Origin of the sequence: Chryseobacterium viscerum (genome assembly GCF_002899945.2) — a bacterium.
Taxonomy (GTDB): domain Bacteria; phylum Bacteroidota; class Bacteroidia; order Flavobacteriales; family Weeksellaceae; genus Chryseobacterium; species Chryseobacterium viscerum.
Window position 1 is genome coordinate 1 of record NZ_PPEG02000015.1, and the last position, 57671, is coordinate 57671.

Consider the following 57671-nt stretch of genomic DNA (forward strand, 5'->3'; position numbering starts at 1 on the left):
GCTTTCCCAGATTCATATTCTTTCAGAATATTGATAATCTGATGTTCTGAAAATTTGCTCTTTTTCATAATGTTTAACAAACTAAATTTAATAATTTTAATTGGTCTGAAAAACAGGGAAGTTTACCAAAACAGGGAAGTTTACCGTACCTCTCAATAATTTGACTCTTTGTCATCAATTCATCTTTTATTTGTTCCAATATAAAATCTATAATTTCTTTAGTATATATATTTTTTCTGAACTGCGGAAGTATTGAATTACTATTACCAGAATTTTTATTTCTCTTTATCCGTGAAGGAGGAGAGTAAAGAATTAAATACTGGCTATATATTCTGAAAAAATCATATTCAAGAAGTTTACTCCATTTCATAAGAACGTCTGTAGGTAAATCTTTCATAGTGTACATTAACTCTACTTCTTTTTCAGGGAGATTAAAAAAATTACAGATTCTGCCCATATCTATACTCTTTTCTTTAACATTTTGATCCAAAAGACTACCAATGTGAATATCTTTAAAGTTCTTCATATTTTTAAATGAATGTTATTTCTACTTAATAATCATATTTTACAATATACATAAATTAAGCAGATATAAGATTATATTTTTAATGAAAACTCTTAATTGACGCTAAACTTATCAACCTATTTGAATAACTGCGAAATATCTCTAAAGCTAATACTAATTGAAAAATTGTTATTTTGAAATCTTCTTCGATATATTTTCTTTATCATGAAATAATTTCTATATAGTTATGTAATTACCCACCCATTAACAATACAAAAAGTTCACAGAAGATTATTAAAAAAATAAATAAATAAATAAATAAATAAATAAATAAATAAATAAATAAATAAATAATGATTTATATCATATTATTCATACATTTGTTAATATTTCCATTGTTATTTATAAAATATTTAACTAAAATACAAAAACCATGAGAAAAACATTTTTATTAACATTAAGCTTATTAAGTAGCTTATATCTAGCCCAAGTTGGAATAAATACGACCACTCCTACTGCAACTCTTGATGTTAAAGCATTAACGACCTCCACAGCTTCTACCATTGCGGAGGGATTAATCGCTCCTCGATTATCAAGGTCAGACTTGATCTCTAAAGATGCGGCATACACTTCCTCACAAACAGGAACGTTAGTATATGTGCTAGATACCACAGGTACACTTACGATCAAAACAAATAATGTTACTACTCCTGGGTACTATTATTTTGATGGAACGATTTGGCAAAAAATAATTTCCACTATTCCCAACGATACTAATATATATAATACAGATGGTACAGTACAAAACAATCGTACTGTTGCCTTGACTGATAAAACATTATCTTTTACAGCAGGTACACCAAGTGTAAATCAATTTAGTATTGACGGTTCTACCTTTTCAGTAGATTCACAGAATGATAGAATAGGAATTGGGACGTCAGCACCTACTGCGAAATTAGATATTAATGGCAATTTGAGAATTAGAACCACAGCTAATTCTAATGGATCAACTAACGTTTCTACCTTAGTGAGAGACAATACAACAGGAGAGGTCAAAATTGCTGTTTCATCTACTGGGAATTCAACACCATTAAATTATATTGTTTACACAATTTCTAACGTTAATGGAGACTGGATTAACAATTATGATACAAAAATAAATAGCTCTGATTATACGATGACAGTAGTCGGAAGTAGCTTTAACAGTCCTCTAAATACTAATAATGTAGTAACACCTGCGACTTATGCACCCTCAAGTGTGTTTGCTTTTATTTCTGGTACTACATGGCGTTTAACAGCTGACTATCTAGCTACTTCTACCCAAACTGGAGTCAATGGAACTTGGACAATTTATTGCCTTGTTATTAATAATAGTATCCTTAAAACTCTTACACCGGTATCTCAAGACTTAGGAGGATCAAATACTGGGGCAGCAGCAGCAACTCCAGCTGGATTATAATTTTATTTATTTCATGAGCAAATAAGTGAATAAATTTTAAGAGTTTGACTTTCAAATAATGTGTCTTAGTAAGCAGATAAACTCTATTAGATAGTTTAAAGATTAATCGCTTTTAATTACATCCCTTTTTTATATATTTAAATTAATTAACATATTTACATGAAATTTATTATCTAAATCTAACATAATATAAATTTTTATCTTCCCTAAAGCCGAGAACTTTAGAATTTTAATTTCTAAAGTTTTCGGTTTTAGAATTTTTGATAATAGTTTTTAATAATGATCAGTTGTTAAATAACTTTTAATTAACAAATTAAATCCTAATGTTTTTTTTATTGCAGTATATGGACAAAAGATAAATTTAGATCTCATCATAGCCCCTATTACTAACATTAATACTCTACTTACAAAACTTCAGAAAAAATACAGTAACCTATTAGAAAAATAATGTCTTTCCTCAACTTGATATCTTTCATATTAATATTGAGAATAAAATTTTTTCATGCGTCAATTATTTATTCCAGAATACTGGAGCATATCTATATAACAGAAAATAATCATGATGGGCTACAGAAGAAACTGCTAATTACGAAGAAGTTTTATCTGCACTGAAAAAAATTAAAGATCAAGGAAATCTGGTTCTTGAAAATTTCATTTCTTCAATTTCCGGTAACTCAGAAAGAGCTTTCTTTATGGTAGATTTTTTTATACTATAAACTTACTAATGGAAGTCTTGCTTTTTTAAAAAAACATATAAAAGCCTAATCATTATTGAAATGATGATCCTTCAATTGGGACTCTGATATTATCTCAATAGCAGTTTTGTGTTGCGTAACATGGCCTTCATTGACAAGTTTTTTTAGTACTCGGCTTATCACTTCTCTTGATGTGCCCAGAGCTGATGCAATATCTTTATGGGTAATTTTTACAGGATTATATCCGGTAACAACAGCACGCTGATTGATATAATTAAGAACTCTGGTATCGAGTTTATGAAAAACAGCATCATTAACCATCGTCATCAACGCTGTAAAACGATCGTCGTACTCATTATAGAAAAAATTATTCATACCAGGAAAACTGTTTATTAGCCTAAGCAGGCTGGAAACGGGAATCAGGAGAGCTTTGGATGATTCTTCAGCGTATGCATAAACAGAGCTTATACAATTTTTAAATATAGAAGCAAAAGTCATAATACAGCTCTCACCAGGTTTTATATAATAGTATAAAAGCTCTCTTCCTTCGTTAAGAGTAAAGACTTTTATCGAACCCTTAATTAGGATAGGCACATACTGAATCCTCTGTCCCGGACTTACGATCTCCGTTTTAGATTTTATATCAGTAATTACACTGCATATTTCAAGTTCATGTATAAAGTCTAATCCAAGAAATCCAAATTTTTCAGTAATAAACTGGTTATTTATCATAAAATATTTTATTGCTTTTATTAATTACTTATTTTCAAAAGGTGAAAACAGGATGCAAATTTATTTTTAAAGAGTTCTTAAATTAGAATAAACTGATAAGATTTTTCTATTTCAAATATCGGTATATAAATAATTAAGAAATTTCTACACTATTCAAAGAGCCATTTTCCTATTCATCGAAAATCAAATCAATTCTCTTTCGTCATTAAATACCTTTAAATTTAAAAAAACAATGTTGACCCAAAATTTTAACATTATTAAAACAAAAACCGGAATTACAGAAAAAATAGAAGCTGCTGCAGGAACAATTGACAATTATTACCAACCGCTGCTTTTCATCGCAACAATAAAATCTATATGAAATTACCCCTTTTAAAGAAATATAGTGAAGGAATGAATAACTGTTTGGAAAAAAAACAGGCAAACTCCTATTCTACCCTAAAAACAACATTACTGAAAATCAATATCGTATCGCTAAAAACTTAAAATAAATTGTAATTGGTAACGTCCTAAAAAAATGATAGAGGATTAAACATGGCAACATTTATTCAACACTGCATATATTATTACAAGCAGTGATTTTTTAAGATTTTGGTATTAAACACTTCTGCTGTTGCATCTGTACAGGCTTTACTTAATGAATAGAAAATTGAGAACTTAACTTATTATAAATCAACATCAAATTTATGAGTTAAATTTTCTTGCCTTATAAGGTTTTGGACTACTGGTGATACTTCAAAGGATTTATTTATATCTAAAAACCATTTATAATCAACACAATAAAGCTATAAACCTCAACCAAATGATCAATAAACTTTGTTAGTCTTTCTTTTGTTAAAGCTTTTCCAAAGCTATCAAAGCAGATTGTGTTACCTGATCTGATACATCATACCGACAATTTAGCATTGAGTATTTCATATTAAAGTATTTTAAGACTAGTCATTCTTAAATGGGCTGTCTCAAAGGGAGACAGTCTTTTTTATATTTTATATTATTTTTTAATAACAGTTTCCTGATGAATTAGTCCTTGCTTATCAAATAATCTTAACACGTAACAACCTGTTGCATACTCCTGGAAACTTATACTTCCTGAATATTTCTTCCTGCCTGTAATATTTCTTCCTGCCATATCATAAACTTCATATTGGCTAATCTCTTGATCAGTCATGATGAAAAGGACATCTTTTACAGGATTTGGATAAATTTTTATACCGATGCCAGTTTGGGAATTGTCTGTTATATTTATACCTGAAGTTAAGATAAGAGTTCTTGAGTTAACACTTTCATTGAAACAGATATTCAAAGAAATAAGCTCAGTGATACTTTTTCCCACAAAGGTTGAAACATTTGCAGTGCTGATATATGATATACCATGTACAGTATATGTGCCCGCCGGGAGAGCAGTAAAGTCAGCAGTAGGACTTACAGCCTGAATTTTACCTGTTTCCGTATTTATCGCCGCAAATGTGTAGCTATAACCGGTAGGGACGGCTGAGGTTTCATATAGGCGTCCTGGTCCAGTAGAAGTAAGCGTATAGCTGGCGGCACTTGCCGGAGTCGAAAAGTTGGAAATAATAAAGTAATAATCTACCCCTTCGTTTAATGCCACGGCTTTTGTTGAACCTATATAGCTATAACTTAAACCGTTATAATAAGTGTTTGAAGTTAAAAAATTGTTTACTGAAGCTGGATTTCCTGAATGTACAGAAATAAGAAGAAATCCTGATGATTTGGAGAAAACGTATGATCCACTTTCCGTCACTCTGAATCTGAACAAATGACTTAATGAGCTGTTTACAGAATAAGGAGAAGTCATTGAAGAGTTGCTATATATAATTATGTTATTGGTACTAGTTCCTACATTATACATAATGGTTTTGGAAGTATACGAATAATCTGCTGGATCAGGAGCTGACATATTCAAATTACTTGATGTACTTCCAGCAATTGCTCTGACATCTGTTTTAGGTATAATATATGACTTATAAGCATTACAATCTGAGATTATCGTAAAATTATTATCAGATACATCAAAAAATTCTGCGTATGGATTAATGATTCCCACAACTTTTATTCTTGCCTTATTGGTAGAAGGAATATAAGGAATCATAACATTGGAGCTGCCACTATTTACAACATTCGATGCTAAAGTATAAGGAAATGTTAAGCCTCCATCAGCAGACAGTAATACATCAACATTGTTTTTAATGGTATTTGTGTTATTCACATCCCATGTTACCGTAATATTTGCATTCGATGCTACAGAAAAACCGTTTGCATTTGGATGAGTAACATTCAATGGTCCTGTATCATTAACCGTTACAATAATTTCATCAGAATCCAAACCTCCGTTTATAAAATTATTATCTCTTACCGTAAAACGAAATTTCATGGTTCTTGGCACTAAAGGAAGAGCCTCTCCATCATTGGTAGGTGGATTATTTTCATTGTTGAGGACAAACTGCATTTTTGGAAAATATCTTTCCTGAGTTGAGGAGCTTTGCTCAGACCGGAATAATGGAGCCGTAGTACTGTTTACTGCTGAATAGCCACCCGCTCCTACAATGGCAGAACCCAATGCTCCCTTATCGCTTAAAGTAGCTAAATCAGCCTGCTCCCAAGTATAAGAAATATTGTTGTCGCTTGGATCACTACCGATCCCTTTCAATTTAAATGGCGTATTTTTCGGAATGGTAATATCCACTCCGGCATTTGCAGAAGGAGCAAGATTATTACTATTCACCAAAGTATAACAAGTAACTGATGATTGCAGTGTAGCAAGAATCTGATCTAAGCTCTTTACGTTGAAATAACTTAAACGATTGTTACCTGTGTTGACTTGATCATAAGGTACTGAACAGTTGTTTCCATAACTCATTAAAGTTGATCCCGAGCCAGGTTCAATAGCCGATGCAGAGTTCCACCCGCTTGTACAGAATGTAGGATCGCCTGGGTTACCTCCAACAGCGTTATAGGTATGCCCAGCAGAAAATTGATGTCCAATTTCGTGGGCTATTACTCTTGCAATGCTTCCTTTTGGTACAGTTAAAGACCATTCACTCCATGCCCTTGCTTTTGAATTATTGATACAGGGTTTGGGACCAGCTGTTCCCTGTGCTGCTCCAATGCTTAAGATATTAAAAGTATGTCCTATATCATATTTATCATAAGGCAGTATCATATTGTTATTAAGTGTATTAAAACCAATCTGCGAGTTCCCCGCGTTGGCAAAATTAGGATCAACAGTGAATGGATCTGTAGTGCCATTAGTAAATATCAGTGATTTATTCGTGGTTTCTGCAATAAGACTGAACGTTACTGAAACTTCAGATTCATATATCTTATTAATAAGATTGATTATATTAACAACTTCTGCCAAAGCATCATCCGCATTTCCGTTAAAAGCCTGTGTAAATTCACCCGTAGCAGCTACTGCCATTCTGAATTTTCGGATCTGACTACCAAATGGAAAGTTTGGCATTGATTTAGATACTAGAGATTTTTTAGCCGTTTCAAATTCTTTGATAACGTCATTATTTTCTTCAACTCTGCAAATGAAACTTTCTCCAAAGCTTGAAGATGCATTATATATTCTATATGTACCAAGTGCTGTTTTGTAAGGTTCTATAAAAAAATATCCTGCATTAGTTTTAATAATAGCATTAAAATGATCTTTAAAAACAGATAATTTTAGAGAAGAACTTTTATCATCACTTACGCCGTCAAAAGTAAGAATACTTTCAAGTCTTTGAACTGTAAGATTGTTCTCATTTAAAGTAAACCTTATGTTTCTTCCATCTTCTGTAGGAAGATTAATGAAAATTGGTGTTATTTTTTCCTTTTGTAAGCGTTTTTTTTTGAACTGGCTTTCAAATCTCTCAAAATCGAAGCGGAAAACCCTTCCCGGCAGAGATTCACCTTTTGAAATATCCTGTGCTCTAAAATAGTTAAAAACTATTAATAAAATTAAAATCAATTTATATTTCATAGCTGATTGTTTTTACTGAAAATTCTTAGTTGAAGTCGATGATTGTATTAAAAATCATCATGTTATAATAGAAAACTATTGTTTAATTATTTAAATTTAAGTGTGGGAATTATAATAAACTATAGATGATCTTATCCAATAGTTTAAAAAAGATCTGGGGATTTAATATATTTCAGAGTATAACTGAGGTATATGACACAAAGCAGTTCATAGATTTGTTTTATAGACTTTGCAGATCACGAGAAGAATAATCTTGCTTCTCTTTTCAAGATTCTTTAGAATTTTTCAAATATTACTCTCTTACTAGAATTTTGTTGATCCTGTAATCTAAATTCCTGATCAAAGCAACAGATATTATCTTCCTGTGCAATTAGTGGCAATGCAATCAGCATACAACCATCTATCAATGTTTTTCTCATCTTTAAAATTGAAATTATTTAACTGTTTATATATTCAGACTCAAGCTGTAATTATGAGTTTTTACATTATGATATATCTGGTTAATCAAAACTTAAAAATTGATGATCATATATGCATTTAATTTATTCGTATAAAAACATTCTTGGTTTCCACTAAAAAGTTTTTATTCAATATCTTGTTAATTATCCTATCTCATTCTCAGAACAAACACACCTTGTTAAGATATTCTCAATGAATTCAAAATTTTAAAAATACAAAAACCAATACAACCAAACTATCTTTAAATAAATTTTAATTATAGCGACAAATAAAAGGAAATACCATAATAAAATAAAATATATAGATACTCTCGATCTACCTTTATAATAAAATTATGCTTTGAGATACATCATATTGTATATCTATGTAAAATTTATTCAATGGTATATTAATATAATTCGATGTGACAAAATATTGAGCAGATCATCAGTTAATGATTCATTTTTAAGGAGAATATATAATTTTATAGTATTTTTTTTTAAAGAATTTTAAAGTACTTCGATAATTAAAAAACCGCCAATTGAAATTTTAAATGCAAATGACGGTTTTTTGATGATCTGCTTTTTTTAAAGATGCAGAAAAAATCAGAAAGTTAAAAACTAAAAAAATACTATTTTAATAGATAGGTTAAATTACCTTCTATTTTTTTATAATTTTAACAGTTTTGAAAAAGTTATTTTTATCATCAATAAGTGAAAGTAAATAAACTCCCGAACGATAGATAGGCATATCTTTGTTTATAGCCCTTTCAATAGTTTCAAGCCTGCCGGTTGTACTGAATATTGATTTTCCATCTGCATCAGTAATATTAGCATGGTAGCTTTCTGATTCATTTTCTAATTTAATGTGAATTGATTCATTCTGCTCAACAGGATTAGGATAAACAGTTAATTGAGAATCTTTATTTTTCTGTTTAGCTAAAGACAGTGATAAATAAGGATATACCAAAATTTTATGTCCATCATATCCTACCGCATAAACGGCAGCGGCATTAGAAGGATAGTAAACTTTCGTAGTCTGGTTGGTTATATCTCCAGTCCCAGTAATAGATACGTAAATCAATTGATTATTTGCATTGAATGTTTCGTAGGCCACTACATTTTTCCATACACTGTGCTGTACGGTAAGGTAATTATTTCCTAAAGTAACACCCTGGCCCGTTTGACCGCTTACAAGAAGATGATCCCTAAAAGTTGCTACACTGCGAGACGAAATATAATGAATTACAGGTGAAACTGGGTTTTGATAGTTTTGACCCTGAATATCCGCAATAGTAGCATCAATCTGAGCTTGAGTAATCGTTAACTGGCCATTAGCATAATCAATAATAGATGTATTTATAGGTCTTAAAAATCCTGTTTTTGTAAAGAATCCGGTTAAATCTTCCTGTACTGCTGCACAGGTATTTTTAACAAAATTAAGAACAAGTTCTCCGTTTGAAACACCTGAAGCATTGAAATTTCTGGCTTTGTTTGCCACCGTACCAAACCAGTTTGCATAATCTATTCCTGTATAATTGGCTGGAGAAGTAAACGATAGAGTTGGTGCCTTTCGTGAAGCTCCTGCCAGTTGATAGTACAGCTCCAGCTGCCAGAAAGGAACCAGTACTTTAAAAGGATCTGAACTCACATTACCCTGTAAAGCCTCCTGATTTACGGTAGTATTTAAAAGGGCTCCGTTAATTCTGCCGCCTTTTACGCTTGTCATTCCTGGGGCTGGTACTTCAGATTCTCTTTCCAGACGTGACATACCATCGTTCTGTACATTCATATGATAATCTACCCATGTACTATGCATGTTATTAGTTACTTCTGTTGTGCCAATCCATTTAAGATCTGGTCTTATCTGATTTATATGTCCAAATTCATGAGCGATTCCCCATAAATCCAGTTTTTTGGGATCAGCAATTTTTGACTGTCCCCAACCAGAATCAAAAGTAACCCCCAAATCAGAAGCATTCCAACCTTGTCCATTATTATTACTGTAGGCAAACATACGGTTTTTAGGAACTAAATTGTATTTATAAAGTCCCATCACAAGCCATTCATTTTTTACGACAAGATCATACTTTGAAATAAGCTCACCAGGATTTAAAGCGCTGCCATTTTTCAGAACACTTTTTTGATAAACCAAATGAGAATGCTGCCCTATGACATCCATCATAGGATATGCTGAGTTTGAAAGGTTCGACATCCAGTCACTTTGGGTGGATGTCTGATAGTGATAAAATCCATTTACCTTACCGGAAACAATATTAACCTTGATGTCTGGCAACGCTGAATCTGTATTGTAATAACTGATATATCCTAAACCTCCATTGGTAAGCTGAAATACATTCAATCCATTTTGGAGCTGGTAATAGGAAGTAATGCCATCACGACTTGCAGAAAAATCTTTTACCTGCAACGAAGCAGTAACATCAGATGATATATTTTGAACAAACATAGCCACCTTATCTCCTTGTGCAAACACAATTCCTGTAGGGTTTTCAAAAGAATTATAACCACCTCCTATTTTAAGATTAGACGTAGTCACACTAACGGGTGGATAAACCTTATAGTCCTGAACTCTATATTTCTTTACATAAGTTCCATTGAACAGGCATTGTGCCAAATCTTTATAGAAAGGAGACGAGATTGCATTTATATCCGCCTGTGTAACGGAAGGCTGTAATGCTGAATAAACACTGTTGGCAAAGACATTACTATATGGGGTAGCTACTAAAGAATTTGTTTTGTAAAAGCCCATTTCAGCACAGCTGGCAAAATTTCCCGCACCATTATTTACTGTAATTCTTACATTTAAGGGAGTAATCTGATTAGAGAAATAAACTTTTACAGGCGCATTAGAATTTTGAAAATCAAAGGACATTAGGGTAACAAATGCACTATTGGATGTTGTATTATAACTAATGGTTACATTTCCAAAAATACCGTTATTACCACTGATTCTCGGTACGTATTTCAAATAATCAATAGGAGTAACACCGTCTAGTCTGTAATTTAAAACTACCGGAAAAGAAGTATTGCTATATGAAGAGTGATAAAGCGTGTTTACATCGTTGTCATAAGATTTATCTATTCCTTCACCAGACTGAAAAGAAGATGCAATGGTTCCTGAGGGTATAATGGTTGCTTTTAAATCATTACTGTCATTTATACTGAGTTCTGATGTATTAGTGGTACAGTCTGCTCCATCAGCAATTGCAGGTTGTACTTCAGAAAAGAATTTCATTTCTGCTCCACTAGAGAAATTTCCGACTCCCGCGTTTACAGAAATTTTAATACAATTAGGATTCTGTATAGCAGTTGGAAAAATAATTTCTTTATCTATGCCGTCTGCTGCCCATACAATATTATTACCTAATGAGATGAAAGTATTAGGTGCTGCTTGCGTGCTGTAAGAAACGCTTACATTCGTCCAGATTCCGTTTGTACCTCCCGCTTGTCTAGGAGTGTAAACTAATTTCTTAATACGGGTAACATTGGATGTAAAATAAAACTTCAGTTCATCTGGAATACCGGTTTGAGACCATAAGGAATGATACATAGTATTATTATCCCCATCAATAATCTTATCAATCTCTTCACCCGATTGTGCAGGCTGTAAAGATAAACATGAGTATACGGGAACCTGAATAAGTTGTGAAAAACCTTTCAGTCCGGATAATAGACATAAAAGCCATAAAATTTTTTTCATAAGATATTTTATTTAAAAGTTTAACCTTACACAGTGAGTTGTAAATATAAAAATGATGATCATTTTTAATATAATGACTTCATACTGGCTTATTGGTTTTAAAATAGATTTTTAATTTACAATCGTCACATTACGCCGCTCTAGGAAGAAAAGAACATGAATGCGGTATGTTTTTTTGCCTTATTGACCTAATATATTTTATCAATTTAAAGTTGTTTTAAAAGTAAAATGCAGAAGAAAAACAATGAAAATGTGGGAAAATCAATTGTGTGTTTAGAATCAATCAATGAAATATATTATCTGATAATCTTATCATTTTTCTTCTTGCATTTTTTGAAATTTTATTTTTTTAATGAAAATAATAATTTGCCGAATTTTCGAAAAAATAAACTTTTCTGAAAAAACTTTATAAAGCTGTAATCAAAATATCGTATTTGAAAACAGAATTCGTTTAGCTTTAAAATATTGACAAGTAAATTTATACTACATTTTGAAACAAAAATTATTTTATTAATTTTTTATCTACGAATTTGTTTACAGTAAAAATTAAAAACTCTATTGAGTTTTATCTGTGTTGCAATCATATTGGTAAGATATTCGACGTTCCGTACAAAAGAAATCTTTGGAAGATCTCTCGAATTACCTATACCAATCCTATGGATTTATTCTTATTTATAGACAGACTCCTTTAACAGCGCTTATCCGATATTATTTGGAGGATATAATCTTTATTAATTTCCATTCATTTGAGCCTTAACCTAATAAAGCAAAATAAAATAATTGCTAGAACACAATAAAAAAACACCCTCAATCTACCCGAAAAAAAAACACTAAAAATCAATACTTTAGAAAAGAAAATTCAAGAACAGATTATTGACAAAATGATTTTGTTCAGTCCATAATTCATCAGAAGGTTTTACATATAACTAGCTTTATTTCTATTATAATTTATTTTCAGTCCTCATTAAATTCTAAAATTACCTGATCAAAAACGCTACCGGCAAAGTTTGTTGAAGATCCTGACAAATCATTCCATTGTCTTGAAGCACTCCCTGCAGTGTTGTAAATGTGACAAGATCCCTCTGTTCCTCCACCGTTATTGGGCTCACCACTTGCAAAAAAACTCTGAGGAGTTGAGTTGGGTGATGTGGTCCAGTCAATCGTCCAGTCTTCTCCGGTAATCCATGTAAATTCTGTAGAATTTCCAGGATAGGCAACCTTATTATAGCCAATCCAAATGTTATTATTCAGAGTATATCCAGTTAAGATATTGGTATTCACGAATGTTCTTTCTGCGTTGGAAGTCATGGTAACTACATACCCTCCAACCTGCTTTGCAAAAGAAAATGTATCGTAAAAATTTTTACCTCCTCCAAGTTGGTAAGCACAGTAGGTATGACCGTTTGCTCCAATTCCCGACCATTTTTTACATCCTTTTTCAGAAACACTTACTCCTCCGAATATTGCCGGGACGGCTCTTTGGGATGCCTTAACCGGAATATATCCTAAAATAGAGGTACTGAAACCAAAAGAACCTGATGAACCTATATTTCCGGAAGTAAGCAATGTTACTACCCAGGTTGTTCCCGAAGTAAGTCCTGTATTTTTAATCACGACATAGTAACCAGCTGGAATCGTTAAACTTGCTTGTGCGGTTGCAACATTAGACACATCAATTCTCTCTGAACCCTCAGGTGTGATGGTAACGTCAAAAGCACTTCCGTTTCTGATTTCATAAATTCTGCCTCCGAAAGTCGCAGGCGATGCAACTGCAGCAGGAAGAGACCATGCTGCGGCGGCTGTCCCCCTATAATCCAGATATTCATCCGTTTCTAAAAAACTATACGAAATAGCCGCAGTCTGCTTATAAGGTGTCGCAAAAGATCCTCTTACATCCAATGTGCTTCCCGGATCAACAGTGTTGATACCTACCTGGCTTTTGGCTAATAAAAAACTAAATAATACAAAAGCTAGTGTGATAATTTTATTTTTCATTTATTTATGTTTTTAATCTTCGTTAAATTCTAAAATCACCTGATCAAAATTATTTGAATTCTGAGAGGTGCTGCTTCCATTCAGATCATTCCATTGTCTTGTGCTGTTTGAAACTGTTGCCCAGATATGGCAGGAACCCTCTACCCCACCTGAATTACTAGGTTCACCACTTGAAAAAAAGCTCTGTGGAGTTGAGTTGGGTGATGTGGTCCAGTCAATCGTCCAGTCTTCTCCGGTAATCCATGTAAATTCTGTAGAATTTCCGGGATATGCAACCTTATTATAACCAATCCAAATGTTATTATTCAGAGTATATCCAGTTAGAATATTGGTATTAACGAATGTTCTTTCTGCGTTGGAAGTCATGGTAACAACATACCCTCCAACCTGCTTTGCAAAAGAAAATGTATCGTAAAAATTTTTACCTCCTCCAAGTTGGTAAGCACAGTAGGTATGACCATTTGCTCCAATTCCCGACCATTTTTTACATCCTTTTTCAGAAACACTTACTCCTCCGAATGTTACCGGGACGGCTCTTTGGGATGCCTTAACCGGAATATATCCTAAAATAGAGGTACTGAAACCAAAAGAACCTGATGAACCTATATTTCCGGAAGTAAGCAATGTTACCACCCAGGTTGTTCCCGAAGTGAGTCCTGTGTTTTTTATTGTTGAGTAATATCCAGCTGGAATTGTAAAGCTTGGTTGACTCAGCGCTGTCGTAGATACATCTATACTTTCTGCACCACTAGAATTGACGGTAATATCAAAATTACTCCCATTTCTTATTTCATAAATTCTGCCTCCAAATGTTGCCGGAGCTGCCAAAGCGGCAGGAAGCGTCCAAAAAGCCGCTGCAGAACCTCTGTAGTCCAAGTACTGATCTGTGTTTAGCATTGAGTAAGTGGATGCGGATATACTTTTATAAGGAGTAGCAAAAGAACCTCTGACATCGAGTGTACTTCCAGGGTTACTTGTATTTATTCCAACCTGTGCCTTAAGGCTAAAGATGACACCGGTACAAAGTAAAATAATAAATTTATTTTTCATTTTAATTCTATTTAGGCTTATTAAACTGTTTATTATCTTTAATTTATAATCAGGATGATCCAGAAAAAAAGATATGACTAAAATTAATAAATCCGCAAAACAATATTAATCTTCATATTATTTTTGGGTGAGAAATCAACACTTATTAATCTTTATCATTTGTAAGTTATCTTTCCAAAAGCAAATAAAAAAAATTGTAGAAACCGGACAAAAAAAATAGATACTCTCAATCTACCCTAAATTAAAAAAAACTAAAAATCAGAGTATTGACGAAATAAAATTAAGTAATTCTCCATGATTATTTATTGATAAAATGCTTCCAGCCAAATATATAAATCATCAGAAGACTTTATATTTAACTTTTTTCTAACACTGTGTTTTTTATTCTGTATTGTCTTAGGAGATAGAAAGAGAATTTCAGCAATCTCTTTTGTTGTAAAATTGAGATAAACATATGCCAAAAGATGAAGTTCATTTTTTTGCATTTTTGAATTAATTTCTAAAATATTCTTGAAGAAATTAGGATAGAGATTTTGAAATTGAATGATAAAATTAGGATCTCTGTCTTTTGCTAGATTGTACAAATTTTCAAAAACAATAGCTGAAGAGGGGGCTTTATATAAGGACTGAATATTGCTATTTTCCGAAATAGATTTTTCTTTGGAAAAGAATATTTTTTCATTTCTTCTTTTACGATAAATTACAAATAGTACGGTTCCTGATAAGATAAAAGCCCAAGAATAAGCGATCCTATTAAAAGTACGTTTGTCCTCTTTTTCAGATAATTCTTTCTCTAAGGATTCTATGGTAATTTGTGTACTTTTAGCCTGAGCATCTTTATAGGATTCATTAAACTTTTTATACACTCCTAAAACGTTTTTTTGATTTTCAATATCTCCTGTTTTTCTGTATGACTCTGCCAGTAAATCATAAACTTCTAAAAGATACTGTCGGTTTTTTCCGTTAGATGAATAGGATAATGACTTTTTCAAAAATTTTATTACTTCCTTATTTCTATTATATTTTGAATATAAACTTGCATAACGGAGATATAATACAGCCCAACGATAAGAGCTTACCTGTTTACTTTTTTTTAAAATAATATCTGCTTTATCCAAATAAAATTTAGCAGAATCCAGATGATTATTCTTCTTTGTATAACACCCTGCAATGCCACAGTAAGAACCTGGATTCTCATACAAAGAAGCCGATTTATGAAAATAGTATATGGCAGAATCCGATCCTGTATCAATTAAAGCTCCTGCTCGGGAGTTGTATAAATAGCTTAAAAACTTTTTTTTATAATGACTACTTTTAATTGTTTCACCATACTTTATAGCTTTGGAATTATATCTCTTACTAATATCAAATACTCCCAATGTATAATAAACCTGTGCAAACTCAGAGTATATTTTTGCATAAGTTTCCGGATCAGTAGAAATCTGATCAGCGATTTTCTTTGCTAGATTAAGATGTCTTAGACTTAGATCTGGTTTAGCTAAATTATAATACTGTGTAGCCAGATTAATATTTCCCCATATAACTCCCTTTTGATAACCTTTCTTCTCAGCTGTTTTAAGCATTTTCATGTTCCAGCGAATAATTTGCTGACGGGGAATATTTTGGATAAACATCTTGGTGGGCTGTAAAATAATTAGAGAATCGAAACGGAAATTGAACTCCTGAGAGTGTATCTTAATAATAGAATTCATTAGAATAATGATGCTAATTTTAGAGACAAAATTCATTTTAGTATTGTTAGGGATTATTTAAATAAATTGAAAAATGAAATTCTATAAAATAAGTAATTTGGTGGCTAATCTAAAACGCAACTCCGTAGAATTGAAATTTCAGTAAATATTTTTATTCGAGAATTACTAAATAAGATGTGTCCCTAATTCAACAAGATTAAATTTACGATACCAAAAATCGTACAAGTATAAATATATTAAGTAATACTCTTATTTGCTTATCCTTTTTGCAATAATTGTTTTGTAAATATAATGCAATATACATACACACTATATACCTATACGTTAAAAACAAGAAGCAACTTAAAAACACAATAATTTAAAAATCAATAAATTACGAAATGAAGTGTTATTGCAGTGCTTTACTTGCCTGTCAAAATGAATAATTTTGAACTCATTATAATACATTTACTGATACATTAATGAAATTATTTTTTATAGGAATTCTTTTTTCTTCTTTAGCTTTTTCTCAAATAGTGATAAATACAAGTGATCCTAAAAGTATGAAATGAAGCAAAATTATTTTCTGCATTTTTATAAAGTATGCAGAACATCTAATATGAATACTATTTCAAGCCAAACTTCACTAAATATTTTATACTGATTATTTCTGCAAAACCTAAGAATTCTTTTTACTATTACGATGATATTTTTGATAAACAATATAAGATAAAATCAATGTTCACCTATTTTTCTTTAGCTGGATCAAATATTATAAAGCATAAATATATCAAAACTTGTTAATCAAATACAGATAATAAAAAATCATCAGCGTTTCACTTGATAATCAAATACTAACATAATTAAAAACAACCAAAATGAACATTAAAAATTTATTAGTAATAGGCTTTTCGTCTATCGCTGCATCATTTTTTGCACAAAGCGGTAATGTAGGGATTAATACCACCACACCAGGAACCACATTGGATGTAAACGGTGCCATTACCAATCGTGAAACAATTGCTTCTGTTTCGGCTAATGTGGTTACAGTCCCTGCAAATGTAAGTCAGGTACAGCTTTCAGGAATGGCTACTGCCAATGTGACCATCAATGCTCCTGGTGCTCCCAATGCAGGACAGCGTCTTGTCGTCTTCAACAATACAACAGGTGGTTTTGGGGCTACACTAAACGGTGTTACGATCCCTAACGGAAAAGCACTGGAGTTTGTATACAGCAATTCGGGATGGAGATCAACTGACGGGGGATCTTTAGGAGCCACTCCTGTTAATATTTACACAGCAGACGGAACATTGTCCGGAAACAGAACCGTAGCACAGGGAGCCAATACCCTTGCCTTTACCGGAACTGCCGTAAATGCATTTTCTGTAGCAGGCAACACATTATCTGTGGATGCAGCCAATGGCCGCTTAGGAATCGGTACAACAACACCGAATACTAAATTAACAATAAGAACATCGGATAACAGTTTTGGAATTAATCATACCAATGGTACGGTTAATCTTCAATCTTTTATAGGGTCAGGAGCCGGATGGATTGGAACGACAACGCCACATGATTTTAAGTTAGAAAGTAATAATAATGCCCGAATAACAATTTCAGGAAATACAGGCAATGTAGGGATTATTACCACCACACCGGGAACAGCATTGGATGTAGACGGTGCCATTACCAATCGTGAAACAATTGCTCCTGTTTCGGCTAATGCCGTCACAGTGCCTGCCAATGTAAGCCAGGTGCAGCTTTCAGGAGCAGCTACTGCCAATGTAACCATTACAGCTCCTGGCGCTCCCAATGCAGGACAGCGTCTTGTCGTCTTCAACAATACAACAGGTGGTTTTGGGGCTACACTAAACGGTGTTACCATCCCTAACGGAAAAGCGCTGGAGTTTGTATACAGCAATTCGGGATGGAGATCAACCGACGGTGGATCTTTAGGAGCCACTCCTGTTAATATTTACACAGCAGACGGAACATTATCTGGAAACAGAACCGTAGCACAGGGAGCCAATACCCTTGCCTTTACCGGAACTGCCGTAAATGCATTTTCTGTAGCAGGCAACACATTATCTGTGGATGCAGCCAATGGCCGCTTAGGAATCGGTACAACAACACCGGATACCAAATTAACAATAAGCACACCGGATAACAGTTTCGGAATCAATCATACCAATGGTACGGTTAGCCTGAAATCTTTTATCGGAGCAGGAGCAGGATGGATTGGAACGACAACACCACATGATTTCAGGTTAGAAAGTAATAATATTCCAAGAATGATAATTACAGGGAATACAGGCAATGTAGGAATTAATACAACCACACCTACCACCACATTGGATATTGATGGGACTTTAAGGGTTCGCTCATTACCGTTACAGACAACGCTTGGAATTTCTAACATCCTGCTTTCTGATACTTCCGGAGTTGTTTCACAGATTACAAATAACGATTTCATCAATACCCTGAAAGTTCCTAATAATATATTCAATGCAGAACAAACTACAAGCATCAGCACCAGTTTGCCAGGTACCGGTGCTGCCAACAGAGTTGTATTTGGAACAGTGAATATCAACACCCCAGGAGCAGGCACATGGGATTCTGTCAATAATACTTATACGGTTGCGAAAAAAGGAATATACCAGATTGTAACTGGAGTAAAATTGGAAAATGCAACAAGTACAATAAATAATTATGGCCTTTATATTACTGCAGGTAGCGGTAGTTGGACATATTCAGGAGTTTCACAAATAGGAAATCTATTTTTGTTATCAGGAACTTATGTAAAACTTCTTAACGCAGGAGACCTTATTTTTTGTGACACAAAAACAGGTGCTGGTACTGCAAATTATACTCAAGGTAATGCTTTTATACACATTATTTATACTTCACTATAGAATAAGAATTGATGATTCTATGATACATTCATTTGTATTACTATATAAATGTGTAATAATAGAGTATAATAATTAACCACGCAGTGCAGATGCAGTAATTAAAAAAAATATTTTTGTTTATAATTCTGAAGCTCTTAATTTTTAATCTGATCTAAAATGATGAAATACACCAAATGGTTTGCTATTATTATAATTTTTATTAGCTGTTCTGCTACTCCTAAAACAGCAGACGATAACAGCTTTAATCAAAATAATCAAACAGACAGAAATCAGGAATTTATGGACAAAGTAAAAAGTGAAAATATAATTAAAACACAAAGTCCATTAATAGATGTCATTAAATCAAATCCACAAGTTTTTCACTAAGTAACCTTTGTCTAAAGAATATAATCTATATAATCAAAAATTAACCTAATATTTTTTTGATAAATATTAAATATTAACAATAAATACTTTCATTCTATAAGAGAAAAAAACATGTATCGTAAAATTATTGAGTAAAAATATTCATGTCATAAAATTACAAGTTGCAATAAAATATTTTATATCCCGAAATATTATATTGGCAGCTTGTTGGAAGAATGTGAATAAAAGCATTGTTATCATTCTGTCATAAACAGGTTAATAACCTCAAGATGCACTGCAATAAATATCATTAAATAGTATGTATAGATGTTAGAGAAAAATACTCACATTATATTACCCGTTAAGAATATGAGACAAAATACATAAAAAAACTTCTTATCAATTAAATTTAGAGTATTTTAAAATATATCTTTTTGAAAAAAAATATTTTTCTTTGCCATCTAAAAAATTATTTAGAAATACAGAGATTGCAACCGCAAGATTTAATGGTCCTATTGGCGGGTGTGATTTTAATCTTGCAGGAATTAGATCGGACTATCTAGGAACTGGAACTACTAATTCTTCATCACTCGCTTTAAGAACCTGTGATTCTGATTAGGTTACCATTAATGAGACTTGTAATACTGGCTTTAGTATTAGTTCGCCCTCACAAAAATTATATGTAGATGGAAATTTAAGATTAAGCAATGTGCCTATTTCTAATTTTCAGTCCGCAGATATCTTTGCTTTTCAGGAAAATGCAACTTGGACAATAAAAGCTGATATGCCTAATGCTACTACAACTTATGCTCAACCAAATTTCTCTTGGATCATTCGACTACTTTACCTACGCAATCGATTGGGTTTGGAGGATCGTCATTTGGTACAGCTACTTCGTCACCTGTACCATAATTTTATTTAAATATACTTAAAAAGCCAATTTTTCCAATACCAGCTCTTTACGATTTTACATTCTGACTCCTACTGTAGTGGTTTCATTGGCAACCAATGACTTATTGCGCTTAACAACATTTAAAACTTTTTGATATTAATGGAAATTCTTAACTAGGAAAAAGAGCTTATAGATTAGGAATAACAAAACCTTAAACTTATCATCTTCAAAGTATTCTTTATTTTTGGCATAATTGATAATGTATTACTTACAGCAAAATTTAAAAGTTGTTTCTGATAATTTTCAGAAATAACTTTTATTTTTAACCATATTAGCATTAAGAGCAGATTATCAAAATCTGCCCGAAAATAAAAATCAGTTTTTAATTATCGATCATGTAAAACAAATGATCGATAAAAAATATTTGAAGATAGGCTTGTCTTAATCCAAGACATGAATATTTATTTAAATACTTCAAAAATTCTTTCTAAATCTTCTACAAAGTATTTCGATATTTCTTCGGTTATTGGAACAAGACCAGAAAATCAGAAATATGATATTAATTGATAGTTAGTGTACTTCAGCCAAATTCCACTTTGTTAAACGTAAAATAAAGACTAAGATTTTAGTTAATAAGTTACGACAATCAAATCTAATATTAAGTTTGCTGTGGCTTAGCGTATTTCATTCTAGTAATTAATTGGGTGGTGTGATAACCGTCAAGAGAAGAGCCGGCAATGGTTCCTGCCCTTTCAATATCAATAATACCAGTTTCTTCCCAAATTTCGCCGGGGAAATACAAATCCACAATTTCACCAACAATCAATTGCGTACCATTGCTTTTGATAGAAACAATTTCTTTCAATAGTAAACTCATTTGTACATTCGACTCTAAAACAAAAGGCGCTTCAAAATTATTTTTGTAATCGATATTCAGTCCGGCAGCATCAAATTCTGACTGTTCTCGCTTATATCGTGCAGATGTTTGGTGTGACTTTTCAAAAATATCCTTATTAACGTGGTTAATTGTATAATAGCTTGTTTGCTTTATATTTTCCAATGTGTGTCTTTCAACGGAATCGGGGCGGGAAATAAACCCCATCAAAGCAGGATTCGCCCCAATGTGCATCACCGAATTAAAGATAGCAAGATTGGTTTGTCCTTCTTTGTTGATGGTTCCAATTAGATTAAGACTTTTAAAGCCGCTCAGTGAATTGATCATTGCAGTTCTTTTCCTTTCCTCTAAATCGGCTATCTGCTGATTGGTAAAATGAGTTAACATCAATTATTTTGATTTAAAATTTTTAATTAAATATACTATCTGGTTTTCCATATTGGTTTTGAAAGTTCTTTCCAATTTACGAACTCATTTCATTAATTGATCGGAAAATTCACAAGACTTGGTATGGAAAACATCTAACTTTCTTTTATCAATTATAAAGAGAGATCTCAAAAAACGAAAACATGGAAATATTAGCTTTCAAAACCCGGTTCTTTTTTTAACATTTGAAAAAAAGCATTGACAAAAAGAAATATTGCCGTGATGATGGCCGAAATATAGACCTGTTGATTGGAATATTGATTTGCTACCGCAATAGCAACTAATGCCCAAACAGCAACTAAAGCAAATGCGATCATATTCAGCTTCCAAACCATATACAAATTGATAATGGCTGCAACGATAAACATTACTATAGTCCAGACAGTTTCCGAAATTCCAAACCCTGACCATTGTATTTTTTTCAAGTATGCTGCTATATCTGCAATCAAAGCGACGGAGATCCAACCTGAGTAGATATAAAAGGGCAGGCGAAGGAAAATTGTTGTTTTTAAGTCACTAGATTTTATCAGATCCAGGTTATTACCAATAATTTTAAGCAAAGAGATAAACAAGAGAACCATAATCGGAATGGTAAGAAAAGTATATTCATACAACCAGGTAAATACCCATAGACTATTCGCGATACAGGAAATAACAAACCACCATCCAACATTTAGAATAGTCTGCTCCTTAGCATCTGTATTTTTTTTAAAGGACCGAAATAAATCACAAAACCAAGAAGCCCCAGGTAAATAAGACCCCAAATAGAAAAAGCATATCCAGCAGGAGTAAAAAGATTCTGAAACTTGGCTGAAATGGTTGCCATAGTTTCATTATTTAAAATTCCGGTGTTGGAGAGATAGTTGATGCCAATTGTTACAACCAGAGCAACCGTATTTAAAATTTGAAATCGTCTTGTCATCGTATATTTTTTAGAAAGAAACATCAAGATTTTATTTTTCAGTTAAATTAATCAAATTTCATCAAGCTAAGGAACTCCATAAACAAAGTTTAATAATTTTTAAACTCTATCACATTATAAAGAATACACCAATGAATACACTTTTTTATAGTAAATCGCTAAAAAAAATGTAATTTTAAGAATCATTCAATCATATTTGGATTGCTCACCCATGTATTCAATTCTTGAAAAATTTATCCGGAGTAGAAGTGATATCTCTTTAGAAAAACTTGAGATTATAAATCCTTCTTTAAACCCCTTAAAACAAATAGAAATGAAATACTTCTCCAATATGATCAGGTATGCAAATGGTATTACTTTATTAATAAAGGCTGTATCCGTTTATTCACAACCACAAAAGAGGGTACAGACAGTTCCAGATATTTCGCTTTTGAAGGAAATTTTGCAACGGCTTTGCTGAGTTTTATTGATCAAAAGCCCGCGAGAGAATATCTACAAACGATTGAAAATTCAGAATTGATTTGTATTTCGAGGAAGGACTTTTATCATCTCGTTGAAACAATACCTGAGTTTGCAAAAATATATACTGAAATTTTGGAGCTCGGATTCATCATCGCACAAAAGAGGATTTATGGTTTTCAAGGGTTTGACGCATTAGATAAAATAAAATGGTTAATTGAATACCAGCCGCAACTTCTACGTCGGGTATCCAACAGGATGGTCGCTTCTTATCTAATAATATCCCCTTCAACCCTTAGCAAAATAAAATCAAAATTATAAAAACGTTGACATAGGGCAACGTTTTTGATTTTTAGGGTTTCTAACTTTGCAAAAAAGCTTTATGAAAACACCACTTTTGCTTCTACTGCTCAGTTCATCTATTGTCTTTGGATAAAACAAGACTGAAAAAACGATACCACACTCCCCTACTAATGAATATGTAAAGTCTGTTAATAATTTAAGTACCGAAGCAGCACTAGAATTGGCAAAACGCATTTCAAAAGCAGCATCTACAAAAAATAAAAACGTTTCTATCGCATTATTGGATGCTTCGGGAACAACCATCCTACTGCTCCGCGGCAACGGTGTCGGACCTCACAATACGGAAGCATCACGGAGAAAAGCTTACACGGCCTTATCTACGAAAACACCCACCCTTTTGTTACTGAGAAATGCGGAAAACAATCCTGACACAAAAAATCTGAATTCACTTCCTGAGCTACTGCTATTAGGAATGCCCATTTGGTACAAAGGTGAAATTATCGGCAGTGTAGGTGTATCAGGTGGTGGCAGTCCGGATAATGATCATTGGATCGCTCAATCTGCATCCATACCTGAAATCGGAATCACCACTACAAAATAGTTTGAATTTAAAATAATAAGAAAAATGAAATCATTAATCTTGACCATCCTTTTCGCACTTTTGTCCATTGGGACTTTTGCCCAGAAAAATAATTTTCAGTTGTCAAGTCATATTTTGGATGTATCTAAAGGGCTGCCTGTTTCAGGAGTCAAAATAAAATTAGAAAAGTTTAATAAGCAATCTAAAATCTGTTCTTTCGTAGATGAAAAAAATACAGATTCAAATGGCAGGATATCGGATTTTCTACCCTCCGAAAAAGATAATCTTGGCATTTTCAAATTGACCTACTACACCAGCGATTATTTCAAAAAAACAATATAGAAAGTTTTTATCCATTTATTGAGTTGGTGTTCGAAATCAGAGATAAAAATCATTACCACGTTCCGATTACACTTTCTGCTTATGGCTATTCTACATACAGAGGGAGTTAATTACTGAATTATTATCTCACCTATCAATAACACATGATTACAATTGAATGCCAACTTAAGCTTCGTAATACATAATGCAGTAATCTAGTAATTACAAAAAAATAACTTTATCTTCTAAAATTAAAGATATGGAAAATATTACGAGTGCAGATCTATATGATCTAAAAATCGAGATTATTAATGAGTTCAAAAAAATTGTCGCTGAAGAGATTTTTAAGCATTCTTCCGCTGAAAATGAATTCGAATGGCTACGAAGTAAGTCAATCAGGAAAATTATGAATATTGCCCCAGCAACTTTACAAAACCTGCGTATTAGTGAGAAAATAAGGTATAAAAAAGTAATGGGTTCTTACTATTACAACAAAAAGGATCTTTATAAACTATTTGAATCTGAATAATATGGATAGTAAATGGATTAATTTCTTGCAAAAAATTTCCGATGATAAAAGACTGAATGTATGGCATATTGCTATTATTGTAGCAATTATTCAAATTGCAATTGCCCAGGATGATAAAAATAGAATTAGAATTAGTCGCAGTAAACTGATGAAAAAATCACATATCAAAACCATTCCAACGTATCACAAATATTTTAAAGAATTACAGCTTTTCGGCTATACAAAATACACACCCTCCTATCATCCAAAAGGCAGGAGTTGCATTGAGATATTCTACTAATTTTTTTTGGAAATTTTAAGATATCAAAACTCACTAATATTTCAGGTCGTCCTCCTCCAATTTAATAAAAAAAAATCCGTTAAATTTAGACTGCACCCCAAAGTTTAGACAAAATTAAACAATATTATTATATGAAAGAGTTCGGTACTGTACCGGACTCTTTCCTTTTAGATTAAGTCTTATCCTGTCGTTGTTGTAGTAATTAATATATTCCTTTATTTCCTTTTTGAGTTCATCAATGGTTTTAAATTTCTTAGTGTAGAACATTTCAGATTTTAAAGTCCCAAAGAAGTTTTCTATTACCGCATTATCCAGGCAGTTTCCTTTGCGGGACATACTTTGGATAATTCCTTTTTCTTTTAACAGATGCTGATAGGCTTTCATCTGATATTGCCAGCCTTGATCAGAGTGGATAATGAGGTTTTCAAGTATTCTTGATTTTTCTAAACCCCTTTTTGAGCATATTTATGACCTGTGCAAAAACAGGTCTTTCCAAGAGATCGTAACTCACGATCTCGCCGTTGTACAGATCAATTATCGGTGAAAGGTATAATTTACTGCCCGAGACGTTAAATTCTGTCACATCAGTGGCCCATTTTCTGTTGGGCAGATCTGCCTTAAAGTTCCTCTCAAGAATATTTGGCGCTATCCTGCCTTGCTCTCCCCGGTAAGATCTGTATTTTTTAACCCTAATGATACTTTTCAATCCCAGGGTCTTCATTAATCTCAATACCGTTTTATGATTGATTATAATTCCTTGTTGTTTCATGACCAAAGTGATACGACGGTATCCCAACCGTCCTTTATGCCTATGATAAATCTGTTTTATCAAAGCTTTTATCTCTCCATATTTATCCTTTTTCTTAAGTACTTTCTGATGGTAATAGAAACTGCTTCTGGCCATACCTGTACAATCCAGAAGGACCGACAGATCATATTTTCGCCTTAATCCTTCGATGGCCTCTGTTTGTTCTTTTTGAGAGTTAAGGCGTCTAACTTTTTTAGAAAATCAATTTCGGCCCGCAGCCTTTCGTTTTCCAATAAAAGTTCTTCTTCTCGGGTTAATGGCTTATCGGACTTTCTTTTCTTACGTTTGTAATCGCTCATAATGCGGGGTCTTCCTTTGGGGGTATTCTTTAACCCTAAAATACCACTTTTTTCATAATCCCTTTGCCAACTCAACACAGTAGACTGCGCTGCGATATCGAATAGGATACATGCTTCCCTTTGTGAGAGATGTTCTGTTTCGATGGCTTTCAAAACTTTAATCTTGAAATTCAACGAGTAGCTCCTGTTTTTTCTTGGTTGTAGTCCCAAGGTTCCGTACTTGTTATAAAAACCGATCCACTTGCGCAGATTGCTTTCATTAAATCCTTTCTCTGTTGCTATAGATTCAATCGAACGATGAGAATTTTTGTGAAGTTTAATACATTCTAATTTGAAAGCAACGCTAAATTTTTCTTTTCTATACATAAAAAATGCCCCTAAAAAGTGTCTAACTTTTTGGGGGCAGTCCAATTTTCATTTAACGGATTTTTATTGTTTAAGATCATGTCATCTTTAAAATCTTACTTTTTACCAACTTAAACTCTTTTAGGATCCTAAGATCCTCTTCGGTAAGACTTTGAGAAATGCTTCCCTTGTCTGGGATTGTTTCATCATTTTTATCCAACTTCTGCTTGAGTTTCAACATTTCACTATTGACCATTTCCTGAGTTGTTAATGCATATTGCTCAGTTTGAGTAACAGAATGATGCCCCATCATTTCCTTTACAACATTTATCGGCACACCATTTTTCAGGGTAACTGTGCTGCCGAATGTTCTTCTAGCTTTATGGGTGTTTAAGTCACCGTCTATTTCGCATAAAATCGCAATCTCCTTCAAATATTCATTCATCCTTTGATTTGATTTTACAGGCAGCACTAGATTATATTCCTTGCAAATAGGATCATCTTTGTACTTTTTCAATATTTCAATAGCATTTTTTAACAGTGGAATATTTGTGGAGGATTTAGTTTTTTGTCGTTTCGACATAATCCACATACTGCCATCAATTTCCATTTTGATATCTTTATAAGAAAGTTGCTTAACATCTATGTATGCCAAACCAGTGTAGCATTGGAAGACAAAAATATCTCTGATTGCTGTTAAGCGCTTAGTGGAAAATATTTTATTTTCCATTACATGTAATTCATGCGTACTCAAAGGTTTTTTATCCAATTTTGTTTTTTTGGACTTAAATAATTTGAAAGGATCTTTTATAATGATTTCCTTTGCTATTGCTCGGAGGACAATCTTCTTGAAATTGGCAATATACTTAAGCGTTGTATTATTAGAACATTTTCTTACAGTTTTTAAATAAAATTCATATTCTGTAACAAAAGTATAATCAAGCTCTCTAAATTCTATATCTTCACGCTGATAACGATGCTTAATGAACTCTTCTACATGAGATCTGGCAGTAACGTATCTTTTGTAAGTTCCGATTGCGAATTCTTTGCTGTCAACCAATTGTTGCATTTCATCGTTGTGATTTTGAAATTCTTCTAAAACCATAACCCTGGAAACATCTTTCCCCTTAATATGATCAATTATTCTTTGAGCCGTGGTAAACTGACCACTGTTATGCAGCTCAGTTCGCAATTTCGTAATGCTCAAAACAATAGAATCTAAAAAATAATTAAGTGATCTAGCATCCTCCTTACTACCGCTAGATCTTTCAGTTTTTTGATTCCACCGGTTTAGTTCCCATCTCATCATAGTTGAAATCTCTTTTGAGATTCCGTCGACTGTAACTCTTAAATAGATTGTTCTATACGTTACTTTCTTCTTACTTGGCGACTTTAAAAAAAAGGTAATGCCAAAACTTTTCTCTAACATAATTCAAATTTTAAGTTAATAAATTTCGAATTAAATTGCTCATTAGTCAAGATGTTAATACCATTTACTAGTTTGATAATCTAATGGTTACCACCTATTTTGTGGCACAGTTTCTTTTACTGGTCATTGTGCCACGATTCTGCCACAAAAATTATGCGTAATTATAAAAAATTTGAGCATCGTACAAATACAAAAAAAGCTGTAATTAATTAAATTACAGCTTTTTAAATAGATTTTTGAGTGTTTTTGAAAAGTTTAGTTTTTCTACTCTGCGGAGAGAGAGGGATTCGAACCCCCGGTCCCCTCTGTGATGCAATCTATTAACTAATTAAAAAACGAGTTATATCCTTTGAATCCAGCTAATATGGACAAATTTTATGCGTAGGGTTTAATATAAAATACATGTGCATTATCATCTTCCTCTTTAAGTTCATCGTCTATAAAAACTGCTTTCCAATTTTCTTCTTCATTACAAAATTCCAATTCACAATATTCTTTACAGCAAGCATTCAAATCATATATCTTAGTCATTGTAATAACAGCTATAGGATATAAAACTTCTTCACTTATTTCCAAAGCCAAGTCTATCACATTACCTTCCTCATACCGGTCAATAAATATCTGAAATTGCTTATATAGTTGGTTTTTCTTTTCTTCAATATTTTCACTACTTCCAATATAGATTCCTGTTCTTCCAAAATTTTCTTTAAAACAATATTCCATTTCATTCCGCATTGTAGGAATAAATTCGCACTTTGGTATATCTTCATAAATTTCATTCCATATATCGCTGTCGCTTAATTCTACTATATCAATATATGCTCTGTTCTCAACAAGCTTTTTAAGGAGGATTATCTTTCCTTCATAAGTATCTACTTCATAAATTTCTTTGTTAGTATGAAAACTAAGGTGATAGTCAAGAATTTCAACTCTATAATTTTTACTTTTTAATCCAGTATATTTCTCAAATGCAAATAAATAGCCATCATACTCGGGTAATCCATACTTATCACTAATAATATTGAATATCTTCCTGGAGGCTCCCTCTAGACCTGAATTTTTTAGCAAATCCAAAGCTTCTTCTTTTAAGATATTTAACACCTCTTCTTCCCTCCCTATCTTCAATTCAATATACTTCTGGGAAAGATAGCTTTTAAAATCCTTTAATATGAAGAAATAAGGATCAGTACTATGTACTTCTCCTTTCGTCGAATCCCATAGTTTTGGATCAACTCCATATCCTATATTAAAATTCGTTTTAGCATTCTTATCATTAATATGACAGTATAGATTTTTATCACTGCCTTTTAAATAATACTTAATATTCATTTTTAATTATTTATAAAAGTTAAATAAAAGATTAAATACGATTAAAGAAGGTATGACATGTACTTCATATCTTCTAAAGTTAAGCTAATTTATACATCATGTCTTTCAATTCTCTCATCATGGCACCCTGTGGCAGCGTTTGGCCTTCAATCGCGCTATTAAATCAAAAAAGTAATTACATGCTTAAAACAGAAATAAGGGAAACAACATTTAGAAATTTTCAAAATCAACTTTAAGATTCTAGAATATCAAAAAAAAAACTATCGTTTAATTGGTGATTATGTTAAGAATCATTCACAACAAAAATAAATACAAACAATTGTTAATCAGTTAATTAATTATAATAATTATATATTTAACTCATTAAAAGACTAACAGTGGAACCATTAACAAAAGAAGACTTAAGGCAGTTTAAAATACAACTGCTCTATGAAATAAGACAGATACTGGACGAAAAAATGAAACCAGCATTAAATGACACAAATCCAGAATGGATACGGAGTAAATCTGTGCGTATTTTTATGAGTATGTCCCCTGCTACCTTACAAAACCTAAGGATTACGGGGAAAGTCAGGTTTAAGAAAGTTTTAGGATCATATTATTATAATTTTGAGGATTTAAAAAAACTATTTGAAAATGAAAAAAAATGACACAATTAACTGGTTGGAATTCTTGATTCAGACTACAGAAGATAAAAGACTTATTACTTGGCATATTCTAATTTTAATTGCAATTATTAAACTTGCTTATCTTCAAAATGAAGAACATATTATACGAGTTAGCAGAAGTAAGATTATGCATTACGGTAATATTAAAACTATCCCCACATACCATAAATATTTTAAAGAACTTCAAAATTTTGGTTATATAAAATATACACCATCTTATCATCCGGATTATCGAAGTACTATAGAGCTGCTGATTCCTCAAAACCCAACAGCAGAAATGAACAACTAAGGTGATTATATATTTCTATTTAAAGAGATTCTTTTAAATAGAACTCTTATATAATGGCGTCACCTTGACTTCAATATATATACTGAACAATCAATGATACTGTGTACAACATGCATATGTATCTTACTAACTATCTGTTTATAAGAAAGTCCAAATTTTATGTGAGCAACACCGTAAAAAATGCAATTTTATACCGTCTTTAGTTATTACATTGTAAAATTTGACTTATTTTGCAGTAAAACATATTATGACCGGACAAAGCAGCTCATATTTTCAAAAAAAATCACCCTTGCTGGATCATTAATTGCTATAGGTATTGTGTTTGGGGACATTGGTACCTCGCATTATATACCTTAAATGCAGTTTTTCACCATAAAGTTATAACTGAAGTTATTGCGCTTGGCAGCTTAAGCTGTATTTTTTGGACACTTCTTTTCGGTATTGAAATAAAATTCAGAACGTAACCCTGCGGTAATAATTAATTCCTTATTTTGCTACACTGTTCTAATAAAAATCATCCAGGATATCAGAAAGAAGAAGGTTTCCGAGATATTCATCGTTGTCTTCATCGTCTCCGTCCATCATATCCTTGTAATCTCGATAATAAGCATATATAAACTGTGGAAAAGATTCGCGCGGAATAACTTGAATAACTTTGGCTATCAAGGCTTCATCCAGACAAAAAGAATAATCTGCAAATTCTAGAAATTGCATATCAGGATATTCCACCAATCGTAGCAGCAAATCAAGTTTTTGCGCTGGTACATCACCTTCACCGATTCCGCACAGAACTGCCAGTGTCGATTTGATCATAACCTCATCATCCTCTTCTACTGCTCGGATATATTTGTTAAGTTCCGGTTCACTTAGATGGATGTTATTTAACAGCATCGCATACTCTTCTTCGAATTGCTTAGTAATGCTATCATAATTTGCTTGGCTATGTTTGAAGACACCTGCATTCCTATCGATTTTGGGATTTATATCTTTGTAAATGCGTTGCAAGTAGTCATTAAAAACACACCCTTCTTCTACCTCGATTATCTCCTCCCAATTCATTATACTGTCAAGAATATCATTTTTAAGACCTTCCTCCTGACTTGTCGCAACATGATAGATTAAATCCAAGTATGAGCTTTTATCACTTGGCACAAAGCACTGCTCAGTTTCACCAGCCTTTGAGAATACCATAAAAAGGTCTAAACGTCCAAAATTATTCCGGTCGAAAAATAAACGGAAAATAAGGTCCTTTTCAAAGGTAAACAGTGGAAGGCGAAAGCTGGTATTCTCCATCTCGTATATAATCGTCTTGCACAATTCTCCCTCAGCACGGATAGTATAATGTCCGGTCAGCAGGACCATACGCAAAACGATTTCCTCCAATTCTCTTCTTTCTTTTGAAAACATAAAGTCATTATCCACAGACATTTCTGCGGTATTACCCATCCAGCCCAAGAGCTCTCCTGCACTGATAGCTTTTCCGCCAAATGTCATTCCAAAATGAACTTTAAACAGCTCGGCGAATTGGCGCTCGGTAAGATCCCAACCGATTTTTAATACCACTTCCTTTATCGCCAACGCAGGGTCTTTCGATTTGTAACTATGTGCCAATTCAATTTTCATTCTGATCAGGTAATCTCGGGGTGTAGATTCAGTGTCACGTTTAAAGTCCCTGTTGAATTTTGAAGTTGAAATATTGAAGGGCTTCCGCAGCTCATCGACCTCCTTAATTGAAATATTAACGATGTTCTCTTCCATATATGCTATAATCTCATTTATATAAGCCATAATAACTTTTAATTCGGTTTATTCATTTTCAAAATTATCACTTTGCTTATTACCAAAAAAGGAAGTACAAAGGCAATTTAGGAAGTCTGGCGTCAAAAAATATTTACTGTCAAAAACTAAGATTTCATCAGATGAAGCTTGGCTAATTAAAGTTTGTTTTTAGTAAAATGAAAGGTGAGGTACGCAGAACAACACTTATTGACAACCTGTGAATCACCCCACCAAATAGCGAGAAAGCCTGTCGAGTCCATATAATTACTGCCAGTCTCTCATATTAATATTTTTATTGCTTAACCCGAACTTATCAAATTTATATCGAATAAATCTGGAATATTTGTCTTCATGAGTGGACAAGACAATCTGTTGATCAGCGAAATTGTATTTTAATAATTCAACAAGTGAATGTGCATTGATTTCATCTAAAGTTTGTAAGGGATCATCAATAAAAATCATTCCCAATTGTGATTGGTTAAAAACTTTGTTTAATACCAACATAAGTGAGATTACAGTTGCCGATAGTTGCCCTGAACTCAGCGTAAAAGCCACTTCCTGATCTTTATAGCAAGGTGTAATATATAACTGTTTATCTTTCTTTTCCATTTCAAAATCTATATTGAGTCCGGAACCAAGACTATGATTCTGCAGGATCTTACCTGTATAGATATGAAATGGAATTTTTATCTTTTCGACGATGCTATTTGTATATTTATTGATTTGGGTGTCCATGTTTTCAGATAATTGGTTCAGCTTTGACCACGCCACATCCAATTTCTCTATTTTGTTTCTCCTTAAAGTAATATTATGACTTATAGCATTATAAAAATGCAATTGCACATAATTTCGTTTATCAGTAATAGTTTCCTGAGAGATATCTTCCAATTCTTTAAAGCTGCCTCCAAAATAGTATGAAAAATCATTTCTTATTGCAGCCTGATCCAATGACTCGTCAATTATTGGCCTACTATTATTAATAAGCTGGAGAAGACTTTCCTTAGCTACCACCATATCTTCTATAGCTCTGTGATTAATTATTCCTAAAATCTTCTCTTTATCTTCATTGTCAAACAACTTCACAAAATTTTCGAATTCATCAGCTTTTCCAACAAAATCTAGAAGTTCTGTAAAAAAATCATTGTCAACAAGGTCATTTCTTTCCTGTGTTAATGTCTGAACCTCTGCAAGCAGAAAGGGCGTTATCTTATTTAAGATAGTTTCAGTAAAATCTTTCTTAGTACGCTCAAATGTGGTATTATTTTCTAAATAGCTCGCGAAGATCCTTGATTCAGTCTCTTCTATATGTTTTATCAACTCCAAGGAAGTATGCCAGTCGTAACCACAGGTCGGGCACTCGCTGTCTTTAATGGGAATGATTTCTCTATACTGAATATTAATTTGTAGGAGCTTTTCGCGCTTTTCCTTCAGGTCGGATAGAATTCTATTGTCAGCACTAAGATTTTCTTCCATGGATAGAATAGTTTTGAGTGAACTACCATAACTTGGAAGATATTCATTTAAACCAATCTTTTGAGAAAGAAAATCGCTTTCGGTCTCTCCGCTAAGACTTTTAAAATCCAACTTTTCTATAAATGTAAGTATGCTTGTATTTCTTTTAATAATATTGTCTATATCCCTCCTTCTGCCATGTTCCTCTTTCAATAAATTGAAATTTTCTACTGCCCAATAATATCGTAAAAGAGTGTCACTGGCATTGGTATTAATAAAAGAGGTAATGCTGTGGTTAGCTAGCACGTTCTTAACTTCTTCTCGATTGAGAATTAGGTAATCCAGTTTATTTAACTCCGAAAGATATTGCTGGTGAACATCAGGGTCTGTATTTTTCATTTCTTCCCGGTCCCACTCAAAGTCTTTATTTTTGAATAACCTGATATAAACAATATCCGATACTGCATTGGAAACCGTTGATAGGTTATTTTTTTCCAATAGGTTGATTTCTTCCGTATAGGATTTAGTCTTCTTCTTTATCTGATCTTTTGTATCATTGACCTTTACTAAAAGTAAACGCTCCTCTTCTCCGCCCAGCAAAGACTCCAATGTACTATATCGGTTCTTTGGATCTTTTTTCAAAAAATATGTGTTCTCATCCTGCTCCACGTAGTTGAGCAAGTTGAATAACGATTCAATATTTTCGAATTGAAGCAGCGTTTCCACTTCTGCTATAGTCGAATCTTCTTGGTTATCGTTGATGTATAATTTCGACAACGTAAAAATTTTTCCGAAATTATTGTCAGCGGAGGAACTGCTGCTTGCCGCAGGAAATACACGTTTTATTTTTATAGTATTTCCATCATCACCTCTTAGGATTGCTGAAATAATGATTTCTTGTTCATTGTATTTATGGATCGGGCTATCCCTAAATTTATACCTTTTATCTACAAAGGAAGTTTTTGATTTTCTAGGGTTTCCGGCAAACAGAATTTCAATGGCTTCGAAACAGGTTGTTTTTCCATAACCGTTCGGACCATCATAGACGACCAGATGCTTTCCATCGAAGTTAAAATCGGCCTCAGTAATACACTTAAAATTTTTAATGTAAAGATTAGATATTTTGAATTTATTCATCAGTGTCTATTTGAAATTGTGCTACAAAAGATTCGACATCCATATTCACTTCATAATTATCGTTGATGATCTCAAGCAAACTCTTCTCCTGATCTGATAATCCTTCCTCGAACAAGTTTGATATCGTTGTCAGTCCAAAACTTCCGCTTTGATAATTCAGGAAAGGAAGTTTGATAAAAAGATTCATGAGAAGCTGGTACCAGCTTTCCTCCCTATTATTGATAAAAGCACTATTCTGCAATGCCAGACTGTTTAATTTCTCTGGTAAGTTTTCATAGGCCGCATCATCAGTTTCAGAAGTTAGTTTTTCAAAATCACAACTGACGTATGGCAAAATATACTTTTTTGCAATCTTGTAATTCTCCTCAATTTTATGGATATTTTTTAGTGTGTTCTCATCTTCTAGCGTACTCAATTCTACCACAATGATACTTGATAGGTTAAAGTCTATGATGCTTCCGAAAGCCTTTACCTGCTCATAGCCTTTAATAGTGTCTAAATATGCATTAATGCCGTAATCCAATTTATTCATATCCTCCTCTACACCAAGGCAATGCAATAACGTATTGTATGCTGAACAAATTAAAATATAGAAATCATCCCTGTCTTCAAAATAAAATAAAGTAGGATTCAGCTTATCGTCAATTAATTCTAATGTTCGCAGCCCACTTGCAGTTGCTATTTGTTCTATTAGATTTTTCATGAATTTAGATCAGTTATAGTCTCAGACAGTTTTTTTAGGCCATAATTCTTTATGGGATTAGTAATATCAATGGAAGGATCTAAAAAGGTATCGGGAACATCAGTTATATTTCTTATCAAGTCTGTTACTTTACTTTTATCATATGTTATTTGTTGCGTAACAATATAATCGACATCACTGAGGTTGTTTTCGTGAATGTTTTTAAAATACCCTTGAAGTTGAATTTTTTCAAAGCTCGTAGGAGGGTCACTGATATTGGAGCTTATGAGAGATAATTGATATTTCTCATCATTGTGGTCAAATACAAGATCCCTATAGCAGGGAGGAAAATCAATTCCTTCAATAGCTTTTGTAATTATGTTATAAATAAAGCCAGCATCCATATAGAGAGCCAGATCCTCACGGAAATCACGATCGCTTATAGCCTTGTGAGCATTAATCCGCTCCTTGATCAGTTTTTTCACACCATCAAATCCTAAATGATCCAAATTTTCACAGCACTGTTGCAACTTAGCATGCCACTGGGCCTCATTCGGGTCAGCCAGGTCATAAATTGGGATAGGTTCTGAAAGAATCTTTAAAAATGCCTTTACAATGGTAAGCCAAAAAAGATCACTATTCAAAGCAATATCTGACTTTTCGATCCACTTCTTGATTTCTCGAAGCGGAACAGACTTAACTTGCTTTGTACGGTGGCGTTCCTTTATGAGGTTAACGATATTATTGAGACAGAAATTCCTTTTTAATTCTATGTCCCCGCTACTTACGGTATCTGCTGGAAATATCTTCTTTATTTCTGTATCAATCTTATCTGAGATATTCTCTAATTTGTAAACACCATGTATTACAGCAAATTTATCAAATTCAATGGCTTGATAACGTTTATTGAAAGATGAATGATCTTGCTCATAGTCAATGATTACCTTATCCGTAATTAAAGAGCAATGAATCGGTCTTGTTCTTCTGTTCAGGCTGTAGAGTTCAATCTTCCTCCTTCCATCAGTAGGATCTTTTTTTACGGTTTTTGAATAGTGGTATTTATCTATCAACTCTGCGATAACATCTCTATATTTACTTAGCTTATCTGCATCTTTACTTAGATAAGCCTTAACCTGAAAAACCTCCAATACATTGGTTTTGAAAGAGAAATCCTCATCTTGTTCCAATCTCAAACAAAAATGCTCAGGAATATCTACCCCGCAAGTATTGATTATTTCAATTGCTTTGCATAAGGCAACTTCCCCTTGAAAAATATATCCTGACCAACTTGGTGTAGCGTCCGTACTCATTGTTCCAATTTAAAAGAATTCTATTTATTATCTAATACATCTTCATTAGCCGATGGCCATTATACTTAAAGAAGTTAGCAGTAGACGATACTGAACAAGTAGTTGTTTCATATAATACTGCTTTCCCTTTCTCAGGTTTCCTTTTATCCCATGGCTATTGCAATCTACGTTTTTTAAGAAAAGGTTACAACTAAATTTTTATCATACAAATCTAATTTAACAAGGCGACAAAACATGTCGTTTTATTTTAATTTCACTTCTTACGAGCCATCAAAAAAGCTAGAGATATGGTATCGTTCAAATTTACAAACGTCCATTGATCCTCCGTTACGGATTTCCACATCTGACACCTCGATTTTCGAAAAGGCAGATTTAAAAAGTAAGATTATTGAGACGTTTACCAAAAAAAAACTTTGGGAGCAGGAAGCCAATTGGGCTCTTTATCTTTTCCCGGAGATTCATATTGAATCAAGAGCGTTCTTCCACCGTCTTTATCTTTTTTAAACTGCGGAAACATTGGTGAGCTAATCTGGTATCAAAGCTATTTTTTACAATCCCTTATATTTTATAATCCTTTATTAAAATAACCAAAAAACATCAACAAAAATAAATCACTTAAAATTAGGCAGTTAAAATAGATAATTGCACTAAATCACTTATAAAAGTGTTCGAGGATAATCCTGCCATGCTCACTTAAAGACTCACAATTTTTGTGAGTCTTTTTTGTTTTTACCCTAATCTATATCAGACGGCATATCGTATCCCAATTTTTAATAGGCACAGTAAAGGCTTCGAATCCTTCTGCGATCACTTAAAACTCACTAATTTCTAGTGAGTCTTTTTTTTATCCAAAATCACGAATAGCCAAGAGTTATGAAATTTGATTTAGATTAAAATAATCCTTTTTTAACACAAAGTCTATTTTTAATAAAGCTCTATTTAAAGGCTGAAAAGGCGGAATTAACGATATAGACATAGAGTCTTTCTAAGTGGAAGCCTGACTATAAATCTTCATCAATGATGAAATCGAGACCAAAACTATTTCTAATAAAATTGCTTATTTATACAATTTGACAAAATTTGTTTTTTTGTCGAAAATGTATTATTTTTGCATTCATATTTCAGACAATTTTCAGACAATGTCATCACATACAGAACAAGATCAGCTTTCACAACAAATTCTGGAGACCGCTTCCGGACTGTATCTGAAGTATGGATTGAAGAAAGTGACAATGGATGACATTTCCAGAGCTCTTGGCAAAAGCAGAACGTCTATTTACTATTACTATAAAAATCGTGAGGAAGTTTTTCAGGCGGTTCTGGAGAATTTGATCAAAGAAGTTATTTCTGAGATTGATGCCAATATGAAGAAAATAAAGACCTTTGAAGGGAAAATCCACGAGTTTTGTCTTGCCAAAGTAAAAACCTCAGAAGAAAGATCTTCGTTTTTCAGGGCTATAGAAGCCGGAATGGACAATGAGGAAAAATCAAAGCATATTACTGATGCCCACAACCGAATGATGGAGGCTGAAAGGAATCTGCTGCTTACTTTATTTTCAACAAGTATGAACAATGGTGAAATTCCAAAAATTGCCATTGAAGAACAGGAAACCATCGTCTTCATTCTGCAGAGCAGTATCCGGGGAATAAGGCGCGAAATGGGCTTAAAAAACAATTTTGAAAATTTGAACAATACAGTGAATACACTGACCTCTATGGTTATTAAACATATTGGTTAAAATTTTTTTATCTCAATTTTGACACTTTTACATTATTTGTCAAATAGTTTATTTTAAAACATGAACAAAATCACTAACATCAGTACATTCCGGGCTTTTAGGAGTACAAATTATACATTATATTTTTTTGGGCGTTCTGTCTCCCAGTTTGGGACATGGATGCAGCGTACAGCCGTAGTATGGGTCGTATACAGTATGACCGAGTCTGCATTTATGCTGGGGCTGACCATTTTTGCGGAACAGTTCCCTTCCTTTTTATTTTCTGCCTTCGGAGGGGTTGCTGCAGACCGGTACAACCGCTACAAAATTATACAGATCACTCAAATTTTATCATTAATTCAAGCGTCTGTACTGGCTTTCCTGGTGATGACCGGGCATCAAAATATATGGAGTTTCATTGTGCTAAGTGTCTTTCTCGGAATTATCAATGCATATGACATTCCCGCACGGCAAGCGATGATCAATGAAGTGGTAACTGATGATGAAGATCTTCCAAGTGCTCTTTCACTGAGTGCAGCCATGGCAAGCATCGCCAAATTAGCAGGCCCTGCCCTTTCCGGAATCATCTTACAAAAATTCGGAGCAGGAACTTGTTTTCTGATTAATGCAGCCAGTTTTGCAGCTGTAATGGTTTCCATTTCCATGATGAAAATAAAGATTACTCCTAAAAAATTAACGAAAAAGGGAACTTTTACAGAATTAGCTGAAGGTTTCAGGTATCTGAGAAAAGAACCCTCCATCAGTCTGGTTATTATTATGCTGAGTATTACAGGTTTATTGATCCTGCCATATGATACTTTAATTCCTGTGTATGCAAAAGAAATTTTTAAAGGTGATGCTAAAACATTCGGTTATATATCTAGTTTCATTGGGATTGGAGCTGTTCTCGGAACAGTATTTCTGGCTTCAATGAAGAAAGGAGCCTCCATGAGAAACATTCTTATCCTGAGTACAGCTATTCTGAGTATTGGACTGATCTGTTTTTCGTACGCCACCAATTTCTACTGGTCTATGTTTTTTGCGGCACTAACAGGATTGGGAGGTGTTGCACAGTTTACCACCTGTAACATTATTGTGCAGTCTGAGGTGATTCCCGAAATGCGATCAAGAGCGATCAGTATTTTGCTGACGGCCATATTCGGAATGCTTCCTTTGGGAAGTGTACTTATCGGATTTGTTTCGGAGAAGATAGGAGCTCCAAAAACCTTGTTGATAGAAGGAATTGCCGGTATTTTAATTGCCGTTGTCTTCAGACGTTTATTGTTTAAAAAGAATAAGACCAAAGCTGTCAACAACCAACTTTTAGAAGAATCAGAAGAACAATTCATTAATAAAGTATAATTAAAATGGAAAACAAGAAAACAGCATTATTGGTGATGGATATGCAGTCATCAATACTAAGCAACTTACCTGATACACAAGAATTGGTATCTCATGTCAAAGAGGCTATCAAAACCGCAAGAAGCCACCAAATTCCGGTTATTTATATTACAGTAGGGTTCAGACAGGGAATGCCGGAAATAAGCGCCAACAACAAAGTATTTGCAGGTTTAAAGCAGCATATGGCAAATGTTGATATGAAAGAATGGGTAACTATTCATCCTGACCTTAGTCCCGAAGAAAAAGATATCATCATTACTAAAAAAAGGTTTAGCGCTTTTACCGGAAGTGATCTTGAGGTCGTCTTACGAGGACTGGATGTTCAACATCTGGTACTGACCGGAGTATCCACCAGCGGAGTTGTTTTATCGACCTTAAGAGAAGCTTCGGATAAAGATTACAGACTCACTGTAATTGAAGACTGTTGTAAAGACGGGGATGAAGAGGTACATAAAGTGCTAATGAATAAAGTTTTTCCAAGACAGGCCGATATTATCATGGCAAGTGATTGGTTAAAATAAATAAAGAGTAATAAAAAGCCGACAGATTCTACTCCATCCGTTTCATAGGATGAAAACACCGTTTCACTTACTTATTTTGCTGCATCAGTTTAACTTTTGCTCCGAGAGGAAGTAATACATCCTAATTTTACAGGGTAAACTTAGCGAAAGGTTACATAGTTAGTTTTTTAATTAGTATCAAAAGAAGCATTGATTAAGCATCAATAAAAATCTTTTTGTGCAACTTAATTCCTTGTAGCCATTTATGGCTCAATTATACACTTAATCATGTTTGGGTAGGATTGGTTTGTTCCAGTCCTATTTTTTGTTTTTTCCCGCAGATGGCACAGATTTCTCCTGATATTTATGGATATAGATGAGATTTATTTTACTATGTAATTAAAATCGGAATTCTTCAATAGATGGATCGTTAAGCAGAGTCTTTGTACATATTTCATGCTTTTTCGCAGCTCCCTGTACACGCCAGATAATAGTATATTGATCTCCAATTCTCACTTGTTTTCCTCTGACTGATTTCAATTGGTGTTCTTTGAAAATCTGCTCATATTTTTCTGCTATTCCATCCTGGTAAGGAAGTGTCATTTGATACGTATAGCGAATGCTTATCTTTTCGATGATATTCTGAACATATTTGAACATGATAAGCAGCAAAAATACGACGATGGAGCCCACAGTAGCCTCTTCATAATATCCCGCACCTATTGTCATTCCCAGAGAAGCACAAATCCATATTGTAACGGCTGTTGTAAGGCCGGACACTCTGTTTTCTTCTTTAAAGATCACTCCTGCTCCTACAAAGCCTATTCCTGTAATAATATTGGCCGCTATACGATCCGGACTTCCCGGACCTCCCAAACTCATGGAAAGCATGGTAAATAAGCATGATCCCAATGTCACCAGAATCATCGTCCTCAGCCCTGCAGACTTCAGCTGATATTCCCGTTCAATTCCTATGATACCTCCTACGAAAACCGAAAATAAGATGGGGAGAAGATCATCAAGTAAATCCATTTGTGTAATTTTTATTCTCTAAATTTATTTGATTTTTTTCAATTGTAAAAGATCTTTACACAAAAAAACCGCTGTATCTACAGCGGTTTTTTATATTCGGAATACTTATTATTTCAGTTTGTAAGAATTTCCGTTCCAAAGATATGTTTTGGAAGCGTGTTTTTTCTTCTCCCGATCCTTTTCATCCACTTCCATATCTTCTACTTTAAGGATAAATGCGTTGGAGATTCCTCCTTTATCATTAGGAAAAATAAATTCTTCACTGTGATAAAAAGCACCGGCATCCCCTACATTCATTAATTGCGGAAGGGTAATCAGTTTTTTATCTTTAAAAAGAACATACTGATCATAGCTTGCGATTCCACATGCTTCTCCGGAAACCATTGCTTTTAAGGTGAATTCAACATTCTGCAGTTTGTGACTGCTTTCTATATTGAAAGATGCAGAACTTAATTCCTCCCCTTTGCCTGTATCAAAATACACCTCATCAATGAGTGTATTTCCTTCCATTACTTTTATTCCGGCAATGTTCTTCTTTTCGACCTCGTTATATTCTTTATTCTTTCGGTCAATCGTTTTGGAAAGTCCAAAAAGGAAATCATACCCATTTTTATTACGGTATCCTACACAAAGGTTACCGCCCCAGACATATCCTTCCAATGTATTTTCTCCTTTCTGATAAGAGATTTTATACCAATTGGCAGCTCTTTCTCCCAACTTCAGGACGGTATCTTCTTTTTTAAGAATCACCACCTGCTGATTGGTTTGTAATGAGTCTAAAATCTGACCATTCACTCCGGGATCTAATCTCACGCGGGTCCAGTCTGTAAAAATTTTCTGGGCCTTATTCTCTTCAAAACCAAAGATTCCATCGGCATATACTTCATTTTCCTGAGCTGTAAAAAACTGCAACATCAGTATAAATAAAGCGGTCCATAAAGTTTTCATATTTGTATTTTGCTTTTTTGTGTATTATTTTTCAAGCAGAAGACTTACCCATTCTTCACGCTGTAATTGCTTTTTCAGTTCAAGTCCGCTTTCTTTACATACTTCAAGAATATCAGCCACATCAAAGAAACACAGTCCTGAAAGCAATAATTTTCCTCCCTCATTCATTACTGAAACATACGTTGGGATATCTGAAATCAGGATATTCCTGTTGATATTCGCTAAAATAATATCAAAATTTTCTTTTCCCAGGTTTTCTGCAGTTCCCAGTTCAATATCCAGTTCTACATTGTTTCTTACTGCATTTTCTTTGGAGTTTTCTACTGACCATTCATCAATATCGATGGCTTTTGTATCTCCCGCTCCCTGCTGTTTTGCATAAATGGCCAACACAGACGTTCCGCATCCCATATCCAATACCTTTTTACCATTCATGTCAATATCCATCATTTGCTGGATCATCAAATGGGTGGTAGGGTGATGCCCTGTTCCGAAAGACATTTTAGGCTGAATAATAATTTCATGCATTCCCGGTACCGATTCGTGGAACTCTGCTCTGATCAATACTTTATCATCAATATTGATTGGAGAGAAGTTCTTTTCCCATTCTTCATTCCAGTTGATATTCGGCATTTCTTCGAAAGAATATTCGATTTTTACATTTTCGTTTTCAAAGATCGGAAGTGCTTTCAACTGATCTTCATGAAACAATTCTGCCTGAACATATCCTAAAATTCCGTCAATTTCTTCTGTGAAGCTGTCAAAACCTATTTCTATAAGTTCTGCCATTAATATCTCGTTCCAAGGTTGCAATGGAGAAATTTTGAAATTGAATTCTAAATAATTTTGCATGTGAGTAATTTGATGCAAAAATACTAATGTTATTATTGTTAAAAAAATGATGGAGGTATTTTTGGCTGAAACCGGGGATTTTTATGTTTTTTTATTACACAGATTTTTTGAAATGTAATCTCAAAAGTCAAATTATTTGGTTATTGTCATTCTGAACACAGGCTGAAGGTCTGCGAATGTAGTTCAGAAATGCAGTGAAGAATCTCATGTTTTCATTATCTCTTTTTTCCACAAATTGCACGGATGGCACAGATGATTGCGCATAATATATTCAATAGGGATGGGCTTTAGCCCGTCTTAAAAATCATGACAAATTCCATTGGCTTTAGCCAAAACTTATTTTTCTATCCTAAAGGCTATGTAGATTTTTTTGAGATGCGAAAGATTCTAAGTTTTGGCTAAAGCCATATAGAGCTTATAAAAAGAAAAAGCGGGCTAAAGCCCGCTCCTATTGAATTTTAAATTTCTTATGGATTTGTAGAGAAAATAGAACCGTTTGCTATCAATGCTCTTCTGTTCATTTTCAGGATATCTCTTACCCATTCTGCAAAGTCTTCCGGCTGTAATACTTTATCAGGATTTCCGTCTGTAAGTCCTCCCTGGATGCTCATATCGGAAGCAATGGTACTTGGAGTCAAAGTAATCACACGGATATTTTGTTTTCTCCATTCTGCCATCATGGATTGTGATAAAGATACTACGGCTGCTTTTGAAGCGGCGTATGCTGACATATTGGGTCCACCTTTCAAACCAGCTGTAGAAGCTACGTTTACAATGTCACCCTCCCCTTTAGCTTTCATAAATGGATGCGCAGCTTTAGAAGCGTAATATACTCCGAATAGATTGGTTTTAATAACCTGCTCCCAGGTTTCAGAAGGCATATCTTCGATACTTCCAAAATCTCCGATCCCTGCATTATTGATCAGGATATCAATCCCTCCCAATTGTTCTGCTAAAGATTCTATTCCAGCTTTTACCTGAATTTCATTGTCTACAGAAAAAACGGCATAGGCTGAGTTTACACCCAGTTTTTTGATTTCTTCAACCGTCATTTTAAGATTTTCCTCGTTTCTTCCTGTAATGGCAACGTTTACTCCTTCATTGGCTAAAGCTAATGCTACAGCTTTCCCCAGTCCTCTTCCACCACCTGTTACGATGGCATTTTTTCCGTTTATATTCATAGTAATAATACTTTTCTTTATACAAAGTTACGAAAGAACATTTTTACGAAACAGTGAAACAATGGATTTAATAGTTTTTTAATGGTTGGGAGCCTACTTTTCTGCAACACTGTAAATAATACTTTGCTCCTAAAAAGAAACAGTCTGCCCCTTAAAAAGAGGCAGACTGTATAAATTATTTATTATTGAGAAGTATTGTAAACCACCCCGTCAAAAATTCTTTGAATTTTTGCCACCCCTCCAGAGGATGGGAATATTTCGTCCTTCAATGGTACTATTCGAGAAGGGTTTCAATAATTATTTATTCTTTAACTGATCAGGAATATTGGTTGTTACGAACCCTATTCCTTGCTTTTTCAGTTCATCGAATACGGCAACATCATTCACTGTCCATGCATTAGTAATTAATCCTAATGCTTTTGCTTCAGCAATCCAGGTAGGATTTTTCTGAAAAACACTGTAGTGATAATCCATACCATCCAATCCTTCTTTTTTGATCTGCTCAGGAGACAGTTCACCGTTCAGATACTGAACTTTAAAGGCAGGTGCCAGCTTTTTGATCTCTTTACAAATATTAAGACTGAAAGAAATAAATTCACTTTGAGATTCCAGCTTCATATCCTTGATCATTTTGATCGTTTTTTGAGTGATCTCATTTTCAATTTCCGGAGTCTTGGCAGGTTTAATTTCAACGATAAGCTTTAGAGCTTTGTCTTTTTTTCCTTGTTTTAAATAATCTTTTAACGTCGGAAATTTTTCTCCATTGGATAATTTCAGTGCTTCCAATTCTTTAAAAGTAGCTTCTGAAATTTCCATTTTACCATGATGCTCATCGTGATTGATCACCAATACACCGTCTTTTGTCATTCTTACATCAAATTCAGACCCATATACTTTCAATTTCTGGGCATTTTCCAATGATTGAAGTGAGTTCTCCGTTGTAGGAGGCTGAGCCTGGAAATATCCTCTATGGGCAATGATCTGGGTTTGTGCTTTCATCATAACTGTACTTAAAACTGCTAACCCTAAGATAAAATTTTTCATAATATAATTTAGATATTAAAAAACAAAGTCCTGAAACTTTCTGATAAAGGTAGTTATTAAAATGTTGAAACCACAGAGACATAAAAGAATAATGTAAACCTCAACCTAGGTTTTAACCTAATTTTTTTATGCCCCAGTAGTCTAAAAGTAAGGGTTAGAAGCTATACTTCGCACCGATCTGGATCTGGTATGGATTCCCTGAAAGAGGAACCAAACCGCCTCCACTTACGTTTTTGGTATATTCATACTGCATGGTGTCCTTGTTAAACTTAGTCACTTTATACAAAGATGTGTTTCCGTATGACTTGTTTACTCCCCATTCTTTATTAAGTAGGTTGGCTACATTGAAGATATCTACAGAAAGTTCAAAAGCACCTACTTTATCAAATTTAATTTTCTTCGCTACACGAACATCCCAAACGCCATAGAAACCATTTTTACCTCCGTTACGTTCTGCAATTTTGCCATTGTATTCGTTGATATAATCTTTCAGAGCCTGCCCTACCTGTGGATCGTCCAGAATCGCTTTGGTAATATTCGGGAAGATAAAGGCAAGGTCATTAGAATCTACGAAATCACCGTTGATATTCCCTCCTGTTGTAGCAGAGAAACGGGTACCTCCAATTCCAGAATATCTGATCCCCAATGTAAATCCGGCAATGGTTGGAGAGTTACCGTAGATCACCACTTTATTACGGAACTGGTTGTCAGAATAGGTCATTCTTAAGTCTCTCGGATCACTTTGAATCATTGTAGATAATGTTGCAGAGTTTGCTACGTTTCCGTTGTACGAAGTATTATCTTTGATATCAGACCATGTATAACTTGCCGTAATCTCCCCATCTTTCCAGTAACGGTAACTTGTATCTAATACAAATGAGAACTGGTTTACTTTACCATCACTCACCAGCTCCAATACTCTTCCAAAATTTTTATTAATTCTTCCTGCTTTCCAGTCAAAACTTACACTGTTATTCGCATTATTGGTAATAGCACTTGTAGGAATAAATACTCCTCTACCTCCTTCATTAGCCAATGTAAAGAAAGGATTTGCCACCATGTTTCTGTCGTAGTAAAAGTAATTATTTCTACCTAAAGCCATATATCCTGCAATTCCTGCTCTGAATCTTTCATTGAAGAAATGGGTATAAGAGATATTCGCTTTATAAACGATTGGAATTTTTGCATCCTTACCGGTATAGTTGATGGTAGGAATCTGATACTGGGAAAGAGATGGAGCAGAGTTATAATCATTTCTGTAACTGTTGAAATCCGGGAACGGAACATCTTTACCCGTTACATCCACAGTAGCAAGGTGTTTACCATCGAATACAAGGTTGTTGATGATCATATAATTGTTGATATCGGAAGAGAAAATTCCGGCACCGAACCTAAGGAAGTCTTTATTTCCTTCATTGATGTTCCAGTCAAACTGAAATCTTGGCTGAATCACGAATGACTTGATTTTGTTATCGGTTCTTATTCCCATTTCATCAAACAGCTTCTGGTTGAGTTCTGCTTTCGGGTAACCTCCGTAGTCTAATCTTAAACCAGCCATTAAATCAAGACCTTTTGCCACTTTGGTCTGAAACTGTCCATACACTCCAATGTTCCAAATGTTTGATCTTACAGACGGATCTTCCATGAGTGGAACTTCCCTGTAGAATCTGTAAGGGGTCATCGCATCAAAATTACTCATTCCCTGGAAATGGAATCTTCCGTTTACTTCACTTCCGTACACAGATTTTGCTGTTGTATACATTAAATCAGCTCCGAAAGTATATTTTACCTTATCGGTATTATAGTATAAGTTATCTACAATCTGGATTACATTATTTCTAAAGCTTTCCTGTCCGAAACGGTGTCCTCCAAACTGGATATTGGTAGATCCCGCACTTGAAGCCACTCCTTCAACAATAGCTCTTGGTACAGGTTTTCCTAGTTGATTATTCTGATAACTGTCCTGGAAAGTATAAAGATACTGAGCCTTTAATTCATTGGTTAAATTAGGCTGCAGATTGGTTCTTAAGGTTAACAATAAACTGTTGTCAAGGTTTTTGTCATTTCCGTAAGATTCAAAGAAGTTGATATTGGTATTATCACCAAGACCGTTTTTATTAAGATCGTACGTGAAGTTATTTCTCAACGTTAATAAATTCTTTTCGTTGATCTGCCAGTCTAAACGTAAGAATGCAGCATCCGAGTTTCTTACTTTATCAAACGTTCCGAATTGCGGGGTGTTCCCTACCCCATACTTTGATCTTGCAATATCCAGAAACTGATTAAGGGTTTGGGTGGTAGTACTGAATCTCTTCTCATCATCCGGAGATTTGATATCAGCAATAGCCAACGGTCTTGAATCCAGCTGGTGATCCCATGCTACAAAGAAATGTAATTTATTTTTAATGATCGGTCCTCCCAATGAAAACCCGAACTGAGAAGTAGAGAAATCATTATCTCTTTTGTTTCCTCTGATGTCATATGGGCTGGAAAGCCAGTTGGTTCTTAAATATTCCCAAGCACTTCCAGAGAATTTATTGGTTCCGGATTTGGTCACAGCACTTACCGTTCCACCACCACTTCTTCCCAATGTCACATCATATTGGTTGGTGGTGATTTTAAATTCACGTACTGCTTCAATAGAGATAGAAAATGGTGCACCACTTCGGCTGGTAGTAGCACCTGCAGAAGTAGGGTTTTTGGCCGTCATCCCATCAATGGTAAAATTAGTGGAAGATCCTAACTGCCCGGAAAGATTTCCTCCTTTCCCACTTAATGGTGATAGTTCGGCAAGATTCGCAAAGTTTCGTCCGTTCACCGGAAGCATACTGATATTTTTAGCAGAAATTGCTGTAGCAGCTCCAAGGTTTCCGATCTTGTTTTTAAGATTTCCGGTAATCTTTACTTCTTCGATATGCTTTTCAGCTCCCAGATCCATATTGACAGTCACCTGATCTCCGAAGTTGACATTGTAGCCTTCTCTTTTATCATCGTTTACAATAACTGTGTAAGGTCCTCCCAAAGGAATTTCTTTAAAAATATATTCCCCTTTTGAGTTCGTTTCCGTTTCCGTTTTGAATCCTGTAGACTCGTTCACGATCGTTACTTTCACTTTTTCCTGAGCCGTACTTCCCGGTCCGGTTACTTTCCCTACAATAGAAGCCTGTGTGGTCTGTGCATAAGCCATAGTCCCAAGCCCTAAAAACAATAATCCCAGTACAATCTTTACTTTTTTCATTTCTTCCGAAGATGTATATTATTAATTTTTTGATAATAACCAGGAAACCTCTTTGATTTTCACGTTGATAGATCATGCTGAGGTTTCTTTCAATTAGATGTGCAAAGGTATCTTGACTTTAAAGGCGGGCTGTTTAAGAAAGTTTTAACATTTTTTTAATTAAATCAGAACATTATGTTAATTTACTTTAAACACACAATCTATTTCATACAAAACCAGCCTGTTAAAGCACATTACGGATTCTTAATTTTCCTGTACTATTTAATTCCATTATTTTTTAAATGCAATTACTTTAGTTATTTTTGCTCAAAAGATAGAAAAGCAATGTCTGAAAACATTCAACAAAAGATAGAACAGCTCCGCAAAGAGCTTCACCAACATAACGAAGACTATTACCAACTGGATACTCCCACTATTACAGATTTTGAGTTTGACATGCTTTTGCAGGAACTCCAGAATCTGGAGGCAAAATATCCTGAATTTTATGATGAGAATTCTCCTACTGTACGGGTAGGTGGTGGTGTCACTAAGGTTTTCCCTACCATTCAGCATAAATTCAGAATGTACTCTCTGGACAATTCCTATGATTTTGACGATCTGGAGGATTGGGAAAAAAGAATCATCAAAACAATTGAAGACCCGGTAGAATTTGTTGCTGAACTGAAGTATGACGGAGCATCCATTTCTATTCTTTATGAAAATGGAAAGCTATCACAGGCTGTTACCCGTGGTGACGGTTTCCAGGGAGATGAAATCACTCCGAATGTACGTACTATTTCAGATATTCCCTTGACTTTAAAAGGGGATTTCCCGACTCAGTTTTTTATGCGCGGAGAAATTTATCTGACCAGAAAAAACTTTGATAAACTTAATGTACTGAGAGAGGAAGAAGGTCTTGATCCCTTCATGAATCCAAGAAATACAGCCAGCGGAAGTTTGAAAATGCAGGACAGTGCTGAGGTAAGAAAGCGCAGCCTTTCTTCTGTACTGTATCAATTTATCTCTGATGAAGTTCCTGCAGAAACCCATTGGGAACTGCTTCAGAAAGCTCAGAGCTGGGGTTTCAAAACATCACAGCAGGCAAAATTATGCACAACACTGGATGAGGTGAAGGAATTTATTACTTTCTGGGATACGGAACGTCATAATCTGCCTTTTGAAATCGACGGGATTGTTTTAAAAGTGAATTCGTTACAACAGCAGAGACAGCTTGGATATACGGCAAAATCTCCACGTTGGGCGATGGCTTATAAATTTAAAGCAGAAAAGGTAGAGACAGAACTTCAAAGTGTGTCTTATCAGGTGGGAAGAACGGGTGCTATTACTCCTGTTGCCAACCTTAAACCTGTTTTATTGGCTGGAACGATCGTAAAAAGAGCATCCCTTCATAATGAAGATATCATTAAGAAACTGGATCTTCATGAAAATGACTTTGTATATGTAGAAAAAGGGGGTGAAATTATTCCAAAAATTGTAGGCGTAAACACCGATAAAAGAACGGAAGAGAGCAAAGAAATAGAATACATCAAACATTGCCCTGAATGTGGTACCGAACTGGTAAAAATTGAAGACCAGGCCATTCATTTCTGCCCGAACGAACTTCACTGCCCGCCACAGGTGGTGGGAAGAATGATTCATTATGTGTCCAGAAAAGCATTGAATATTGATAATCTTGGAAGCGAAACCATTGAACAGCTTTACCGGGAAAAACTGGTTGAAAACCCAGCTGATTTTTATGTATTGACGAAAGAACAGCTTCTTCCATTGGAAAGAATGGCTGAGAAATCTGCTCAGAACATCATCACCGGAGTTGAAAAATCCAAAGAAATTCCTTTTGAGAAAGTTTTATACGGAATCGGAATCAAGCACGTGGGAGAAACGGTTGCCAAAAAACTGGTCAAAAACTTTCCGACTATTGAGGAATTAAAGAATGCAACGATTGAAGAGCTTTGTCAAGTAGAAGATATTGGGGCTAAGATTGCAGTAAGTATTGTAGATTTCTTCCAGAATTCTGAAAACCTATTGATGATCGAGCGCTTAAAATCCTATGGAGTACAGCTTGAAAAAGGAGAAAGCACGAATGAAGTTTTGTCCAATGTTTTAGAAGGGAAAACGTTCCTTTTTACCGGAAAATTGTCTTTATTCACCAGAGAATCTGCTGAGGAAATGGTAGAAAAGCATGGCGGGAAAAATATTTCGGCAGTTTCGAAAAACCTCAACTATCTTGTCGTAGGTGAAAAAGCAGGAAGCAAACTGAAAAAAGCACAGGATATCGGAACGATTGAAATCCTGGATGAGCAGCAGTTTCTGGACCTTGTTGAGAAACAATAAAATTTAAAAATATTTTTATAAAAAAACCATTGATTTTCTTCAATGGTTTTTTTGAACATTCTCAATATTTTACTTGAAAACAATAATCGTATACGGATTTTTTTGCCCTGCTTTAGGCAAGATCAGCCTGATGTGTTCTTTATTGCTATAGTAATCTGTGTATGGTTCTTTAGTAATAATCTTTCCTTTTTCAGTTTCTTTATATCCGGCTGCCAAGATCAGCTTAAGATATTGATCATATTCTTTTTTATCTTTAAATTCAAATTCAATACTGCCTTTTGATTTTTCTTCAGGGTATTCAAACTTCCCAATTTTCGAGGTGTAATCCGGGGAATCATATTCGTTTAAAAGAAAGCCTAAGCCTTCTGTTCTGTCATAAAATTTGAACTGAAGCTGTTTCATCTCCTTTTTAAACTCATCCATGGTAAGTTTGTTGAATCCCTTGAGCTGTTCTAACGTGAATGTCTGAGCAGAGACCTGGATACTTAGCAAAACTGAAAATAATAGGAGTCCTAAAGTTTTTCTCATTTCTATTTTTATCGTAAATATAAAATAATCCCTATGAAACCGGCAGTCTGAAGTAAAACGTACTTCCATTATTCAAAGAACTCTTCACTCCGATTTCTCCATGCTGTTTTTCAATAAAATTTTTCGAGATCGCCAAACCGAGTCCTGTTCCATTCTGATGTTCTCCCGGAACCTGGAAATAGCGGTCAAAGATCTGGCGGTGGTATTTTTCATCAATTCCACTTCCGGTATCAATAATACTGAATTGAATAAAGGCGTCCATTTTTTCTACCACAATCTGAATATTTTCATCCTGAAAAGAGTGCTTCACCGCATTGGTCAAAAAATTGTTCATCACCCAAACTGTTTTATCAAAATCTGCAGTCACGGAATCATTATCTTCCAAAAGATATTGAGTGCTGATCAAAATATTTTTCTGCTCTGCCAGTTTTTCAACATTTTTCATAGCAGTCTGTACAATTTCCTTAGGGGAACATTTCTCTATGGTCAATCTGATATTTCCGGATTCTACCTGGGAAAGATTGAGCAGTTCACCCGTAATATCCAATAACCGCTGTCCGTCTTCATTGATACTTTTCAACAATTCCTGCTGTTGCTCATTCAATTCACCGAATTTTTGATTTCCAAGAAGCTGTACGCCCATTTTGATAGCCGAAATGGGAGTTTTCAGTTCATGGGAAATTGTCGCAATGAAATTGGTTTTAGCAAAATCCAGTTCTTTGAAAGGGGTAATATTTCTTAACAAAATCACTTTCCCAATATATTTTTTTTCCTTTTCGCCGGTCTTGACGATATTGATAGGAATAATATCCTGTTCAAAATAATTCTCCTTATTATCACGAACAATCTTGATAGGATCTTTTACCGGATGATCTATATTTTTCAGCAGTTCACGGATAAGGTCGTTATTGATGGCTACTTCATGAGCTGTTTTTCCAATAATTTCTTCTTTATGGAGGTTCGTGATTTTCAGGGCTTCATCATTGATCATGTAGATAAAATGATTTTCGTCCAAACCAATCACAGCATCATGCATATTGTTGACCAATGTTTCGATCCGTTTTTTATCCATCAACTGCTTAGAAAGCGTACTGCTTTCGTACTCCTGAAGCTTTTCTGCCATAGTGTTGAATGATTCTGCAAGATCGTTGAACTCCTCACTTCCTTTGAAATGAACTCTTTCACTGTAGTTTTTACCGGCAATCTGCTTTATCCCGAATGTAAGCTGGCTGATAGGTTCTGCAATAGCCTGAGGCAAATTGAAAAGTAAAATAAAAGCAATCAGAAAGCATACGGTTCCTAAACTTACAATCCAGAACGTAGCATTTTCTGCCGTGATGATAGCAATGTCACTCTTCCGCTCTATCCCTTTCATGTTTAAGGACATAATCTTGGCCAGATCCTCACGAATCAACTTCTCCTTATTAGAATCAGGAGCTTTCAGATAGCTGTTGAAATGCAGATTCAGATTCTGAGTGGCTTCTTTTTCGCCAAATTCTGTAAGGTTCTTTTCCTGAAGCTTATTATTTTTTTTAAAATCCGCGACCGCAACCGTACTGTCTGTGCTGATGTTATCCAGAGCAAGAAGCATATTTTTGGAAAACTCCAGACTGTTGTAATTGGCTGTCAGAATTTTTTCAGTATCAGATTTTAATTTATTGATGTATACAGAACCTATCACTGAAAGCAGAACGATCAGCAGAAATAAAAGGCCAACACCTAAGGTAAGTTTCGTTTTAAGTTTCATTACTTTTTAAGATAAAATAATAATATCTATCTGTCTCTCATTCAATCTGTTCATGAGAGTATAGATCCAGCTGTACCCCAACAGCCGCTGCCAAAAACGGGCATGAGGCTTTCCAATGCAGACTGTCGTAATATTATGGGCAATCACATATTCCAGAATTCCATTGTGAACACTGCTTTCTTTGATCCGGACTACTTTTGCCCCTAATTCTTGTGCTAAATTAAAATTATTAATTAAATACCGCTGCTTATCCAAGGCTATTTTTTCAGGATTTTCGGAGGGCTTCTGAATGTATATAACAGTCCATGGACTGTTATAATAGCTGGCTAACCTTGCTGTTTTCCGGATAATTGTTTTGGCGATTTTCTCATTACTGCTGATGCAGGCCAGGAATTTTATAGGTTTAAAATTTTCTGTTTTGATTTCTGTTTCTACCTTTCTTTCCACATGAGTGGCTACTTCTTTTAAAGCCAGCTCACGAAGCTGTAGAATATGTCCACTTTGGAAGAAATTGCTGAGTGCGGTCTGAATTTTTTCTTTTTTATAAATCTTACCCTCTTTTAGACGGGTCAGCAATTCGTCAGCGGTAAGGTCTATATTGACCACTTCATCAGCAAGGGCCAGAATCTTATCCGGAACGCGCTCTGCCACTTCTACTCCGGTAATTTTCTTTACTTCTTCATTCAGGCTTTCTATGTGTTGAATATTCATTGCACTGATGACGTTGATGCCGTTATCAAGAATCTCCAATACATCCTGCCATCTTTTTTTATTTTTGGATCCTTCAACATTGGTATGAGGCAGCTCATCCACTAAAACGACTTCCGGATGTTCGTTGATAATGGCCTGAAGATCCATTTCTTCAAGATTTTTTCCTTTATAAAAAACCGATTTCCTTTCAATTTCAGGAAGACCTTCTACAAGCGCTACGGTTTCTTCCCGACCGTGGGTTTCAATATAGCCAACCTTTACATCAATGCCATTTCGCAAAAGGGAATGCGCTTCCTGAAGCATCCGGAAGGTTTTTCCTACGCCTGCACTCATCCCGATATAAATTTTGAATTTTCCTTTTCGGGACTTTTGAATCAGTTCTAAAAAATCTTTTGCTGATGACATTGATTTTATTCTTTTTAATTTTACTTTAAACACGTTGCACTGTGATTAAACCGATTACTAAAACCAGGCTGCAAGACTTGTTGTAATGAAGAAATTTCCTTTTTTTAATTCATCGTTTTTCGCAAAAATGGCATCTTTAGCTGTAAAACTTCTTGCCTCTGTACGGAAAACCACATTTTTAAAGATCGCATAATCTACGTTGAGAGAATATCCAAGGGTCTGAAATCCATTAGGAGTTCCGGTATTGATGATCACACCATTTTTATCATTGTAATATTCTAATCTTCCTGCCAGCGCCCATTTGTTGTCGAATTGGTATTTCATCAGAACATTCGGGCTATACCAGATATTATACTGCTCACTTCCTTTTGATTTCTGCTCTGCTCCGATATCAAATCCCAAGACTGCGGAAAACTGATCCGTCAGCTGAAAGCTTCCATACAAATCATGAAAATAGCGCATCCTTTTGTCATCCTTTGCTTTATCATTCCCGATAAATGAACTGCTGTTCAGGGTAATTTTATCATTAGGTTTATAAGTTATCTGATGTCCGAAAGAAATACTCTGGTTTCCTTCCGGTTTTGCAATTCGCTGCCATCCGTTCAGTATTAATCCACTTAAAAACCATTTTCCATTATCTGAGGTATAAGAAATTTTGGCACCCGTTTCAAAATAGGGAGAGTTTTCGGCGGCAAAACTTCGGGTAAGATTGATATTATCTTTTCCTATAGCACTTTCCCAGCCGATATGAGACGGCATGATCCCTGCATCAATCCACAGGTTTTTATTTTTAGAAATTTTGATCCCGATATTGGCTTCGTTGACATAGCGCAGTGCATTTTGTTCAGCCGCCATATTATCCTGGGCATAAGTTCCAGCCATTAAAGCTACATTGGCACGGAGATTTTCACTCTGATAATTGGCTTTAACCAATCCCAGATTAAGATTCATCTCATTATGCCTGTTATATGAGTATAAAAAGTTTTGACGCATATGATTGCCTGGTTCATTAAAATCATAAGTATAAAAGAGTTCTGCATAAGCGGAAAATGTCACTTTATTTCCTATTTTCAATGAATCTGATGATTGTGCTTTTGCTAAAAACAGCCCTGACAGCACACATATAGCTAGATATTTTTTCACGTTAGTCTTAAGGTGTATTAATCATATCAAGGTTTAAAATCTTGACATGATTATCGATTATTAAATTTATTATTTTAACTGATCCAAAGCAATATTAAGCTTCAGAACATTTACTTTTGAGGGTCCGAAAAGTCCTAAGAAAGGCTTTTCAGTTTGTTGATTAATTAAGTTTTTGATTTGCTCTTCTGAAAGGTTTCTCACTTTTGCAATTCTCTTTGCCTGATACAAAGCTCCTTCCCCAGAAATATCCGGATCCAGACCGCTTCCACTTGCTGTAACCAATTCTACAGGAACTTTGGTATTTCCCATTTCAGGATTATTCATTTTTAAAGTATCAATTCTTTTCTGTACGGTTTCCAGATATTCTTTGTTGCTGGGACCTTTATTACTTCCCCCACTTCCTGCTGCATTATAATTGACTGAGGAAGGACGGCCGTGAAAATATTTCTCAGCTTTGAATTCCTGCCCGATATTGGCATAGAACTTCTGTCCTTTATCATAAACAATTTCGCCGTTTCCTTTGTTAGGAAGTATTTTGGAACCTCCATATACAACAGCCAGATAAATACCCGTAACTATCAACATTACAAGAGTTAATCTGAATGCTGAAACAATATGATTTTTCATTTTTTTAATTTTAATAGAATAAACTGATTACCAAATCAATGATTTTTATCCCGATGAATGGAACAATTACTCCGCCCAGACCGTAGATTAAAAGATTTCTTCTCAGTAATGCACTTGCCCCAATCGGCTTATAGGCTACTCCTTTCAACGCCAGCGGAATAAGGAACGGAATGATGATCGCATTGAAAATAACCGCTGATAATATGGCCGTTTCAGGACTGTGAAGATTCATAATATTCAGCTTCTGTAGGGAAGGAATAAAAGTGATGAAGAGTGCAGGAATAATGGCAAAATACTTCGCCACGTCGTTGGCAATACTGAAAGTCGTCAAGGTTCCTCTTGTCATCAGCAGCTGCTTTCCGATTTCCACAATTTCGATCAGTTTTGTCGGGTCGTTATCAAGGTCTACCATGTTGCCGGCTTCTTTTGCAGCCTGCGTTCCGCTGTTCATCGCTACTCCTACATCGGCCTGAGCCAGTGCCGGAGCATCATTGGTTCCATCTCCCATCATGGCGACCAGCTTACCTTCCTGCTGCTCCTTTTTGATGTAATTCATCTTGTCTTCAGGCTTAGCTTCGGCTATAAAGTCATCTACTCCTGCTTTCTCCGCAATGAATTTTGCTGTTAAAGGATTATCTCCGGTTACCATTACCGTTTTCACCCCCATTTTTCTCAGTCTCTGGAAACGTTCCTGGATTCCGGTTTTGATGATATCCTGAAGCTCTATCACTCCCCATACCTTTTCATTTACGGCTACTACCAAAGGAGTTCCTCCGTTTTCAGCTATTTTGGTTACCGCATCCTGGGTTTCCTGTGGGAAGATATTCCCGGCTTTTTCAGTCAGTTTTTTTATAGTGTCATACGCTCCTTTACGGATTCTTGTCTCATCAAAATCGATTCCTGAAGTTCTCGTCTCCGCTGTAAAATCGATATAAGTAGGATTGGGAACCAATAAATCTTCAGATTTTAGCGCGCTCAGCTCAATGATTGATTTTCCTTCCGGTGTTTCATCGGCTACAGAACTTAAAGCAGAAGCTTTAATGAATTCATCAAGCTGAATTCCGTTGGAAGGATGAAAATGAGTTGCTTTACGGTTTCCGATCGTGATTGTTCCTGTTTTATCAAGCAAAAGAACATCAATATCTCCTGCCGTTTCTACAGCTTTCCCACTTTTGGTAATCACATTCGCTCTAAGTGCTCTATCCATACCCGCAATTCCGATTGCAGAAAGCAGACCGCCGATGGTTGTCGGAATAAGACAAACGAAAAGAGATATAAATGCCGCAATAGTAATCGGCGTCTGCGCATAATCTGCAAATGGCTTTAAAGTGAGGGTAACAATAATAAATGTAAGGGTAAATCCTGCTAAAAGTATAGTTAATGCGATTTCGTTAGGTGTTTTCTGTCTTGATGCTCCTTCTACAAGGGCAATCATTTTATCTAGGAAGGATTCTCCCGGTTTTGTGGTTACTTTTACTTTAATTCTGTCTGAAAGCACTTTTGTACCTCCGGTTACAGAGCTTTTGTCTCCCCCGGCTTCACGGATTACAGGGGCACTTTCTCCGGTAATGGCAGACTCATCAATGGTTGCCAGACCTTCA

General features: G+C 34.5%; 45 protein-coding genes and 1 pseudogene (1 of these 46 running past the window's edge). 14 read left to right on the forward strand and 32 right to left on the reverse strand.

The window, feature by feature from the left end:
- Nucleotides 1-73 precede the first annotated feature (73 nt).
- Entirely contained in the window at nt 74-526 is a 453-nt protein-coding gene (locus C1634_RS24905) for a transposase (protein ID WP_109739329.1), read from the reverse strand.
- 412 nt (nt 527-938) lie between these two features.
- On the opposite strand from C1634_RS24905, the gene C1634_RS24910 reads away from it, so the two are divergent.
- Nucleotides 939-1964 carry a hypothetical protein gene (locus C1634_RS24910; RefSeq protein ID WP_103235616.1) on the forward strand — a complete coding sequence of 342 codons (1026 nt, stop codon included), beginning with the start codon at nt 939-941 and terminating at the stop codon, nt 1962-1964.
- Nucleotides 1965-2725: 761 nt separating this feature from the next.
- Here the strand turns inward: C1634_RS24910 and C1634_RS24915 are convergent.
- The 6 genes from C1634_RS24915 to C1634_RS24940 all read right to left on the reverse strand — a co-directional run bounded on the left by C1634_RS24915 (nt 2726) and on the right by C1634_RS24940 (nt 16171).
- On the reverse strand, nt 2726-3391 hold the full coding sequence (locus tag C1634_RS24915) for a Crp/Fnr family transcriptional regulator (protein WP_103232788.1): 666 nt from the start codon (nt 3389-3391) through the stop codon (nt 2726-2728).
- A 991-nt stretch (nt 3392-4382) separates the two neighbouring features.
- The gene (locus C1634_RS24920) at nt 4383-7379 is read right to left on the reverse strand and encodes a zinc-dependent metalloprotease (RefSeq protein WP_103234275.1); all 2997 of its coding nucleotides are present in this window, start codon (nt 7377-7379) and stop codon (nt 4383-4385) included.
- A gap of 1098 nt (nt 7380-8477) precedes the next feature.
- Entirely contained in the window at nt 8478-11537 is a 3060-nt protein-coding gene (locus C1634_RS24925) for a M60 family metallopeptidase (RefSeq protein ID WP_109739330.1), read from the reverse strand.
- Nucleotides 11538-12491: 954 nt separating this feature from the next.
- Entirely contained in the window at nt 12492-13532 is a 1041-nt protein-coding gene (locus C1634_RS24930; RefSeq protein ID WP_109739331.1) for a C-type lectin domain-containing protein, read from the reverse strand.
- Between the two features lie 12 nt (nt 13533-13544).
- Nucleotides 13545-14582, reverse strand: coding sequence for a C-type lectin domain-containing protein (locus C1634_RS24935; protein WP_109739332.1), 1038 nt, complete (start codon nt 14580-14582; stop codon nt 13545-13547).
- Between the two features lie 302 nt (nt 14583-14884).
- A complete protein-coding gene (locus tag C1634_RS24940) occupies nt 14885-16171 on the reverse strand; it encodes a tetratricopeptide repeat protein (RefSeq protein WP_228410164.1) in 1287 nt (428 codons plus the stop codon).
- Between the two features lie 980 nt (nt 16172-17151).
- Here C1634_RS24940 and C1634_RS24945 point away from each other — a divergent pair.
- Complete coding sequence (locus C1634_RS24945; protein WP_109739333.1) at nt 17152-19185, forward strand: beta strand repeat-containing protein; 2034 nt, start codon at nt 17152-17154, stop codon at nt 19183-19185.
- 156 nt (nt 19186-19341) lie between these two features.
- On the forward strand, nt 19342-19551 hold the full coding sequence (locus C1634_RS24950) for a hypothetical protein (RefSeq protein ID WP_103234944.1): 210 nt from the start codon (nt 19342-19344) through the stop codon (nt 19549-19551).
- Nucleotides 19552-21080: 1529 nt separating this feature from the next.
- Here C1634_RS24950 and C1634_RS24955 read toward each other — a convergent pair.
- The 3 genes from C1634_RS24955 to C1634_RS26380 all read right to left on the reverse strand — a co-directional run bounded on the left by C1634_RS24955 (nt 21081) and on the right by C1634_RS26380 (nt 22665).
- Nucleotides 21081-21704 carry a flavin reductase family protein gene (locus C1634_RS24955; RefSeq protein ID WP_103234943.1) on the reverse strand — a complete coding sequence of 208 codons (624 nt, stop codon included), beginning with the start codon at nt 21702-21704 and terminating at the stop codon, nt 21081-21083.
- Nucleotides 21705-21895: 191 nt separating this feature from the next.
- The gene (locus C1634_RS26375) at nt 21896-22324 is read right to left on the reverse strand and encodes a hypothetical protein (protein ID WP_228410165.1); all 429 of its coding nucleotides are present in this window, start codon (nt 22322-22324) and stop codon (nt 21896-21898) included.
- 92 nt (nt 22325-22416) lie between these two features.
- Nucleotides 22417-22665, reverse strand: coding sequence for a hypothetical protein (locus tag C1634_RS26380; protein WP_228410166.1), 249 nt, complete (start codon nt 22663-22665; stop codon nt 22417-22419).
- A gap of 360 nt (nt 22666-23025) precedes the next feature.
- Here C1634_RS26380 and C1634_RS24965 point away from each other — a divergent pair, with 360 nt between their 5' ends.
- The 5 genes and pseudogenes from C1634_RS24965 to C1634_RS24990 all read left to right on the forward strand — a co-directional run bounded on the left by C1634_RS24965 (nt 23026) and on the right by C1634_RS24990 (nt 25137).
- Nucleotides 23026-23445 carry a Crp/Fnr family transcriptional regulator gene (locus C1634_RS24965; RefSeq protein ID WP_262509927.1) on the forward strand — a complete coding sequence of 140 codons (420 nt, stop codon included), beginning with the start codon at nt 23026-23028 and terminating at the stop codon, nt 23443-23445.
- A 133-nt stretch (nt 23446-23578) separates the two neighbouring features.
- Nucleotides 23579-24028, forward strand: a complete 450-nt coding sequence (locus tag C1634_RS24975) for a GlcG/HbpS family heme-binding protein (protein ID WP_103234865.1) — start codon at nt 23579-23581, stop codon at nt 24026-24028.
- Between the two features lie 153 nt (nt 24029-24181).
- Nucleotides 24182-24459: pseudogene (locus C1634_RS24980) on the forward strand (hydroxyisourate hydrolase).
- 128 nt (nt 24460-24587) lie between these two features.
- On the forward strand, nt 24588-24857 hold the full coding sequence (locus C1634_RS24985; RefSeq protein ID WP_103234864.1) for a DNA-binding protein: 270 nt from the start codon (nt 24588-24590) through the stop codon (nt 24855-24857).
- 1 nt (nt 24858) lies between these two features.
- The gene (locus C1634_RS24990) at nt 24859-25137 is read left to right on the forward strand and encodes a hypothetical protein (protein ID WP_109739334.1); all 279 of its coding nucleotides are present in this window, start codon (nt 24859-24861) and stop codon (nt 25135-25137) included.
- Nucleotides 25138-25251: 114 nt separating this feature from the next.
- Here C1634_RS24990 and C1634_RS24995 read toward each other — a convergent pair whose 3' ends face one another.
- The 5 genes from C1634_RS24995 to C1634_RS25015 form a co-directional block, all read right to left on the reverse strand.
- Entirely contained in the window at nt 25252-25521 is a 270-nt protein-coding gene (locus C1634_RS24995; protein WP_103234862.1) for an IS3 family transposase, read from the reverse strand.
- A 40-nt stretch (nt 25522-25561) separates the two neighbouring features.
- Nucleotides 25562-26095: an IS3 family transposase gene (locus C1634_RS25000; RefSeq protein ID WP_109739336.1), complete on the reverse strand. Its 534-nt coding sequence runs from the start codon at nt 26093-26095 to the stop codon at nt 25562-25564.
- Entirely contained in the window at nt 26083-26655 is a 573-nt protein-coding gene (locus C1634_RS25005) for a transposase (protein ID WP_228410167.1), read from the reverse strand. Before C1634_RS25005 ends, C1634_RS25000 begins: the two co-directional genes overlap by 13 nt.
- Before the next feature lie 31 nt (nt 26656-26686).
- Entirely contained in the window at nt 26687-28018 is a 1332-nt protein-coding gene (locus tag C1634_RS25010; protein ID WP_109739337.1) for a site-specific integrase, read from the reverse strand.
- 375 nt (nt 28019-28393) lie between these two features.
- Nucleotides 28394-29347, reverse strand: coding sequence for a hypothetical protein (locus tag C1634_RS25015; protein WP_109739338.1), 954 nt, complete (start codon nt 29345-29347; stop codon nt 28394-28396).
- A gap of 377 nt (nt 29348-29724) precedes the next feature.
- On the opposite strand from C1634_RS25015, the gene C1634_RS25020 reads away from it, so the two are divergent.
- Together C1634_RS25020 and C1634_RS25025 are read left to right on the forward strand one after the other, a co-directional pair.
- Complete coding sequence (locus C1634_RS25020; protein ID WP_103234532.1) at nt 29725-29997, forward strand: DNA-binding protein; 273 nt, start codon at nt 29725-29727, stop codon at nt 29995-29997.
- The gene (locus tag C1634_RS25025) at nt 29984-30304 is read left to right on the forward strand and encodes a hypothetical protein (RefSeq protein WP_103234533.1); all 321 of its coding nucleotides are present in this window, start codon (nt 29984-29986) and stop codon (nt 30302-30304) included. The genes C1634_RS25020 and C1634_RS25025 overlap by 14 nt, the downstream gene beginning before the upstream one ends.
- 504 nt (nt 30305-30808) lie before the next feature.
- Here the strand turns inward: C1634_RS25025 and C1634_RS25030 are convergent.
- The 5 genes from C1634_RS25030 to C1634_RS26490 all read right to left on the reverse strand — a co-directional run bounded on the left by C1634_RS25030 (nt 30809) and on the right by C1634_RS26490 (nt 37181).
- Nucleotides 30809-32092 (reverse strand): helix-turn-helix domain-containing protein, encoded by a 1284-nt coding sequence (locus tag C1634_RS25030; RefSeq protein ID WP_103234534.1) that lies wholly within the window; start codon nt 32090-32092, stop codon nt 30809-30811.
- 255 nt (nt 32093-32347) lie between these two features.
- Nucleotides 32348-34672, reverse strand: coding sequence for an AAA family ATPase (locus C1634_RS25035; protein ID WP_109739339.1), 2325 nt, complete (start codon nt 34670-34672; stop codon nt 32348-32350).
- Nucleotides 34665-35375, reverse strand: a complete 711-nt coding sequence (locus C1634_RS25040; RefSeq protein ID WP_103234537.1) for an ABC-three component system middle component 1 — start codon at nt 35373-35375, stop codon at nt 34665-34667. The genes C1634_RS25035 and C1634_RS25040 overlap by 8 nt, the downstream gene beginning before the upstream one ends.
- A complete protein-coding gene (locus C1634_RS25045; protein WP_103234538.1) occupies nt 35372-36664 on the reverse strand; it encodes a hypothetical protein in 1293 nt (430 codons plus the stop codon). The genes C1634_RS25040 and C1634_RS25045 overlap by 4 nt, the downstream gene beginning before the upstream one ends.
- Nucleotides 36665-37061: 397 nt before the next feature.
- Nucleotides 37062-37181: a DUF1214 domain-containing protein gene (locus C1634_RS26490; RefSeq protein WP_228410168.1), complete on the reverse strand. Its 120-nt coding sequence runs from the start codon at nt 37179-37181 to the stop codon at nt 37062-37064.
- A 622-nt stretch (nt 37182-37803) separates the two neighbouring features.
- Between C1634_RS26490 and C1634_RS25050 the strand changes: the two genes are divergently transcribed.
- The 3 genes from C1634_RS25050 to C1634_RS25060 are packed head-to-tail and all read left to right on the forward strand — an operon-like array spanning nt 37804 to nt 40304.
- A complete protein-coding gene (locus C1634_RS25050; protein ID WP_161990775.1) occupies nt 37804-38403 on the forward strand; it encodes a TetR/AcrR family transcriptional regulator in 600 nt (199 codons plus the stop codon).
- A gap of 60 nt (nt 38404-38463) precedes the next feature.
- Nucleotides 38464-39744, forward strand: coding sequence for an MFS transporter (locus tag C1634_RS25055; RefSeq protein ID WP_103232383.1), 1281 nt, complete (start codon nt 38464-38466; stop codon nt 39742-39744).
- 5 nt (nt 39745-39749) lie between these two features.
- Complete coding sequence (locus tag C1634_RS25060; RefSeq protein WP_103232384.1) at nt 39750-40304, forward strand: cysteine hydrolase family protein; 555 nt, start codon at nt 39750-39752, stop codon at nt 40302-40304.
- A 378-nt stretch (nt 40305-40682) separates the two neighbouring features.
- Here C1634_RS25060 and C1634_RS25065 read toward each other — a convergent pair whose 3' ends face one another.
- The 6 genes from C1634_RS25065 to C1634_RS25090 all read right to left on the reverse strand — a co-directional run bounded on the left by C1634_RS25065 (nt 40683) and on the right by C1634_RS25090 (nt 48578).
- Nucleotides 40683-41315, reverse strand: a complete 633-nt coding sequence (locus tag C1634_RS25065) for an MgtC/SapB family protein (RefSeq protein ID WP_103232385.1) — start codon at nt 41313-41315, stop codon at nt 40683-40685.
- Nucleotides 41316-41423: 108 nt separating this feature from the next.
- Entirely contained in the window at nt 41424-42263 is an 840-nt protein-coding gene (locus C1634_RS25070; protein ID WP_103232386.1) for an SH3 domain-containing protein, read from the reverse strand.
- Between the two features lie 24 nt (nt 42264-42287).
- Nucleotides 42288-43115, reverse strand: a complete 828-nt coding sequence (prmA, locus tag C1634_RS25075) for a 50S ribosomal protein L11 methyltransferase (protein ID WP_103232387.1) — start codon at nt 43113-43115, stop codon at nt 42288-42290.
- A 467-nt stretch (nt 43116-43582) separates the two neighbouring features.
- Nucleotides 43583-44296, reverse strand: coding sequence for a 3-ketoacyl-ACP reductase (locus C1634_RS25080; protein ID WP_109739340.1), 714 nt, complete (start codon nt 44294-44296; stop codon nt 43583-43585).
- A gap of 297 nt (nt 44297-44593) precedes the next feature.
- Nucleotides 44594-45340: a glycerophosphodiester phosphodiesterase family protein gene (locus C1634_RS25085; protein WP_109739341.1), complete on the reverse strand. Its 747-nt coding sequence runs from the start codon at nt 45338-45340 to the stop codon at nt 44594-44596.
- A 154-nt stretch (nt 45341-45494) separates the two neighbouring features.
- Nucleotides 45495-48578 (reverse strand): TonB-dependent receptor, encoded by a 3084-nt coding sequence (locus C1634_RS25090; RefSeq protein ID WP_103235222.1) that lies wholly within the window; start codon nt 48576-48578, stop codon nt 45495-45497.
- A 324-nt stretch (nt 48579-48902) separates the two neighbouring features.
- Here C1634_RS25090 and ligA point away from each other — a divergent pair, with 324 nt between their 5' ends.
- A complete protein-coding gene (gene ligA, locus C1634_RS25095; protein WP_109739342.1) occupies nt 48903-50909 on the forward strand; it encodes an NAD-dependent DNA ligase LigA in 2007 nt (668 codons plus the stop codon).
- A 69-nt stretch (nt 50910-50978) separates the two neighbouring features.
- Here ligA and C1634_RS25100 read toward each other — a convergent pair whose 3' ends face one another.
- From C1634_RS25100 to kdpB, 6 genes are all read right to left on the reverse strand, one after another.
- A complete protein-coding gene (locus C1634_RS25100; RefSeq protein WP_103235026.1) occupies nt 50979-51437 on the reverse strand; it encodes a hypothetical protein in 459 nt (152 codons plus the stop codon).
- Between the two features lie 31 nt (nt 51438-51468).
- Nucleotides 51469-53184: an ATP-binding protein gene (locus C1634_RS25105; RefSeq protein ID WP_103235027.1), complete on the reverse strand. Its 1716-nt coding sequence runs from the start codon at nt 53182-53184 to the stop codon at nt 51469-51471.
- Between the two features lie 6 nt (nt 53185-53190).
- The gene (locus C1634_RS25110; RefSeq protein ID WP_109739343.1) at nt 53191-54300 is read right to left on the reverse strand and encodes a histidine kinase; all 1110 of its coding nucleotides are present in this window, start codon (nt 54298-54300) and stop codon (nt 53191-53193) included.
- 57 nt (nt 54301-54357) lie between these two features.
- Complete coding sequence (locus C1634_RS25115; protein ID WP_103235029.1) at nt 54358-55443, reverse strand: porin; 1086 nt, start codon at nt 55441-55443, stop codon at nt 54358-54360.
- A gap of 69 nt (nt 55444-55512) precedes the next feature.
- Nucleotides 55513-56070, reverse strand: coding sequence for a potassium-transporting ATPase subunit KdpC (gene kdpC / locus C1634_RS25120; protein ID WP_109739344.1), 558 nt, complete (start codon nt 56068-56070; stop codon nt 55513-55515).
- Nucleotides 56071-56080: 10 nt separating this feature from the next.
- Nucleotides 56081-57671: the 3' portion of a potassium-transporting ATPase subunit KdpB gene (kdpB, locus tag C1634_RS25125; RefSeq protein WP_109739347.1), read on the reverse strand. The gene runs 449 nt beyond the window's last position; the window shows 1591 of its 2040 coding nt (coding positions 450-2040); its start codon lies off the right edge, out of view — the gene reads right to left on this strand; it ends in the stop codon at nt 56081-56083.

Bases quoted from the DNA above. Each gene is read 5' to 3' on its own strand.
- C1634_RS24905 (WP_109739329.1), bottom strand. From the start codon at position 526: ATGAAGAACTTTAAAGATATTCACATTGGTAGTCTTTTGGATCAAAAT.
- C1634_RS24910 (WP_103235616.1), top strand. From the start codon at position 939: ATGAGAAAAACATTTTTATTAACATTAAGCTTATTAAGTAGCTTATAT.
- C1634_RS24915 (WP_103232788.1), bottom strand. From the start codon at position 3,391: ATGATAAATAACCAGTTTATTACTGAAAAATTTGGATTTCTTGGATTA.
- C1634_RS24920 (WP_103234275.1), bottom strand. From the start codon at position 7,379: ATGAAATATAAATTGATTTTAATTTTATTAATAGTTTTTAACTATTTT.
- C1634_RS24925 (WP_109739330.1), bottom strand. From the start codon at position 11,537: ATGAAAAAAATTTTATGGCTTTTATGTCTATTATCCGGACTGAAAGGT.
- C1634_RS24930 (WP_109739331.1), bottom strand. From the start codon at position 13,532: ATGAAAAATAAAATTATCACACTAGCTTTTGTATTATTTAGTTTTTTA.
- C1634_RS24935 (WP_109739332.1), bottom strand. From the start codon at position 14,582: ATGAAAAATAAATTTATTATTTTACTTTGTACCGGTGTCATCTTTAGC.
- C1634_RS24940 (WP_228410164.1), bottom strand. From the start codon at position 16,171: ATGAAAATGCTTAAAACAGCTGAGAAGAAAGGTTATCAAAAGGGAGTT.
- C1634_RS24945 (WP_109739333.1), top strand. From the start codon at position 17,152: ATGAACATTAAAAATTTATTAGTAATAGGCTTTTCGTCTATCGCTGCA.
- C1634_RS24950 (WP_103234944.1), top strand. From the start codon at position 19,342: ATGATGAAATACACCAAATGGTTTGCTATTATTATAATTTTTATTAGC.
- C1634_RS24955 (WP_103234943.1), bottom strand. From the start codon at position 21,704: ATGTTAACTCATTTTACCAATCAGCAGATAGCCGATTTAGAGGAAAGG.
- C1634_RS26375 (WP_228410165.1), bottom strand. From the start codon at position 22,324: ATGGTTCTCTTGTTTATCTCTTTGCTTAAAATTATTGGTAATAACCTG.
- C1634_RS26380 (WP_228410166.1), bottom strand. From the start codon at position 22,665: ATGACAAGACGATTTCAAATTTTAAATACGGTTGCTCTGGTTGTAACA.
- C1634_RS24985 (WP_103234864.1), top strand. From the start codon at position 24,588: ATGGAAAATATTACGAGTGCAGATCTATATGATCTAAAAATCGAGATT.
- C1634_RS24990 (WP_109739334.1), top strand. From the start codon at position 24,859: ATGGATAGTAAATGGATTAATTTCTTGCAAAAAATTTCCGATGATAAA.
- C1634_RS24995 (WP_103234862.1), bottom strand. From the start codon at position 25,521: ATGAAAGCCTATCAGCATCTGTTAAAAGAAAAAGGAATTATCCAAAGT.
- C1634_RS25010 (WP_109739337.1), bottom strand. From the start codon at position 28,018: ATGTTAGAGAAAAGTTTTGGCATTACCTTTTTTTTAAAGTCGCCAAGT.
- C1634_RS25015 (WP_109739338.1), bottom strand. From the start codon at position 29,347: ATGAATATTAAGTATTATTTAAAAGGCAGTGATAAAAATCTATACTGT.
- C1634_RS25025 (WP_103234533.1), top strand. From the start codon at position 29,984: ATGAAAAAAAATGACACAATTAACTGGTTGGAATTCTTGATTCAGACT.
- C1634_RS25030 (WP_103234534.1), bottom strand. From the start codon at position 32,092: ATGGCTTATATAAATGAGATTATAGCATATATGGAAGAGAACATCGTT.
- C1634_RS25035 (WP_109739339.1), bottom strand. From the start codon at position 34,672: ATGAATAAATTCAAAATATCTAATCTTTACATTAAAAATTTTAAGTGT.
- C1634_RS25040 (WP_103234537.1), bottom strand. From the start codon at position 35,375: ATGAAAAATCTAATAGAACAAATAGCAACTGCAAGTGGGCTGCGAACA.
- C1634_RS25045 (WP_103234538.1), bottom strand. From the start codon at position 36,664: ATGAGTACGGACGCTACACCAAGTTGGTCAGGATATATTTTTCAAGGG.
- C1634_RS26490 (WP_228410168.1), bottom strand. From the start codon at position 37,181: ATGTTTCCGCAGTTTAAAAAAGATAAAGACGGTGGAAGAACGCTCTTG.
- C1634_RS25050 (WP_161990775.1), top strand. From the start codon at position 37,804: ATGTCATCACATACAGAACAAGATCAGCTTTCACAACAAATTCTGGAG.
- C1634_RS25055 (WP_103232383.1), top strand. From the start codon at position 38,464: ATGAACAAAATCACTAACATCAGTACATTCCGGGCTTTTAGGAGTACA.
- C1634_RS25060 (WP_103232384.1), top strand. From the start codon at position 39,750: ATGGAAAACAAGAAAACAGCATTATTGGTGATGGATATGCAGTCATCA.
- C1634_RS25065 (WP_103232385.1), bottom strand. From the start codon at position 41,315: ATGGATTTACTTGATGATCTTCTCCCCATCTTATTTTCGGTTTTCGTA.
- C1634_RS25070 (WP_103232386.1), bottom strand. From the start codon at position 42,263: ATGAAAACTTTATGGACCGCTTTATTTATACTGATGTTGCAGTTTTTT.
- prmA (WP_103232387.1), bottom strand. From the start codon at position 43,115: ATGCAAAATTATTTAGAATTCAATTTCAAAATTTCTCCATTGCAACCT.
- C1634_RS25080 (WP_109739340.1), bottom strand. From the start codon at position 44,296: ATGAATATAAACGGAAAAAATGCCATCGTAACAGGTGGTGGAAGAGGA.
- C1634_RS25085 (WP_109739341.1), bottom strand. From the start codon at position 45,340: ATGAAAAATTTTATCTTAGGGTTAGCAGTTTTAAGTACAGTTATGATG.
- C1634_RS25090 (WP_103235222.1), bottom strand. From the start codon at position 48,578: ATGAAAAAAGTAAAGATTGTACTGGGATTATTGTTTTTAGGGCTTGGG.
- ligA (WP_109739342.1), top strand. From the start codon at position 48,903: ATGTCTGAAAACATTCAACAAAAGATAGAACAGCTCCGCAAAGAGCTT.
- C1634_RS25100 (WP_103235026.1), bottom strand. From the start codon at position 51,437: ATGAGAAAAACTTTAGGACTCCTATTATTTTCAGTTTTGCTAAGTATC.
- C1634_RS25105 (WP_103235027.1), bottom strand. From the start codon at position 53,184: ATGAAACTTAAAACGAAACTTACCTTAGGTGTTGGCCTTTTATTTCTG.
- C1634_RS25110 (WP_109739343.1), bottom strand. From the start codon at position 54,300: ATGTCATCAGCAAAAGATTTTTTAGAACTGATTCAAAAGTCCCGAAAA.
- kdpC (WP_109739344.1), bottom strand. From the start codon at position 56,070: ATGAAAAATCATATTGTTTCAGCATTCAGATTAACTCTTGTAATGTTG.